The following is a 57,356-nucleotide window of genomic DNA, read 5'->3' as shown; positions in this document are numbered from 1 at the left end:
CCTGAACCGGCTCTACGAACCGGACCGGGGCGACATCCTGCTCGACGGCCGGTCGGTGCTGGCCGACAATCCGGATGCGCTGCGGCAACGAATCGGCATGGTGTTCCAGCAGTTCAACCTGTTTCCGCACCGCACGGTGCTGGACAACGTCACGCTGGCACCGCGCAAGCTCAAGGGCATGTCCGCCGACGCCGCCCGCGAGCTGGGACTGGCTCAGCTGGATCGGGTTGGCCTGCGGCACAAGGCCGATGTGCGTCCGTCGACACTGTCCGGCGGCCAACAGCAGCGGGTGGCCATCGCCCGGGCGCTGGCGATGTCGCCGCAGGTGATGTTCTTCGACGAGGCCACCTCCGCACTGGACCCCGAATTGGTCAAGGGCATCCTGGAACTCATCGCCGAACTCGGCTCCGGCGGGATGACCATGGTGGTGGTCACCCATGAGATGGGCTTCGCCCGGTCCACCGCCGACGCGGTGGTGTTCATGGACCACGGCAAGGTGGTCGAATCCGGCCCGCCGGAGCAGATCTTCGAGGCCGCCGAAACCGACCGGTTACGCCGCTTCCTCTCGCAGGTGCTGTGAGGGCGTCGTGGTGAGGAAAATCGGCGCGGAACCGACCTGGCAGGCCCCGACAGGTTAGACTAGCGAATTATGGTCGAGACCGAACCGCAGGTCGCTGAGCTGGCCGGAGAGCTCCAGCGGGTGCTCTCCAAGCTGTTCTCCGTGCTGCGTCGCGGCGACACCAACAAGGGTCAGGCCGGCGACCTCACGCTGGCTCAATTGTCGATCCTGCTGACCCTGCTCGACTGCGGTCCCATCCGGATGACCGAGCTGGCCGCGCACGAGCGGGTCCGCACCCCGACCACCACCGTGGCGATCCGCCGGCTGGAGAAACTGGGCTTGGTCAAGCGGTCGCGTGATCCGTCGGACCTGCGCGCCGTGCTGGTCGAGGTGACCCCGCGCGGGCTGGTTCAGCACCGCGAGGCGCTGGAGGCCCGGCGGTCGTTCCTGGCCGAGCTGGTCGGCAAGCTCAGCGAGGACGATCAGCACACCCTGGCCGCCGCGTTGGGCTCCCTGGACCGGCTCGCCGACCAGGCCCCGGTCGAGAAGACCACCTAGCCCAGCCAGTCCAGCACGGCGGCCGCCGTCCAGGACTGCTGCATGCTGCCGAGCGGCTCGCCGGTGAACGGCTCGTAGTACTCGGCGAAGGTGCCGTCGCTGGCTTGGCGCAGACCTTCCCGGCGCAGCACCGACGACCGCTCGGCCCAGCCGCGCCGGGCGAAGCACCACGAGAACAGCCACGTCATCACCGGCCACACCGGACCCCGCCAGTACTCGCGCGGCCGGAAGTCCCGGGACACCGGCGAGGTGGACGGGATCAGCGCGTACTTCAGGTCCGGGTGACCGCAGAAGCGCGGCCCCTCAAGCAGTTTCAGCAGGGCGCGTTCCTTGTCGTGCGGCAGCCCGCCGCACAACAACGGGGCGAACTGCGCGACGGTCTCGGTGGCCACCCATTTCTCGGCCCGGACATCGAAATCCCTTGCCGCGCCGGTTCGTTCATCGGCGGTCTCGACCACGCCGGTGCGGAACCGGTCGGCCCACGAGTACAGCTCGCGGACGTCGGCGAGCGGGCGCTTGTAGTCCTCGCCGATCTCGGCCAGCACGGTGCAGGCCACCGAGAACACCGCCGAGACGAACACGTCCTCCACGGCGAAGCTCATCACCTTGGGTAGCAACTCGTCGTCGTAGCGGGCCGACTTCATCTCCTCCAGCAGCCACAGATAACGGTCGTACTCCAGGTCCGACGGGCGCTGGGTGGCGTCGGTGTTGATCTTGTTGTCCTCGCGCTGGTATTCCGGCACGTTGCCGGGAATCACGTTGGCATAGGCGCTGTCCCAGCGCGGCGAGTTGTCCATCCCGGATTCCCAGCCGTGGTACAGCGTGACCCGTCCGCGGCTCTGCTGGTCGCGGCACTCGGCCAGCCAGCGATGCCAGCGGACCAGATCGGCCCAACGCCGGTCCAGGAACGCCTCGGCCACCGCCCGGGTGCTGCGGCCCCTGGTCTTGGCATGGTCCAGGATCCGCTGCACGGCGATGGCGTGCACCGGCGGCTGGGTGATGCCCGAGGTGTGCCGTACCCGTGAGGCGTTGGCGGCCAGCGCCGAAGTGGCCCAGCGGGCGGGCCCGGGGAAGTACCCGTCGACCCCGTTGGCGAAGACGATGTGCGGAATCATGCCGTTGCGCCACTGCGCCGACAGGAGCGTGTCCAGTTCGACGACGGCCCGCTCGACGCTCAGCGGCGCCAGACCGATGGCGACGAACGCGGCATCCCAGCTCCACATGTGCGGGTACAGCAACGGGGCCGCGGTGGTCATCACGCCCAGGTCGTTACCGCGCAGCAGATAGGCGGCGCGGGCGGCCAGCTGCGTGGGCGCAAAGCTCGGATCGGGTGGCATCGCATCCATCATGCGACGCCGGGCGGCATCGTGCAGATTGGACCGGGCAGATCGCTACCCTCGACACTGTGCCGACCGCATTGATCACCGGTGCCGCCGGCGGTATCGGTTCCGCCATCGCCGCCGCGCTCGCCCCCACCCACACCCTGCTGCTGGCCGGCCGCCCGTCGGCACGCCTGGACGCGCTCGCCGAGCGCCTCGGCGCCCCCACCTGGCCGCTGGAGCTCACCGACCCGGAGTCGATCGAGTCCGCCACCGAGGTGCTGGCCGAACTCGACGTGCTGGTGCACAACGCCGGCGTGCTCTATCCGGGGCGGGTGGCCGAGTCCACCGCCGAGCAGTGGCGAGCGAGCTTCGAGGTGAACGTCACCGGCGCGGTGGCCCTGACACTGGCGTTGTTGCCGGCGCTGCGGGCCGCACGCGGGCACGTGGTGTTCATCAACTCCGGCGCCGGCCGCACCGTGTCGGCCGGGATGGCGTCCTACTCGGCGAGCAAATTCGCGTTGCGGGCGTTCGCCGATTCGCTGCGCGCCGACGAACCGTCGCTACGGGTGACGTCGGTGTTCCCGGGCCGTACCGACTCCGAGATGCAGCGCGACCTGGTCGCCTACGAGGAGAAGGACTATCAGCCGCACCGGTTCCTGCGACCGGAGACCGTCGCCGAACTCGTCGCACACGCGGTGGCCACCCCGCCGGACGGCCACGTGCACGAGATCGTGGTACGGCCCCGGTGACGGGTCAGGCCGGCACCATGCCGTGCGGGTCGAGCACGAACTTCTGGGCCACCCCCGAGTCGAACGCGGCGTACCCCTCCGGTGCCTTGTCCAGGCCGATGACGGTCGCGTTCACCGCATCCGCAATGTGGGCCTTGTCGTGCAGGATGCTCATCATCAGACCGCGGTTGTACTTCAGCACCGGGCACTGACCGGTGTAGAAGCTGTGGCTCTTGGCCCAGCCCAGGCCCAGGCGCACCTTGAGCGTGCCGTGCTTGGCGTCGTCGTCGGTGCCGCCCGGATCGCCCGTCACGTACAGGCCGGGGATGCCCAACGATCCGCCGGCGCGCGTGACGTTCATGATCGAATTCAACACGGCGGCGGGCTGCTCCCCGGCGCCGTGGCCGTGACCGCTGGCCTCGAATCCCACCGCGTCGACGGCGCAGTCCACCTCATCGGTGTTCAGGATGTCGGCGATCTGTTCTTCCAGCGTGGCATCGGCGCTGATGTCGACGGTCTCGCAGCCGAAGGATTCGGCCTGCTTGAGCCGGTCGGCATTGAGGTCGCCGACGATCACCACGGCGGCGCCGAGCAGGTGCGCCGAGTACGCCGCGGCCAGACCGACCGGGCCGGCGCCGGCGACGTACACCGTCGACCCCGTGGTGACGCCCGCGGTCTTGGCTCCGTGGTAGCCGGTGGGGAAAATGTCCGACAACATGGTGAGATCGCGGATCTTGGCCAGCGCGGCATCACGATCGGGGAACTTGAGCAGGTTGAAGTCGGCGAACGGCACCATGACGTAGTCGGCCTGCCCACCGAGCCAGCCACCCATGTCGACGTACCCGTAGGCCGACCCGGCCCGGGCAGGATTGACGTTCAGGCAGATGCCCGTCTGGCCCTCGCGGCAGTTGCGGCAGCGTCCGCAGGCGATGTTGAACGGCACCGAGCAGATGTCGCCGACGTCGAGAAATTGGACGTCGGAACCCTTTTCGACGATCTCACCGGTGATCTCGTGACCGAGCGTCTGGCCGACCGGCGCGGTGGTGCGCCCGCGCACCATGTGCTGGTCGGACCCGCAGATGTTGGTCGACACGCACTTGAGGATGACGCCGTGGTCCGCCTTGCGACTCATTCCCATCGCATCGGCGACCTCGGCGGGGACTTCGAGTTTGGGATAGGGCAACGTCTCGACGGCGACCTTGCCCGGGCCCTTGTAGACGACGATTCGGTTGTCAGACACCGCGCACTCCAGACTGGGACCGCGAATACCGTAAGTCGTTCTCTCAGACGGGATTTCCGCCGCAACAGCGCGGCCCTGGCATCCAGTATCCGCGCGTCGATATGCGCGAGGGCGAATGTCTGCACATCCGTGGCAGAAACTAACCGAACGGTGGGGATTGCTCCCCGCCGCCCGGCGGTCGCGCTCAGACGACCAGGTTGACCAGCCGTCCCGGCACCACGATGACCTTCTTCGGGATGGCGCCGTCCAGGAACGCCAACACCTTCTCGTCGGCCAGCGCCGCCTCCTCCAGCGCCGTCCTGTCGGCGTCGGCGGCGACGGTGATCTTGCCCCGCACCTTCCCGTTCACCTGGACCGGCAACTCGACGGTGTCGTCGACCAGATAGCGCTCGTCGGCGACCGGGAACGGCCCGTGCGCCAGCGAGGTGTCGTGGCCGAGCCGGCGCCACAGCTCCTCGGCCAGGTGCGGCGCCAGCGGGGCGACCATCAGCACCAGCGGCTCGATGGCCGCGCGGGCGGCCACCCCCTCCTTGGTGAGATGGTTGGTGTACTCGATGAGTTTGGCCGCGGCGGTGTTGTTGCGCAGTGCCGCATAGTCTTCCGCCACGCCGGCGATCGTCTTGTTCAGGATGCGCAGGGTGTCCTGCGACAATGCCTCGTGCTCGACGACCCGCTGCCCGCCGGTGGTCTCGTCGACGACGGTGCGCCACACCCGCTGCAGGAACCGGTGCGCGCCGACCACGTCCTTGGTGGCCCACGGCCGCGACGCCTCCAGCGGGCCCATCGACATCTCGTAGACACGCAGGGTGTCCGCCCCGTAGGCGTCGCAGATCTCGTCCGGCGACACCGAGTTCTTCAGGCTCTTGCCGATCTTGCCGAATTCCTGGTTGACCTCTTGATCGTGATAGTAGAACTTGCCTTCACGCTCAACCACTTCGGCGGCGGGCACATAGCTGCCGCGGGCATCGGTGTAGGCGAACGCCTGGATGTAGCCCTGGTTGACCAACCGCCGGTAGGGCTCCGCCGAGCTGACGTGGCCCAGGTCGTAGAGCACCTTGTGCCAGAACCGCGAGTACAGCAGGTGCAGCACCGCGTGCTCGACACCGCCGACGTACAGGTCGACGCCGCCCGGGTCGTCAGGCCCGTGGATCTCCGGCCGCGGACCCATCCAGTACGCCTCGTTCTCCTTGGCGCACAGTTCATCCGGATTCTGCGGGTCGGTGTAACGCAGCTCGTACCAGGAGCTGCCGGCCCACTGCGGCATCACGTTGGTGTCGCGGGTGTAGGTCTGCAGACCGTTCCCGAGGTCGAGTTCGACGTGCACCCAGTCGGTGGCCTTGCCCAACGGCGGCGACGGTTCGCTGTCGGCGTCGTCCGGGTCGAAGGACACCGGCGCATAGTCCGGGATATCCGGAAGGTCCACCGGCAGAGCCGATTCCGGTAGCGCGTGGGCGCGGCCGTCGGCGTCGTAGACGATCGGGAACGGCTCACCCCAGTAGCGCTGGCGGGCGAACAGCCAGTCGCGCAGCTTGTATTCCACCCGGGACCGGCCGCGGCCGTCGGCCTCCAGCCGGGCCACCACCGCCTCCTTGGCGGCGGGCACGGCCAGCCCGTCGAGGTAGCCGGAGTTGATGAGCTCACCGTCGCCGGAATACGCCTGCTCCGAAACATCGCCGCCGGCAATGACTTCCACGATCGGCAGACCGAACTCGGTGGCGAACTCCCAGTCCCGCTGGTCGTGACCGGGCACCGCCATGATCGCGCCGGTACCGTAGCCGGCCAGCACGTAGTCGGCGATGAAGACCGGAACCTGGGCGCCGTTGACCGGATTGGTGGCATACGCGCCGAGGAACACGCCGGTCTTGGTCTTGTTCTCCTGGCGTTCCAGATCCGACTTGGCCGCGATCGCCGCGCGGTAGGCCGCCACCGCCGCGGCCGGGGTGGCCGAGCCGTAGGTCCAGCGGTCGTCCACACCGTCCGGCCATTCGGGCGCGACCAGCGCGTCCACCAGGTCGTGCTCGGGCGCCAGCACCAGGTAGGTGGCGCCGAACAGGGTGTCCGGCCGGGTGGTGAACACCTCGACGTCACCTGCCGGCGTGCGGAATTCCACCGCCGCACCGGTGGACCGGCCGATCCAGTTGCGCTGCATGGTCTTGACCTTGTCCGGCCAGTCCAGCACGTCCAGGTCGTCGAGCAGCCGGTCGGAGTAGGCGGTGATGCGCATCATCCACTGCCGCAAGCGTTTCCGGAACACCGGGAAGTTTCCGCGGTCACTGCGGCCGTCGGCGGTGACCTCTTCGTTGGCCAGCACGGTGCCCAACCCGGGGCACCAGTTGACCATCGAGTCGGCCCGGTAGACCAGCCGGTAGCCGTCCACCACGTCGGCCCGCTCGGCGTCCGACAGGGCGGCCCAGTCCCGGCCGTCGGGTAGCGCCCGGGTGCCCGAGGCGAACTCGTCGACCAATTCGGCGATGGGGCGGGCCCGCTTGAGGTCCTGATCGAACCAGGCGTTGTAGATCTGCAGGAAGATCCACTGTGTCCACTTGTAGAAGTCGACATCGGTGGTGGCGAAGCTGCGCCGGGTGTCGTGGCCCAGGCCCAGGCGCCCCAGCTGACGCCGGAAGTTGACGATATTGGCCTCGGTGCGGGTACGCGGGTGGGTCCCGGTCTGCACCGCGTACTGCTCGGCGGGCAGGCCGAACGCGTCGAAGCCCAGCGCGTGCAGCACGTTGCGGCCCGTCATCCGGAAGTAGCGCGCGTACACGTCGGTGGCGATATAGCCCAGCGGATGCCCGACGTGCAGGCCCTCACCGGACGGATACGGGAACATGTCCTGGACGAACATCTTGTCCGCGGGCACCGAGCCGCCGTCGGGGGGCGCCAGCGAGCCGACGGGATTCGGCACGTTGAACGTGCCCAGGGCGTGCCACCGCTGTTGCCAGTCGGCCTCTATCGCACCGGCCAGTTCCGCGTTGTAGCGATGGCTCGGGGCGTCAACATCAGGGGCGGTCTCGTGGCCGGCCGGGGCGTCTGTCACGCCAAACAGGGTATAAGCGCCGCTGAGGGAGCCTTCGGCCACGGGTTGATAAAGGTTGCGTTGCAGAGCGGTCAGCACACGGTTGCAGCTCGATTCCGGCCCTGGTGACCACGCCGCGGGCATGGATACAGTCGGCGCCTGACTTGGGAACGAGCAGGGGAAGGACCGACGTCAGATGAGGGAGATGGCCGTCAAGCCGACCGCGCGGCACCGTTGGCGGATTGTGATCGCCGGCACTGCAGCCGGGCTGGCCGGTGTGGTCGGGCTGGCAGGCAACACCGCCGGCGCCGAACCGCTGGCACCGCAACCCGTGCTGCCCGCGCCGGCCACCGTCACCCAGACGGTCACCGTCGCCCCGAACGCCGGCCCACTGGCGCCTGCGCAGGCGGCGAGTGTCCCCGCCGCCGGGCTGGCCGGCAGCCCGGCCGCCCCGATCGCGCCCGCTGCCGCCGGCGCCATGATGGCCCCGGCCGGCACCGCCCCGGTCACCCAGGCGATCACCCAGCCGGTCGCCATCCCGCTCAACCCGGACAACTCGGGCACCATCAAGGACTACCTCACGTCCAAGGGCGTGACCCTGGAGCCGCAGTCGGCCCGCGATTTCAAGGCGCTGCACATCGTGCTGCCGATGCCGCCCGGCTGGTCGCAGGTGCCCGACCCGAACGTTCCGGACGCTTTCGCGGTGATCGCCGACCGGGTCGGCGGGGATGGTCTGTACACCTCGAACGCCCAGGTGGTGATCTACAAGCTGGTCGGCGATTTCGATCCGCGCGAAGCCATCCGGCACGGATTCGTCGACAGCCAGCAGCTGGCCGCCTGGCGTCCCACCGACGGCCGGATCTCCATCATCAACGACGTGCCCACCTCGTGGATCGAAGGCACGTACCGCGAGAACAACATGACGCTCAACACGTCGCGGCACAACCTGATCGCCACCGCCGGACCGGACCGCTACCTGGTGTCGCTCGCGGTGACGACCGGGGCGAGTGTCTCGGTCGCCTCCGGGGAGGCCACCGACGCGATCATCAACGGGTTCAAGGTGCTGCCGCCCGGTGCCGTACCCGCCGCGGCACCGGCCACACCCGCCGTTCCGGGGGCCGCCCCGGCCCCCGCCGCACCCGCGGTACCGGCCGCACCGGCGGCTCCCGCGACACCGGCGGCGGCGCTGGCCACCGGGCCGATGGGCCCGGGTGCCGGCACGGTGGCACCGGCGGCACTGGGCCTCCCCCGCTGACGCCTTCGCGGCGCCTCGTATCCTGGGGCGCATGCTCGTCGCCGCCGTGTTGTGTCTGTGCGCCGCGGCTGCCACGGCCGGTGTCGCCGGCTGGACGCTGACCCGCCCACACTCCGCCGACCCCGTCCGCCAGGTGCTGCGCGCCGTCGCGCCCACTCAGTTCGCGGCGGCAGCGATGCTCGCCGCCGGTGGTGTGGTGGCCCTGGCCAAGCCCGGCTCGATGGCGCTGCTGGTGCTCGTGGTGTGTGTGTTGGGTGCGATCGGCACCGTCGCCGCCGGCTGCTGGCAGAACGCCAAGCTGGTCGCCAGGGCCGAGGCCGCCCAGGAACTCACCAAGACGCAGGCCGGTTCGGGCTGCGCCGGCTCCTGCGCCTCCTGCACGCTGTCCTGCAGCTGACCGCCCTGCTCAGTTCCTGCTGAGGTCTATCGGGTGCGTGGCCAGCATCGACAGCGGTAGCGGCTGGCGCCGCAGCACCCGGGCCCACAGGTCGATCCGCGGTTCGACCAGGATGTCCGACGGCAGCGCCGACAGCACGATCCAGTCGTCGCGCGCGATCTCGCCCTCGAGCTGACCGAGGGTCCAGCCGGAGTACCCGGCGAAGATCCGCACCCCCTCCACCAGGGGGGCGATCGCCTCCGGATCGGCGTCCAGGTCGACCATCGCGACCCGGCCCTGCACGTGGCGCAGCCCGGGCACGTCGGTCGCACTCATCCCGACCCGCAGGGTCGCCAGGCACAGCGCGGAATCACGCTTGACCGGTCCGCCGATGAACATCGACTTGGGCTTCACCGCGAGCTTGGCCCACTGCGGGAGCACGTTGTACACCGCCGTTTCGCTGGGGCGGTTCAGCACCACTCCGAGCGTGCCGCCCTCGTTGTGCTCGACGATGTAGATGACGCTGCGCCGGAACGTCGGCTCGAGCAGATCCGTCTCGGCCAGCAGCAGGGTTCCGGCCCGCACTCGAGGTGCCGTCGGAGTCGTGTAATCCTCCGGATCCTCTGGGTGCGCCACGCACCCATCATCGCACCAGCGGCCGCGCGCCGTGACGAACAAGCACGGCCCGCCGGGATATTTGTAGGGTGGATTCCGGGTGCGGACGGCTCAGTTGGCACCGCCCGGCCCGGACAGGATCTGAAACCACATGACCGACACCCGCCCACCTGACACCGGCTGGCAGGCGGTGCGCGGCATGCCCGAATTCCGGCGGCTGCTGGAACTGCGGGCGGTCAGCCAGTTCGGTGACGGACTGTTCCAGGCGGGGCTGGCCGGCGCCATCCTGTTCAACCCCGAGCGCGCCGCGCGGCCATGGGAGATCGCACTGTCGTTCGCCGTGTTGTTCCTGCCCTATTCGATCCTCGGCCCGTTCGCCGGCCCGCTGCTGGACCGCTGGGACCGGCGCTGGGTGCTGGTGGGCGCCAACGCCGGCCGGCTGACGCTGGTGCTCGCCGTGGCAACCGCGCTGGCCGTCGATTCACCGAATCTGGTGCTGCTGCTGGGGGCGCTGATCGTCAACGGGTTCACCCGGTTCGTCTCGTCCGGGCTGTCGGCCGCGCTGCCGCACGTGGTGCCGCGCGACAAGGTGATCGCGATGAACTCGGTGGCCACCGCGACCGCCTCGGTGGCCACCTTCCTCGGCGCGAATTTCATGCTGCTGCCGCGCTGGCTGCTCGGCGCGAACGACGCCGGGGCCTCGGTGGTGATCTTCCTGGCCGCGGTGCCCATCGCCGGTGCCCTGTGGCTGTCGGTGCGCTTCTCCCCGCACGTGCTCGGCCCCGACGACAGCGCCCGCGCCGTGCACGGTTCGGTGGCCTACGCCGTGTTCACCGGCTGGCTGCACGGGGCGCGCACGGTGCTGTCGGTGCCGACCGTCGCCGCGACGCTGAGCGGGCTGGCCGCACACCGCATGGCCTTCGGCATCAACACCCTGCTGGTGTTGGTGATCGTGCGGCACATCGGCGATCAGGAGGTCGCGGGTGTCGGGCTGGGCACCACGGTGCTGTTCGTCGGCGCCGCCGGCGCCGGGGCGCTGCTGGCCACGCTGCTGACCCCGGCCCTGGTCGGCCGCTGGGGCCGGTACCGCGCGGCCAACGGGGCGCTCGCGCTGGCCGCCGTCGTGCAGCTGTGCGCGGTGACGCTCGCCGTGCCGGTGATGATCGTCTGCGGCTTCATCCTGGGCGCGGCCGGACAGGTGGTGAAGCTGTGCGCGGACAGTGCCATGCAGATCGACGTCGACGACGCCCTGCGCGGGCACGTGTTCACGGTCCAGGACGCGCTGTTCTGGATGTCGTTCGTGCTCGCCGTCACGGTGGCCGCCGCGGTGATCCCGGCCGACGGCCGGTCGGTGGCGCTGGTCTGTGCCGGTGCGGTGCTCTACCTGACCGGGCTGGCCGTGCACGCCTGGCTGGGTAGGCGCAACAGACCGGTACCGGACCGGGGTTAGGGTTCCACTCATGGCTGGAGCCGGACCGATCGTCGCCGACCTGCAGGCCGAGAGCGACGTGCTCGACGCGTTGGTCGCCGACCTGCCCGCGCCGGCCTGGCGGACCGAAACCCCCTCCCCCGGCTGGACCATCGCGCATCAGATCGCCCACCTGTGGTGGACGGACCGGACCTCCCTGCAGGCGGTCACCGACGAAGCCGCCTTCGGGGCGGTGCTGGCCGAGGCCACCGTAGACCCGTTCGGTTTCGTCGACGCGGCCGCCGAGCGGCTGGCCACCACGCCCCCGGCCGCACTGCTGGCCGGCTGGCGGGCCGACCGGTCCCGGCTGCACGATGCACTGCTGCGCGTCGAGGACGGGCGCAAGTTGCCATGGTTCGGACCGCCGATGAGCGCCGCGTCGATGGCGACCGCCCGACTGATGGAGACCTGGGCGCACGGCCTCGACATCGCTGACGCGCTCGGGGTGCGCCGCGAGCCGACGGCGCGGCTGCGGTCGATCGCCCATATCGGTGTGCGGACCCGCGATTTCGCCTTCACCGTGCACGGCCTGACCCCGCCCACCGCCCCGTTTCACGTGAAACTGCAAGCGCCGGACGGGGTTTCGTGGACCTGGGGGCCCGAGGACGCGGCCCAGTCGGTGACCGGGTCGGCCGAGGACTTCTGCATGCTGGTCACCCAGCGCCGGCCCCCGGCCGAACTCGACGTAAGCGCCGTCGGCGAAGACGCCGCGACCTGGCTGACCATCGCGCAGGCGTTCGCGGGACCGCCGGGCGCCGGCCGGGGCTAGACCTCGCTCGCCGAATCCGCGGCCCCGTCCCCGTCGGCATCGGTGAGCTTGACGTCCCAGTGCCCGTCGGCGTCGCGGTCGGCGTAGGCGGCCTGTCCCGCCAACGCCTGGTCGGCCAGTCCGTCACCATCGGTGTCCAGCAGCCGGTCGTCCACTTGGCCGTCGGCATCGAAATCCACCATCGGACCGCCGCTCTGTTCCACCCCGTCCAGCCCGAACCAGCGCAGCTGCCCGCCCCGAGCCCCGGCGTCGGCCGCCAAAGCCCATGTGCCGGAACCGTCGTCGGTGAAGTACGCCGCACCCGCGGCCCCCACGTCGTGCACTCCGTGATCGGCCAGCCCATCCCGGTCCAGATCGGCCAGCGCATCGTCGACGACACCGTCCCCGTCGAGGTCGAGTCCGACACCGTCGAGCAGTCCGTCGCCGTCCGCGTCGACGACCGGTTCCGCGGAGAACATGGTGGCGCCGCCGTCACCGTCGGCCAGGCAATAGTCCATGCCCTTTGAAGACGCATCAGCCGTGCTGCGCGTTCCACCATTTCTTCAGTTCGGCGACGGCCTCGTCGTGCTCGAGCGGTCCGCGGTCCAGCCGGAGTTCCTTGAGGTACTTCCACGCCTGGCCCACCTGCGGTCCCGCCGGGATGCCGAGAATCTCCATGATCTCGTTGCCGTCCAGATCGGGGCGTACCCGCTGCAGGTCCTCTTTCTCGGCCAATTCGACGATCCGCGCCTCCAGGTCGTCGTAGTTGGCCTGCAGCCGGGCCGCCCGCCGCTTGTTGCGCGTCGTGCAATCGGCACGCACGAGTTTGTGCAGCCGGGTCAGCAACGGGCCGGCGTCGGTGACGTACCGGCGCACCGCCGAATCGGTCCACCGGCCGGTGCCGGCCGCATCGGCGTAGCCGTGGAAGCGCAGGTGCAGGTACACCAGCTGGGACACGTCGTCGACCATCTGCTTGGAGTACTTCAGCGCGCGCAGCCGCTTGCGCGTCATCTTGGCGCCGACCACCTCGTGGTGATGGAAGCTCACCCCGCCGTCGGGTTCGTGCCGGCGGGTGGCGGGCTTGCCGATGTCGTGCAGCAGCGCCGCCCAGCGCAGCACCAGATCCGGCCCGTCCTCCTCGAGGTCGACGGCTTGGCGCAGCACCGTCAGCGAATGCCAGTACACATCCTTGTGCTGATGGTGTTCGTCGATGGCCATCCGCATGTCGCCGACCTCGGGCAGCACCACATCACCGAGCCCGGTCTGCACCATCAGATCCACCCCGGCGACCGGGTCGACGCCCAGCAGCAGCTTGTCCAGTTCGGCGGCCACCCGCTCGGCGGTGATCCGCTCCAGCTGCGGCGCCATGTCCAGCAGCGCCTCCAGCACCCGGGGCGCGACGGTGAATCCCAGCTGGGACACGAACCTGGCCGCGCGCAGCATCCGCAACGGGTCGTCACCGAAGGACACCTGCGGTGCCGACGGGGTGTCGAGCACCTTGGCGCGCAGCGCGGCCAGACCGCCCAATGGGTCACAGAACTCGGTCGGCCCGTCCTCGGTGATCCGCACGGCCATCGCGTTGACGGTGAAATCGCGACGCACCAGGTCCTCGTCGAGGCTGTCACCGAAGCGGACCTGCGGATTACGCGTCACCTGGTCATAACTGTCGGAGCGGAAGGTGGTGATCTCCAGCCGGTGCCCACCCTTGCCGACCCCGATCGTGCCGAACTCGATGCCGGTGTCCCACAGCGCGTCGCCCCAGCCGCGCAGCAGCTTTTGCATCTGCTCCGGGCGGGCGTCAGTGGTGAAGTCCAGGTCGGTGTAGACCCGGCCGAGCAGGGCGTCCCGCACGCTGCCGCCCACCAGGTACAGCTCATGCCCGGCGGCGGCGAACACCGCGCCGAGGTCGGCGAGCAGCGGCCGGTACCCGCTCAGCGCCACCCAGGCGCCGGCCAGCAGTTCGGCGTCGGCGTCTTCGGAGGTCGGGTGGTTCGGCACGTTCGGTGAGTCTAGTGACGACCATCCCGGCGATAACGACCCGGCGACAGCCCGGCCACGACCGGGCCAGTGTGGCAAGGACGGCATGCCGCGGCAGCTACTATCGCTTGGGTGTCGGACGGCGAACAAGCCAAACCGCGACGGCGCCGAGGGCGTCGCCGCGGACGCCGCGCTGCCGGTCCACCGACACCTGTATCCGAGCAGTCCGCCTCGAACGCCGGCGAGCCGGCCGCCGAGAAGACCCCCAGTCCGGCCAAACCCGGCCAGAACCGCCAGCAACATCCGCCGCGCCGCGCCCAGGAGCGGTTACGCACCGTGCACGAGACCTCGGCCGGCGGTTTGGTCATCGACGGTATCGACGGTCCGAAGGAGAGCCAGGTCGCCGCGCTGATCGGGCGGATCGACCGGCGCGGGCGGATGCTCTGGTCGCTGCCCAAGGGCCATATCGAGATGGGTGAGACGGCCGAACAGACCGCCATCCGCGAGGTCGCCGAGGAGACCGGCATCCAGGGCAGCGTGCTGGCCGCCCTGGGCAGCATCGACTACTGGTTCGTCACCGAGGGGCGCCGAGTACACAAGACGGTGCACCATTACCTGATGCGTTTCCTGGGCGGTGAACTCTCCGATGACGACGTGGAGGTCACCGAGGTTGCGTGGGTTCCGCTGGAGGACCTGCCGGCCCGGCTGGCCTACGCCGACGAGCGGCGGCTGGCCGAAGTCGCCGGCGAACTCATCGACAAGCTGCAGACCGACGGGCCCGCGGCGCTGCCACCGCTGCCGCACAGCTCCCCGCGGCGGCGACCCCAGACCCATTCGCACACCAGGAACCGGCGCCAGGAGGACTCGACGAGGCGGCGGGCGAACGGATGCGGAAACGGCCCGTGAGTTCGAGGGCGGTGATTGTTCTCCGCTTCCTCGCCGCCGCCGCGATGCTCATCCTGTTCGCCAGTCCCGCGATCTCGCCGCGCGCGGCCGCGGGTGAACCCGGTTCGGCGCAGTTCCTCCAGTTGCAGATCGACCACGTCACTCCCGACATCGTCACGACCACCAGCGATGCCGTGGTCACCGTCACCGGCACCGTGAGCAATATCGGCGATCGGCCGGTGCGCGATATCGTCGTCCGGCTCGAGCACGCCGCGGCCGTGACGGCCGCACCGGGGTTGCGCACCAATCTCTCCGGAAACCTCGACCAGTACGAACCGGTGGCCGACTTCATCACGGTGGCACCGGAATTGGAGCGCGGGCAGCGGGTCCCGTTCACCCTGAGCTACCCCGTGCGGGCCGGTCGGCTGCCGTCCCTGCGCATCGACAAGCCGGGCGTCTACCCGGTGCTGGTGAACGTCAACGGCACCCCCGACTACGGCGAGCCGGCCCGCCTCGACGACGCCCGCTTCCTGCTCCCGGTACTCGGCGTGCCGGCCGACCCGACCGAGAGCAGCGGCGCGGCCAACGAGGCCGCGCTCGGCGCCGTCGTCGCACCCGACACCACCAATCCGGTGGCCACCACCGTGCTGTGGCCGCTGGCCGACCGGCCCCGGCTGGCCGCCGGCATCCCCGGCGGCACCACACCGGTGCGACTGGTCGACGACGACCTGGCCACCTCGCTGGCCTCCGGCGGCCGCCTGGACACCCTGCTGTCGGCGGCCGATTTCGCGACCAGTCCCGAGGTCGACCCGGACGGCACCGTGCGCACCGCGCTGTGCCTGGCGGTGGACCCGGACCTGCTGGTCACCGTGAACGCGATGACCGCCGGCTATGTGATCAGCACCGCGCCCGACGGCGGTATGGGCGCACCCACCCGGCCCGGCACCGGCAAGGACGCGGCGGTGGACTGGCTCAACCGGCTCAAGGCGCTGGCCCAGCGGACATGTGTGACCTCGACGGTGTACGCCCAGGCCGATCTGGATGCCCTGGACCGGGTCGGCGACGCCGCGTTGAACGGCGCGGCCATCGCCTCGGCCGCCGATATCGTCGACCAGATCCTCGGGGTGAAATCGGTACGGGGCACGACCCTGCTCGGTGACGGCCCGCTGACCCAGCGGGCGGCACAGGTCCTCGGCACCCAGGGGCCGACCGTCGCGATCGCTGCCGCCCCGCTGACCGGTGACGGTGCCGACACGGTGGCGTTGCAGCCGCGCCGCGACGCACCGCAGGTGGTCACCGCACCGTTCGATCCCATGCTGGGCGCCGCGCTGGCCGGCGCCGGTACCGATCCGCAGACGCCCACCTACGTCGATTCGTCGCTGACGATCCCGCTCAAACACGACTCCGCGGTGGCCCGCCTGCAGGATGCGCTGGGTGCGCTGTTGTGGCGCGGCCTGCGCCCGGATATCGAGCCGCGCACCCAGATCGTCATGCCGCCGCTGGGCTGGAATCTGCGGCCGGACGAAGCCCAGGCGGTGTTCAGCGCGATCTCCAGCACCATCCGCGCCGGGTTGGCGGTGCCGCGACCGCTGCCCGCCCTGATCGCCGAGACCTCGGCCGGGGCGCCGCCCGTGGACAGCCCGCCACCGGCCATCGACGCCAACCCGCGCGCCCGGTTCGACGACGACGTCATCGCCGGCGTCGGCTCGACCACCGCGCGGCTGTGGCAGCTCACCTCGGCACTGACCACCGATCAGCAGACCGGGCTCACCGGAGCGGCGTACACCGCACCGCTTCGTGAGGACATGCTGCGCGCACTGAGCCAGACGGTACCGCCCGACGCACGTAACGGGCTTGCACAGCAACGGCTTTCGACGGTCACCCGAACGGTGTCCGACATCGTCCACGCGGTGACCATCGTCAACCCCGGCGGTTCCTACACCCTGGCGACCGAACGCAGCCCGCTGCCGCTGGCCCTGCGCAACGACCTGCCGGTGCCCATCAGGGTGCGGCTGCACATCGACGCACCGCCCGGCATGACGGTGACCGATCCCGGTGAGATCGAACTGCCGCCCGGCTATCTGCCGCTGCGCGTCCCGATCGAGGTGCACTTCACCCAGCGCGTCGCCGTGGACGTCGGGTTGAGCACCGTCGACGGGATGCCACTCGGTGAGCAGGTCCGGTTGTCGGTGCACTCCAACGCCTACGGCAAGGTGCTGTTCTTCATCACCCTGACCGGCGGGGTGATCCTGGCGCTGCTGGTCGGCCGGCGCCTCTGGCACCGGTTCCGCGGCCAGCCCGACCGCGCCGATCTGGTGCCACCGACCCGACCGGCCCGGGCCCACCGGCCCGATCCGCTGGACACCGCCCTGGCCCACGCCCCCGACGACGATCGCCGATGAACACACCGCAACGCGCCTCCCGCGGGTTCGCTGCAGCCCCGCGCAAGGAACTGTCGGATTCGGCCGTGGTGTCGCGGTCCTGGGGCATGGCGTTCGCCACCCTGATCAGCCGGATCACCGGCTTCTTCCGCATCGTGCTGCTGGCCGCCATCCTCGGCGCGGCGCTGTCGAGCTCCTTCACCGTGGCCAATCAGCTGCCCAACCTGGTGGCTGCCCTGGTCCTGGAGGCGACGTTCACCGCCATCTTCGTGCCGGTGCTGGCCCGTGCCGAACGCGACGACGCCGACGGCGGAACGGCTTTCGTGCGCAGGCTGGTCACCCTGGCCACCACCCTGCTGCTGATCGCCACGATCGTCTCGGTGGCCGCCGCGCCGCTGCTGGTCGACCTGATGCTGGGCGGGGATCCGCAGGTGAACCGGCCGCTGACCACCGCGTTCGCGTATCTGCTGCTGCCGCAGGTCATCTTCTATGGCCTGACCTCGGTGTACATGGCAATCCTGAACACCCGCAACGTGTTCGGTCCGCCGGCCTGGGCGCCCGTCGTCAACAATGTCGTCGCCATCGCGACCCTCGGGCTGTACCTGCTGGTGCCCGGTGAACTGTCGCTGGACCCGGTCCAGATGGGCAACGCCAAGCTGCTCGTCCTCGGCATCGGCACCACGCTGGGTGTCGTCGCACAGGCGGCGGTGTTGCTCATCGCGATCCGGCGCCAGCGGATCAGTCTGCGGCCGTTGTGGGGTGTGGACGACCGGCTCAAGAAGTTCGGCACGATGGCCGCCGCGATGGTGCTCTACGTGCTGATCAGTCAGATCGGCTTGATCGTCGGCAACCAGATCGCCAGCGCGGCCGCCGCATCCGGCCCGGCGATCTACAACTACACCTGGCTGGTGCTGCAGCTGCCGTTCGGGATGATCGGCGTCACCGTCCTGACCGTGGTGATGCCGAGGCTGTCGCGCAACGCGGCCGCCGAGAACGGCCCGGCAATCCTGGCCGATCTGTCGCTGGCCACCCGGCTGACCATGATCACGCTCATCCCGATCGTGGCATTCATGACCGTCGCCGGACCGGCGATCGGCTCGGCGCTGTTCGCGTACGGCAATTTCGGCGCGACCGACGCCGGGTACCTCGGCATGGCGATCACCCTGTCCGCATTCACCCTCATCCCCTACGCGCTGGTGCTGCTGCAGCTGCGGGTGTTCTACGCCAGGGAGCAGCCGTGGATCCCGATCGTGCTGATCTTGGTCATCACCGCGGTCAAGATCGTGGCCTCGGTGCTGGTCGGGCACCTGGTGACCGACCCCGAGCTGGTCGCCGGTTACCTCGGACTGGCCAACGGGTTGGGTTTTCTGGCCGGGGCCACCATCGGCCACGTGGTGCTGCGGGCCAACCTTGCGCCGCTGCTGCCGCCCCGGGCCGGCGGGCTGATCAGCGTCGACGTCGTCCGCACCATCCTGGTGACCATCGCCGGGTCGATGGTCGCCGGCCTGGTCGCGCACGTGGTGGACCAGTTGCTCGGCGTCGAGAAACTCACCGAGCACGCCGGCGCGGCCGGCTCGCTGCTGCGGCTGCTCATCCTCGGGGTGATCATGCTGCCGATCATCGCCGGAGTACTGCTGGCCGCCCGGGTACCCGACGCCCAGGCCGCGCTGCGCGTGGTGCGGAGCCGACTGGGCCGCACGCCGGCCGCACCCGTCGCGCCACCTCCGCGGGTTATCTCCCAGCGGCCGGTCGCGCGGGTCAATTACCCTGACCACAGGAATTCGTACACATCTCAGCGCCCCGCCGGGACGGGCACGCGGAAAGGACACATGGTGGCCGACCAACCCGGAAGCGGGTTCCCGCCAAGCGCTGACGGACCTGCCGAGGCAGGTAGCGGCGCCGGTCCCACCACGCGGATTCCTCGAGCCGATGCCGGCGACTTCCAGCCCGACATCCCCGCGCGGCCACCCGCGGACTATGGCGGCGACCCCACCCGCGAGCAGTTGCCATTCGATCCGCCCCGCGAGCCTGCCGTCGAAACCGCCGCGCCCGGGTCCCGCCTGCCGGGCGAGGAAGATGTCCACCTGGTCCCCGGTGCCACCATCGCCAGCGGCCGGTACCGACTGCTGGTCTTCCACGGCGGGCCGCCGCACCTGCAGTTCTGGCACGCCCTGGACACAGCGCTGGACCGGCAGGTCGCGCTGACCTTCATCGATCCCGACGGCCAACTGCCCGACAGCGAAGTCCAGGACATCCTCGGCCGGACCTCCAAGCTCAGCAAGATCAACTCGCCCGGCATCGCCCAGATCCTCGACGTCGCCCGCGCCGCGACGGGCGGGCTGGTGGTCGCGGAGTGGATCCGCGGCGGCTCGCTGGCCGAGGTGGCCGAGACCGCACCGTCGCCGATCGGCGGGGCCAGGGCCATCCAGTCGCTGGCGGCCGCGGCCGAGGCGGCGCACCGGTCCGGGGTGGCGCTGTCAATCGACGATCCCAGCCGGGTCCGGGTCAGCATCGAGGGCGACGTGGCGCTGGCGTTCCCCGCCACCCTGCCGTCCGCCACCCCCGAGGACGACATCCGCGGGATCGGCGCGGCGCTGTACGCGCTGCTGATCAACCGCTGGCCGCTGCCGGAAGCCGGGGTGCACAGTGGCCTGGCCCCTGCCGACGTGGACGGCGCCGGCCAGCCCGTCGAACCACGCTCGGTGGATCGCGACATCCCGTTCCAGATCTCGGCCGCGGCGGCGCGTGCCGTGCAGGCAGGCGGCGGCATCCGTAGCGCCCCCACCCTGCTGAACCTGCTGCAGCAGGCGACCGCCGTCGCCGACCGCACCGATTACATCGCGCCGGTCGACGGTGGCGACGCGGCCGCCCCCGCGCGGCCGTTCAGCGCCGTGGCCGCCGGCGACCCGGACACCCTGGCCCGCCGCCGGAAGGGTCTGATCATCGGCCTGTCCGCGGCCGGGGTGATCGTGGTGATCGCCCTCGTCGTGCTCGCCTCGGTGCTCAATCGGATCTTCGGCGACGTCGGCGGGTCCCTGGACAAGCAGGAACTGGGACTCAACGCCCCCACCAGCTCGTCGAGTTCGGCCGCGGGCGACGTGGTGAAGCCGGTACGGGCAACGGTCTACTCGCCCGAGGGCGAGGCCGACGAACCGACCCTGGCCGGGCTGGCCATCGACGGCAACCCGGCCACGGCGTGGCCCACCGACACCTACTCGGATCCGAACCCGTTCCCGAACTTCAAGAACGGGGTGGGTCTGATGCTGCAGCTGCCTCAACCCACCACCCTCGCATCGGTGACCGTCGACGTCTCCAGCACCGGCACCGCCGTGCAGATCCGGTCCGCGCAGTCGGCGAATCCGGCCAAGCTGGAAGACACCACCGTGTTGGCCCCGGCCACCCCGCTGAAGAAGGGGTCCAACACCATCACGATCCCGAACGCGTCCCCGACGTCGTACGTGTTGGTATGGATCTCGACGTTGGGCACGGTCGACGGCAAGAACCGCAGCGACATCTCCGAGATCACCCTCAAGGCTCAGTCCTGACGGTTATCCCCAGCCTGTGCATGGCTCATGCGCAGGTCAGCGCCCTTTTGACACCTGTGCCAGAAGATCTGTGCGAGGCGGGCCCGCCGCCTCCATAGGGTTCGGTTGTGGAGAATTTCGGGGGGAATTCCGGCCAGGAGCGCACCGATGCGCAGCTGCTCGCCGCGCACGTCGCCGGTGACCGCTTCGCGTTCGAGGAGCTGTTCATCCGCTATCGGCGGCCGCTGTACCGACTGGCCCGCTTCACCACCCGCAGTCCCGAGGATGCCGGTGACGCGCTGCAGGAGGCGATGCTGTCCGCGCATTGCGCCGCCGCCACCTTCCGGCACGGCTCGTCGGTCAGCAGCTGGCTGCACCGCATCGTGCTCAACGCCTGCCTGGACCGGTTACGCCGGCGCAAGGCTCGCCCCACGTCGCCGCTGGGGGACGACGTCTGGCCGGTGGACGACGAGACGGCGCAGGTCGACACCGCGATCGTGGTGGAGCGTGCGCTGATGCGCCTGCCCGTCGAGCAGCGCGCCGCCGTCGTCGCGGTGGACATGCAGGGCTTCTCGGTGGCCGAGACGGCCAGCATGCTGGGCATCGCCGAGGGCACCGTCAAGAGCCGCCGCGCCAGGGCGCGCGCGACACTGGCGCACGTGCTGGCCGAGCGCACCGCGCCGGCCACGCCATGATGGACGGGTGCACGGTGCTCTGTCAGGCGACGCTGAACCGGCCGACATTCCGGCCCATGCCGCCCGCCCACTGCGCTGGCGGCGCACCGCCCTGGTCTGCGGCGTGATTGCCGCGCTTGCCGCCCTGGGCCTGGGTGCCGTGGCACTGAGCGACACCTCGGCACCGGGCCGCAGCACCGGGCCGACGGCCCGGCAGATCACCGTCACGCACCGGCCGATGCCGCTGCCCCGGGCCGACATCCTGGCGCTGCTGTCCCGACCCGCCGATCTCGGGGCGCTCGCCGAGCCGCAACGCTGGGCCGCCTGCATGCTCGGGCTGCGACGGGATCCGGCGGTGCCGGTGCTCGGGGCCACCCCCGTCACGGTGGCCGGGCGCCCGGCGGTGGTGGTGGTGTTCCCCGGGAACCATCCCGCCGACGTGCAGGCCGTCACGTTGGGCACCGACTGCGACGCCGCACACGGTGCCGCCCTCGCCGAGACCACCCTGCGCCGGCCCTGACAGGTACCACCGGAGCGCGCCTCCGGGAACAGCTGGGCCTACCCTGATGTTTGAACTCACGCCGGTTTGACACGGCAGAAAGGCCTCGCACCCACGATGTCAAGCTCATCCGAGATCCACGACGTGATCATCATCGGCTCGGGACCGGCCGGTTACACGGCCGCGGTGTACACCGCCCGGGCACAACTGAAGCCAGTGGTGTTCGAAGGCATCCAGTTCGGTGGCGCGCTGATGACCACCACCGAGGTGGAGAACTATCCCGGTTTCCGGGAGGGCATCACCGGCCCGAACCTGATGGACGAGATGCGCGAGCAGGCGCTGCGGTTCGGCGCCGACCTGCGCATGGAGGACGTCGACGCGGTCGACCTGTCCGGCCCGATCAAGAAGGTGACCGTCGGTGACGAGACGCACCAGGCCCGCGCGGTGATCCTCGCGATGGGCGCGGCGGCCCGTCATCTGGGCGTGCCCGGTGAGCAGGAGCGCATCGGTCTGGGCGTGAGCACCTGCGCCACCTGCGACGGGTTCTTCTTCCGCGACCAGGACATCGCCGTGATCGGCGGCGGTGACTCGGCGATGGAGGAAGCGACCTTCCTGACCAGGTTCGCGCGCAGCGTCATCCTGATCCACCGCCGCGACGAGTTTCGCGCCTCCAAGATCATGCTGGAGCGCGCTCAGGCCAACGAGAAGATCACGTTCCTCACCAACACCGCGGTCACCGAGATCGAGGGTGACCCGAAGGTCACCGGAATCCGGTTGCGGGACACGGTGACCGGCGAAGAGTCCAAGCTCCCGGTGACCGGTGTGTTCGTCGCGATCGGGCACGACCCGCGCTCGGAGCTGGTGCGCGGTCAGGTCGACCTGGACGACGAGGGCTACGTCAAGGTGATCGGTCGCACCACCGCGACATCGGTCGAAGGTGTCTTCGCCGCAGGCGATTTGGTGGATCACACCTACCGACAGGCCATCACCGCCGCCGGTTCGGGCTGTTCGGCCGCGATCGACGCCGAGCGCTGGTTGGCCGAGAATTACGCTGCCGCAACCGTTTAGACGTTCCCAACTCGATCAGGAGGATCACATGAGCGAAGATTCCGCGACCAGCACCGTCACCGACGCCTCGTTCGGCCAGGATGTGCTGTCCAGCTCCACCCCGGTGCTGGTGGACTTCTGGGCCACTTGGTGCGGTCCGTGCAAGATGGTCGCCCCTGTGCTCGAGGAGATCGCCAAGGAGAAGACCGGCGATCTGCGGGTGGCCAAACTCGACGTGGACGCGAACCCGGAAACCGCCCGCGATTTCCAGGTGGTGTCGATTCCCACGATGATCTTGTTCAAGGACGGCGAGCCGGTGAAGCGTATCGTCGGGGCGAAGGGCAAGGCCGCCCTGCTCCGGGAGCTTGCCGAGCACATCTAACAGGTAACGCGCAGTCACTCTGCACCCCGGGGTTTTCCGGATTTTGGCGCGTATCTGCGACAATGCTGTCAGTCCGTCCAGCAGTCGTCGGCGCGTGTCCGGCTGCAGCGCATCTGAAAGGCCAGGTATGTCGATTCTGCGTCGAGGTGACCGGGGCGCAGCGGTCACCGAGATCAGGGCGGCGCTGGCTGCGCTGGGACTGATGGACAATCCCGACGCGGATCCGTCCACCGGCAAGCACATCGCCCTGGACGTGTTCGACGACGACCTGGACCACGCCGTGCGGGCCTTCCAGCAGCACCGCGGTCTGCTGGTCGACGGCATGGTCGGCGAGGCCACCTTCCGTGCCCTCAAGGAGGCCTCCTACCAGCTGGGCGCCCGCACCCTGGCCCACCAGTTCGGTGCACCGATGTACGGCGACGACGTGGCAACCCTGCAGGCCCGGCTCCAGGACCTCGGCTTCTACACCAGTTTGGTGGACGGCCATTTCGGCCTGCAGACCCACAATGCCCTGATGTCCTACCAGCGTGAGTACGGCCTGTTCCCGGACGGGATCTGCGGTCCGGAAACGTTGCGTTCCTTGTACTTTCTCGGCTCCCGGGTCACCGGTGGCTCGATCCACGCGATCCGCGAGGAGGAACTGGTGCGCCGGTCCGGGCCCCAGCTGTCCGGCAAGCGCATCATCATCGATCCGGGGCGCGGTGGTGCGGACCACGGGCTGATCCTGCAGGGCCCGGACGGTCCGATCAGCGAAGCGGACATCTTGTGGGACTTGGCAAGTCGCCTCGAAGGCCGGATGACGGCCATCGGGATGGACACCTTCCTGTCCCGCCCCGTCGGACGCAGTCCGTCGGACGCCGAACGGGCGGCCACCGCCAACACCGTCGGCGCCGATCTGATGATCAGCCTGCGCTGCAGCAGCCACGTGAGCCCGGCCGCCAGCGGGGTGGCCTCGTTCCACTTCGGCAACTCCCACGGCTCGGTGTCCACCATCGGCCGCAATCTTGCCGACTTCATCCAACGGGAAGTGGTGGCGCGCACCGGATTACGTGACTGCCGCACCCACGGCCGCACATGGGATCTACTGCGCCTGACCAGAATGCCTACTGTCCAGGTCGATTTGGGCTACATCACCAACTCGCACGACCGACAGTTGTTGGCCTCCAACGTAACTCGTGACGCCATCGCCGAAGGAATGTTGGCCGCGGTGAAGCGCCTCTATCTGCTCGGCAAGAACGACCGCCCCACCGGCACCTTCACATTCGCCGAACTGCTGGCGCACGAACTGTCGGTCGAGCAGGCCGGCCGGGTCTCCCCCAGCTAGTAACGGCCCGTCGTCAGCCGCACGGCACCGCCCCGACCGGTACCTCGATGCGGGCCGATTCCAACAGTCGCTCCAGCGCGGCCTCCACGTCGGCCTTCCAACCGAGACCCTGCTCCAGCTCGAGCCGCAGGCGCGGCACATAGGGGTGCGGGGCCACCACTTCGAATCCGGCCTCGGACAACAGCTCTACGTCGATGATGCACTGTTCGGGGCTGCAGTCACCGAGCACCTCGATGACCGGCTGCAGATCCGGGGGTACGGCCGCCGGATCGACGGACAGCAGCGCCGACGTGCGGCCGAAGGCCTCCAGTGCGCGCACACCTCGGCGTACCAGATCGGCGACCACGGCAGCGATCAAGCCGCGCGGCAGTAGCCCGGCCTCGTCGCAGGCGTCGACGCCCAGCGAGGTGAGCAGGACGGCGTCGGCGCTGACCGGTCCGGTGGGGAAGCGCCGCGCCCGCGGCACCGCCCGCGGCGGGGCGTAGAAGGCATAGCCCAGACAGGCGGACTCCCCCAGCAACTCGCTGGGGGTGACCTCCCGCCGGCCGGGCTCGGGTGCGCACTCGACGGCGATCTGCCCGCACGAGCCCCACTCGAGCATGACCATGGACAGCCAGGCTTCCTTCTCGAACTCCGGGTCGGCCAGGTGATCGTCACCGCCCACGGTCGACGGATCCACCTCCCAGAACACGCAGCGCCGGGCATGCTTGGGCAGCTGATCGAACGCCTCCAGCCGGAGCGGCGTGATTCGCGATGACACTTCGACCCCCGACTCTCACAAACTTCCGGCACATGGTGGCATGGCCGGCTCGGCTGCCCTTCCAGGATACGAGAGCGCGCCACTCCCGGCCCAGATCCGGCCGGTTTGCCGTCCGAAACCGGCCGGATTCCGAAAGCTGCTGCCGCACAAGACATCTCCGTCCCACGACGCGCCTGCTCGGGCCATCGGGCGACCGAGTGTCACAGTGACGTAATTCGCCCGTGTCCCTGGGTCAGGCACTGCAGCGCCCATTTCGGGTCATGACGGCTTGGTGGCGTTCATCAGGTCGACAATGCGCTGCAGATCGTCCACCGACCCGAACTCGACGACGATCTTGCCTTTGCGCTTACCCAGGCTCACCGTCACCCGGGTGTCGAAGGCCGTCGACAGCTGTTCGGCGACGTCCTGCAGCCCCGGCATCTGGATCGGCTTGCGGCGCGGAGCCGGCGGATCGGCGGGACCGCTCCGGTTGGCCAGGGTGACGGCCTCCTCGGTGGCACGCACCGATAATCCCTCGGCGACGATGCGCGCCGCGAGCTCCTCCTGCCGCTCCGGCCCGCCTTCCAGGGCCAGCAACGCGCGAGCGTGACCGGCCGACAGCACCCCGGCCGCCACGCGGCGCTGCACCGCGATCGGCAGACGCAGCAGCCGGATCATGTTGGAGATGAGCGGGCGAGAGCGCCCGATTCGTACCGCCAGTTCGTCGTGCGTCACACCGAACTCCTCCAGCAGCTGCTGGTAGGCCGCCGCCTCTTCCAGCGGGTTCAGCTGCGCGCGGTGGATGTTCTCCAGTAGTGCGTCGCGCAGCATATCCCCGTCGGCGGTCTCCCGGACGATGGCCGGGATGACGGCCAGCCCGGCCTCCTGGGAGGCCCGCCACCGCCGCTCCCCCATCACCAGCTGATACCGGGCGCCGCGCTCCCCGTCCGGCGAGCCGGGCAGCTCACGGACCACGATCGGCTGCATGACGCCGAACTCCTTGATGGAGTGCACCATCTCGGCGAGCGCTTCCTCGTCGAACACCTGGCGCGGCTGGCGCGGGTTGGGCTCGATGAGTTTCGGATCGATTTCCCGGTACACCGCACCGAACTCCGAGACGGCGGCCGGCGGGGTGCTCGGAGCCGTATCGGTGTTCGGACCACCCATCAGCACATCGGCGGCCGCACTGCCCAACTTGGTGCCCAGCGGATCGCCGTCGGTGGGGCCGGTCGGGATCAGCGACGCCAGACCGCGTCCCAGACCGCTGCGTTTCTTGGCCGGTTGGTTCATCCTTGCGCCTTCCGCTGCTCGCCGTCCTGCCCGCGACGGGCGATCTCACGACTGGCGTCGAGATAACTCATCGCGCCACGCGAACCAGGATCGTAATCGAGGATGGTCATCCCATACCCGGGGGCCTCGGACACCTTCACACTGCGCGGGATGACCGTCTTGAGCACCTTGTCACCGAAGTGCGCGCGCACGTCCGCCGCTACCTGGTCGGCCAGCCGGGTGCGCCCGTCGTACATGGTCAGCACCACGGTGGTGACATCCAGTTCGGGATTCAGATGCGCCTTCACCATCTCGATATTGCGCAGCAGCTGGCCCACCCCTTCGAGCGCGTAGTACTCGCACTGGATCGGGATCAACACCTCCGGGGCGGCGACGAGCGCATTGATGGTGAGCAGGCCCAGCGACGGCGGGCAATCGATGAAGACGTAGTCGAAGCTGTGCTGTTTCAGTTCGGCGAGCGCGGCGCGCAGCCGGCCTTCCCGAGCCACCATGCTGACGAGCTCGATCTCGGCGCCGGCCAGATCGATGGTGGCCGGCACACAGAACAGCCGTTCGTTGTGCGGGCTGCGCTGCAGCGCGGCGTGCAACGGGATCTCCCCGATCAACACTTCGTACGACGAGGGGGTGCCCTGCCGGTGTTCGATCCCCAAGGCGGTGCTTGCGTTGCCCTGCGGATCGAGATCGATCACCAACGTCTGCAGGTCTTGCCGGGCCAGTGCGGCGGCGATGTTCACCGCAGTGGTCGTCTTGCCGACCCCACCCTTCTGGTTCGCGATCGTGAAGACGCGTTGGCGTTCGGGCTTCGGCAGGCCGGCCTCGCGATTGTGCAGCAGCCGGGTGGCCCGCTCGGCCTCGGCGGCAATCGGCGTATCGATGCCCGGGTCCCCCCGCCAGGTGCCGGCACCCTCGGGTGTCCACGTTTCACGTGAAACATCGGCGCCGTCGGGTGGCTGTGCCGGTCCCGCTGTCATCGCTTCCTCCTGCCGGATCGTGCCGGGCGATCCGCTCGCTGACCGCGCGTGGCCGCGACCACGGTTACGGGTGGATTCAAATACTCCACGCCACATCTCACCACCCTTACATCGGTGGCACCAAGCGAACGCAGCGTCCGCTCGTGCTCGCTGATCTCCGACTCGGCCCGCTCGCCCTTGAGTGCCAGCATGCGGCCACCGACGCGCAGCAGCGGCATGCTCCACCGAGTCAACTTGTCCAGGGAGGCGACCGCTCGTGAGGTCACCGTGTCCAACTCCCCCACCTCGTGGCGCACCGCCGGATCCTCCGCCCGACCCCGAACCACCGTGACATCCAGTCCGAGCTCGGCCACCACCTCGCGCAAGAACTCACTTCGGCGCAGCAGCGGTTCGACCAGAACGACGCGCACATCAGGGCGAGCTATCGCCAACGGTATTCCGGGCAACCCGGCGCCACTGCCGATATCGCCCACCCGCTCGCCCGGGCGCATCAGTTCGGCAATCGCACCACTGTTGAGGAGGTGGCGCTCCCACAGCCGGTCGAGCTCCGCCGGTCCGATCAAGCCCCACTCGGTACCGGCGCCGGCCAGGATCTCTCCATACCGGTGCGCCACATCGATGCGCTCGCCAAAGCACAAGGCCGCCGACTCGGGAGCCGGACTCAGTTCGCCATGTTTCACGTGAAACATCCTCCGGATGACCCAGGCCGACGGCCTTGATTGTGTAGCTCGGAACTACATCCCTGTAATTCAGGATGGCAGAACGACGACGCGGCGGGAGGGCTCGGCACCCTCGCTCTCGCTGCGCACCCCGTCCACGGCCGCCACCGCGTCGTGCACGATCTTGCGCTCGAACGGCGTCATCGGCGAGAGCTCCTCGCGCTCGCCCGAGGCCGCCACCCGCCGCGCCACCTTGTCGCCCAACGCCGCCAGCTCGTCACGACGCCGGCGCCGCCACCGCGCGATGTCCAGCATCAACCTGCTGCGCTCGCCGGTCTTCTGGTGCACCGCGAGCCGGGTCAACTCCTGCAGCGCATCGAGCACCTCGCCCTTACGACCGACCAACTTGTTCAGGTCGGTGCCGCCGTCGATGCTCACCACGGCCCGGTCGCCCTCGACGTCCAGGTCGATGTCGCCATCGAAGTCCAGGAGGTCCAACAACTCCTCCAGATAGTCACCCGCGATCTCACCCTCGGCGACAAGTCGCTCTTCGAGATCGTCCGAGCCCACGGTCTCGGTGTCCACCGCAACCGTGTCCTCCGTGCGCTCGGTGGTTTCGGCATCAGTCATATCGTCTTCTCCTTACTCTGCCGGCCCGGCTCCCGGAACCATTCGTCCCGCCGGCTGGCCGCCCGGCTTGGCTTGCTCGCGTCGATCCGTACGGCTGGATCAGCGCTTGGGTTTTCGGTTCGGCCGGGCGCCCGGTCGCGGCGTCTTGTTCGACGCGCTGCCCCCGGCACCGCCACCTTCTGTCTTCGACGGTGAGTCCTCGATCGAATCGTCCACCGCACCATCGGCCACGACGGTGTCCTCGACGCCCTCGGACTCGGCGATCTCCTTCGCCGGCTTCTTCGCCCGATTGGGCTTCTTACCGGGAGCCGGGGCGTTCGCCGCGCGCCGCGCGATCGCCTCCTGCTTCTTGGCTTCTTCTTCCTTCTCGATCATGCCGAACACGTAGTGCTGCTGACCGAAGGTCCAGATGTTGTTGGCGAACCAGTACAAGATGATGGCCAGTGGCAGGAACGGACCACCCACCACGACGCCCAGCGGAAAGACGTACAGCGCCAGCTTGTTCATCATCGCCGTCTGCGGATTCGCGGCCGCTTCCGGGCTCTGCCGGGCGACCGAGGCACGGCTGTTGAAGTAGGTTGCGATGCCGGCCAGGATCATCACCGGCAGGCCGACACCGATCACCGCGGCACGGTTGAATTCGGTGAACGCGTCCAGACCGGTGGTCTGGATCATGGTGGCGCCCAGCGGCGCACCGAACAGGTTGGCGTCCAGGAAGTGCGCCACATCGGTCGGACTGAAGACGTAGTTCCCGGTGGCGCGGTTCTGCTCGACGGTCAGGTGGATCTGGCCGAAGCCGCCCTGGGTCCGGTTGAACGATCGCAACACGTGGAACAAGCCGAGGAACACCGGGATCTGGGCCAACATCGGCAGGCAGCCGAGAATCGGATTGAACCCGTGTTCCTTCTGGAGCTTCTGCATCTCCAGCGCCATCTTCTGGCGGTCCTTGCCGTACTTCTTCTGCAGCGCCTTGATCTGCGGCTGCAGCTCCTGCATCTGCCGCGTCGTGCGGATCTGCCGGACGAACGGCTTGTAGAGGATCGCGCGCAGCGAGAACACCAGGAACATCACCGACAACGCCCAGGCGAAGAAGTTCGACGGGCCGAGCACCAGCGCGAACAGCTTGTACCAGACCCACATGATGCCCGACACCGGGTAATAGATGATGTCCAGGCTGAACCAGTTAAACAAGAGAATCGCTCCTGACGACTGCCGCTGAGGTTGCTCCGGCGGAGTGTTCGCACCGCTCGGGTATCGGATCCCATCCGCCGCGATGCCAAGGCCCACATTTGGCCAGCCGCACCACGGCCAACCATCCGCCGCGGATCAGGCCCCATTCGGTCAAGGCATCGACGGCGTACGCACTACAAGTCGGGGTGAAACGGCACGTGGGCAGCCGCAGTGGCGACACCATCGTGCGGTAGAGCTGGATGACGAAGATCACGCCGCGGGCAGCGCGGCCCGTCACGATCGGGCTCCGGCCGTGATCCCGGCGCGCTTGAGGGCCGCGTGCAACTCCGACTCCAGGCGCGCTGACACCGCATCGCGGCTACCCGGCAGCGCCCGGATCACCACACGGTCCGCGGTGTCCAGATCATCGAGCATCGTGCGCATCACATGACGAAGCCGCCGGGACACCTGGTGCCGCTGCACCGCGTTCCCGACGGACTTGGACACGACCAAACCGATCTTGGGGCCGTCAATCTGGGCACCCGCCTCGCCGCGCAACGCGTGCACGACAAGGTCGGGCTGAATTGCCCTCACACCTCGACGAACCGTGACACCGAAATCAGTCGACCGGGTCATCCGGTTTCGGGCCGGAAGCACCGCCCTGAGCCCTGATCGAATCAGGCAGTCAGAGAACGGCGACCCTTGCCGCGCCGAGCCGACACGATGGCGCGCCCGGCACGGGTACGCATCCGCAGACGGAAACCGTGCACGCGGGCCCGGCGGCGGTTGTTCGGCTGGAAAGTCCGCTTGCCCTTGGCCACGGCTGTTTCTCCTTGTTACATATGGGGTGACCACAACCACACCGCCACGAGAATCCCGTGCCGATGCGACCACGGCCACCATGGGTAAGCTCGTCGATCTCATGTACTAACCGGCGCGGTCCCCGGTTACCCGGGTCGCAGCCGTATCACCACGTGCGGGCGACTGCTCGAGGGTACTGACGAGATTTGCCTGGGTCAAACCTCGTCCCCGCGCCCGATCTCCGGCTTTGCACCGCAACGTTCCTCCCCGTCGAACTGCTCATCCGGAATCGCCTGTGCAATCACAAAAGTCACATGTGTCACCGACATTACGGTGCCGGCCAGGTACCTCCCGGCAATGTTGCAGAACGGTTGGCACTGCGAGAGAAAACTGTTAGCTTCTGGCAATGCCGTTTCGACACCGAGGCGGCGCCGGACACCAGAGCGAGGACAAACACCGGCCGAGAGCCCACACGCCACCGCGCACGTGACGAGCTCCGACACACGTTTTCCACGCCGAACACACAACGCGATAACCACGGCTGACCACTCTCCACAGACTGTGGATAACCATGTGGACAGTTTGTCGTCGTCGCTCCTGGGCGACGCCCAGGCCAGCCACAAGGGGGTAAGCGTCGTTGGCCGCCGACCCCGATGCCTCCTTCGGGACGATCTGGAACAACGTCGTCGCCGAACTCACCTCCGCCCTGACGCCGCAGCAGCGCGCCTGGCTCCGGATGGTGCAGCCACTTGTCATCACCGAAGGGTTCGCCCTGCTGTCGGTGCCCACACCGTTCGTCCAGAACGAGATCGAACGCCATCTGCGTGAGCCGATCGTCGCCTCGCTCAGTCGTCAGCTCGGCCAGCGCGTCGAACTGGCCGTCCGGATCTCCACGCCGGAACCCGAACCCGAATCGGCGCCCGCCGACCCGCCTCCGGCCCCCGACGTCGAGGAGGTCGACGACGATCTCGAGGCGCGCACCAGCGCCGAGCAGAGTTGGCCGACATTCTTCAACCGACCGCAGCCGGCCAGCCCGGAGCCCGACGATGTCAGCCTCAACCGGCGCTACACCTTCGAGACGTTCGTCATCGGCGCGTCCAACCGCTTTGCGCACGCCGCCACCCTGGCCATCGCCGAGGCCCCGGCCCGGGCCTACAACCCGTTGTTCATCTGGGGTGAGTCCGGTCTGGGCAAGACCCATCTCCTGCACGCGGCCGGCAACTACGCCCAGAAGCTGTTCCCCGGGATGCGGGTGAAATACGTCTCCACCGAGGAATTCACCAACGACTTCATCAACTCGTTGCGCGACGACCGCAAGGCGTCGTTCAAGCGCAGCTACCGCGATATCGACGTGCTGCTCGTCGACGACATCCAGTTCATCGAGGGCAAGGAAGGTATCCAGGAAGAGTTCTTCCACACCTTCAACACCCTGCACAACGCGAACAAACAGATCGTCATCTCCTCGGACCGGCCGCCCAAGAAGCTGGCCACCCTCGAGGACCGACTGCGCACCCGTTTCGAGTGGGGCTTGATCACCGATGTGCAGCCGCCCGAGTTGGAGACCCGCATCGCCATCCTGCGCAAGAAAGCGCAGATGGACCGGCTCGACGTGCCCGATGACGTTCTGGAACTGATCGCCAGTCGAATCGAACGCAACATCCGCGAGCTCGAGGGTGCCCTCATCCGGGTCACCGCGTTCGCTTCGCTGAGCAATACCGCCATCGACAAGGCCCTGGCCGAGATCGTGCTCCGCGATCTCATCGCCGATGCCAGCACGGTACAGATCAGCACCGCGACCATCATGGCGGTCACCGCCGAGTATTTCGAAACCTCCCTCGAGGAGCTCCGCGGGCCCGGCAAGACCAGGGCGCTGGCCCAGGCGCGCCAGATCGCCATGTATCTGTGCCGCGAACTCACCGACCTGTCCCTGCCCAAGATCGGCGAGGCGTTCGGCCGCGACCACACCACCGTCATGTATGCCGAACGCAAGATCCGCGACGGGATGGCCGAGCGGCGCGAGATCTTCGATCACGTCAAGGAACTCACCACCCGGATCCGTCAGCGCTCCAAGGGCTGACACCTTCTCCCCCACGCTCGAGTGCGCGCCCGACGGCGCTCATCTCGGTGCTTCGTCGTGCCCCCGGAATCGGCTTCGGCCCGGCGGGTGCCGAGCACAGTGCCGAGAAATCCGAAAAAACTTTGACCACTGCCGCATCTTTTGTCACACGAAACGGTGTGGATGATGCTGTGGAAAAGCTGCGCGCAACCGGCCGGACAACCACCGTTCACTCCACACCGCCGAAGTTATCCACATTCACACCCAACAACCGCCCCGGGATTCCACAGCCTGCTCACACCCCCGAAGCGGTTCTCACCAGCGGGCCCGAGTGGCTATCCCCAACCTGCACAGCCCCTATTACTGTTGCTTGTATCTCTACCTAGTTCCTTCTTCAGAAGAAGGCTGTTGGGGACACAGCACGACAGGCCCGGCTCGAGGCCTGTGGTCTTAGCGAGCGGATGGCTTTCAACTTCGCGTCGAACGCTCTACGGTGGTGATTCGATAACCGGCACGGTCGCCGACCACTTCGCGACTAGGCTCGGAACGACACTGGGCCTGTGCGCTCTTGTGCTTGTTGATGCGGTAGATCGAAGGGACGTTATGGACGTGGTGACGACGACTGTTGGTCTCACCGATTTGAAATTCCGCCTGGTACGCGAAGACTTTGCCGACGCCGTTGCCTGGGTCGCCCGTAACCTGCCGAGCCGCCCCACCGTCCCGGTACTGGCCGGCGTGCTGCTGACCGGCTCCGATGACGGCCTGACGATCTCCGGATACGACTACGAGACTTCCGCCGAGATTCGGGTTCCCGCTGAGATCGCTTCTCCTGGAAGCGTTTTGGTGTCCGGGCGGTTGCTCTCGGAGATCACTCGGTCGTTGCCGGCCAAGCCGGTGGATGTCAGCGTCGAGGGCACCCGGGTGTCACTGAGCTGCGGAAGTGCCCGCTTCTCGCTGCCGACCATGGCCGTGGAAGACTACCCGTCGCTGCCGGCGCTGCCGGACGAGACCGGTGTGGTGTCGGCCGATCTGTTCGGTCAGGCCATCGGCCAGGTCGCGGTGGCCGCCGGGCGGGACGACACGCTGCCCATGCTGACCGGTATTCGCGTCGAGATTTCGGGCGAGAAGGTGGTTTTGGCCGCGACGGACCGGTTCCGGCTCGCGGTTCGCGAACTGACCTGGTCGACGTCGGTGGCCGGAGTCGAGGCCGCGGTGCTGGTGCCGGCCAAGACGCTGGCCGACGCGGCGAAGGCGGGTACCGCGGGCACCGAAGTGCACCTGGCGCTGGGCGCCGGCGCAGCGGTCGGCAAGGAGGGCCTGCTGGGAATTCGTTCCAACGGCAAGCGCACCACCACCCGGCTGCTGGATGCCGAATTCCCGAAGTTCCGCCAGCTGCTGCCGAGCGAGCACACCGCGATCGCCACCGTCGGGGTCGCCGAACTGACCGAGGCCATCAAGCGTGTGGCGCTGGTCGCCGACCGTGGTGCACAGGTGCGCATGGAGTTCGACACCGATGTGGTGCGGCTGTCGGCCGGGGCCGACGATGTCGGTCGTGCCGAGGAAGATCTCCCGGTGCAGTTCGCCGGTGAGCCGTTGACCATTGCCTTCAACCCCGGGTATCTCACCGATGGGCTGAGTTCGTTGCACTCCGAGCGTGTGACGTTCGGCTTCACGACACCGAGCCGTCCCGCGGTGTTGCGGCCGGCGGGCGACAATGATGAGACTGTCGGATCGTCCGGACCGTTCCCGGCCGCCGATACCGACTATGTCTATCTGTTGATGCCGGTTCGTCTTCCTGGCTGACCGGTCCTACCTCGCGTAAAGGGGACGCATATGCAGCTCGGGTTGGTCGGCCTGGGAAAAATGGGTTTCAACATGCGGGAGCGGCTGCGAAGCGGCGGCCACGAGGTGATCGGGTACGACCCCCGCCCGGAGGTCACCGACGTGCCCAGCCTGGCTGGGCTGGCCGATGCCCTCACCGCGCCCCGGATCGTCTGGGTCATGGTGCCCTCCGGTGACATCACCCACCAGACCATCGTGGAACTCGCCGAACACCTCGAGCCCGGCGACCTGGTGATCGACGGCGGAAACTCGCGCTACACCGAGGATGCCCCACACGCAAAGCTGTTGGGCGACAAGGGAATAGCCTTCATCGATGCGGGTGTGTCCGGTGGTATCTGGGGGTTGACCGAAGGGTACGGCCTGATGGTCGGCGGCAGTGACGAGGATGTCGCGCGGGCGATGCCCATCTTCGACACGCTGCGGCCGCCGGGCGAGGTCGCCGACGGATTCGTGCACGCCGGCCCCGTGGGCGCCGGTCATTTCACCAAGATGGTGCACAACGGCGTGGAATACGCGTTGATGACCGCCTATGCCGAAGGGTACGAACTGCTGGCGGCCGAGCCGTTGGTGAAGGACCCGGCGGCGGTGTACCAAGCGTGGTCCAACGGCACCGTGGTGCGATCGTGGCTGCAGGAGCTGCTTGCCAAGGCGCTCAAGGAAGATCCCGGCCTGGCCAATATCACCGGTTACACCGACGATTCGGGAGAAGGGCGCTGGACCGTCGAGGAAGCCATCCGGCTGCGGGTACCGGTGCCCGGTATCGCCGCCTCGTTGTTCGCCAGATTCCTTTCCCGCCAAGAAGATTCACCGACCATGAAGGCCGTTTCGGCGCTACGCAACCAGTTCGGCGGGCATGCGGTGCAACGGGTTCACGAGTCGGGCTGACGCCGGGAAGACGATTTGTACGTACGTCATTTGGTGCTGACGGATTTCCGTTCGTGGCCGCGGGCCGATCTCGAGCTGGGTCCCGGCCAGACGGTGTTCGTCGCACCGAATGGCTACGGTAAGACGAATCTCGTTGAGGCGCTGTGGTATCTGGCCACCCTCGGGTCACACCGGGTGGCTACCGACGCCCCGCTGATCAGGGCCGGCGCGGACCGGGCGGTGCTCTCGGCGATCGTCGCCAACGATGGGCGTGAACTCGCGGTCGACCTGGAGATCACGACCGGCCGGGCCAACAAGGCCCGGCTGAACCGCTCGCCGGTGCGCAGCCCGCGGGAGGTGCTCGGCGTGCTGCGCGCGGTGTTGTTCGCCCCCGAGGACCTGGCGCTGGTACGCGGCGACCCGGGCGAGCGGCGCCGCTACCTGGACGAGGTGGCCACCACTCGACGTCCCCGGATCGGCGGCGTGCGCGCCGACTACGACAAGGTGGTCCGGCAGCGGACCGCCCTGTTGAAGACGGCCGGACCGGCCCGCTACCGCGGGGAGTCCGGCGTGTTGGACACCCTCGAGGTTTGGGATGGGCATTTGGCTTCCCATGGGGCACAACTCCTTTCGGCCCGTGTGGAGCTGGTCAACGAGTTGGGCCCGGAGGTGGAGAAGGCCTACCAGTTGTTGGCACCCGCGTCGCGACCGGCATCCGTCCGGTACCGCAGCGGCACCGAGGCGGTGGAGGCCGCGGCGGCGGCGGGCACCGTCGATACGGCCGTATACGAAGCCGCGCTGCTCGAGGAGCTGGGCCGGCGCCGGTCCGCCGAATTGGAGCGCGGCGTCTGCCTGGTGGGGCCGCACCGTGACGACCTCGAGCTGCGCCTCGGTGATCAACCGGCCAAAGGTTTCGCCAGCCACGGCGAATCGTGGTCGATGGCATTGGGCCTGCGGTTGGCCGCCTACGAATTGCTGCGGATCGACGGTACCGATCCGGTGCTGCTGCTCGACGACGTGTTCGCCGAGCTGGACAGTGCGCGGCGCCACGCGTTGGCCAAGGTCGCGGCGTCGGCCGAACAGGTGTTGGTGACCGCGGCGGTACCCGACGACTTGCCCGGGAATTGGGATGCGCGGCGGATACTGGTGGGGATGCGCGACGATGACACGGGACGGATATCGGAGGTGCTGGCGTGAGCGACCCGGCAGAAGATGCGTCACCCGAGGATCCGCGCGACATGGTGCGCCGGGTGCTCGAGGAGGCTCGCGGCGCGGCGCGCAGCCAGGGTAAGGACGTGGGCCGCGGCCGGACGTCGCCGGCCCGGCGGACCGGCCAGGCCGGCAAGCGCCGCAGCTGGTCCGGACCCGGACCCGATGTGCGTGATCCGCAGGCGTTCGGGTCGGCCACCCGGGACTTGGCGCGATCACGCGGTTGGTCCAAACAGGTGGCCGAGGGCTCGGTGCTGGGTCAGTGGAAGGTGGTGGTCGGCGCCGATATCGCCGACCACGCGGTGCCGACGGGGCTGCGCGACGGTGTGCTGACCGTCGCCGCCGAATCGACCGCGTGGGCCACTCAGCTGCGGATGATGCAGGCCCAGATCCTGGCCAAGATCGCCGCCGCCGTCGGTGACGGTGTGGTGACCTCGGTGAAGATCCTCGGACCGCAGGCACCGTCGTGGAAGAAGGGGCGCTATCACGTCTCCGGCCGGGGCCCGAGGGACACCTACGGATAGCCGGCGGAGTGAGTCGCTGTAAGCCGCCAGAACCCCGCGAAGGACTTTCTCAGGCGTCAGGACGCACCCCGGATCGAGAAATTCCACAGGCGCCGCGTTTAGGTACGTGGAAACGCCGCCACAGAGTCAGTCCCGCCGACATGTGACGGTAGACTGAGGCGAGATCTGTGGGCGGTAGTCGCTACCGCCCCCCGCGAACCCCAAGGAGACGCGTCCAACGTGGCTGCCCAGAATGAGTACGGTGCCGATTCGATCAAAGTGCTGGAAGGCCTCGAAGCGGTCCGCAAACGTCCTGGCATGTACATCGGCTCCACCGGCGAACGTGGTCTGCACCACCTGGTCTGGGAGGTTGTGGACAACGCCGTAGACGAGGCGATGGCGGGGTTCGCCACCAAGGTGGACGTCCGCCTGCTCGAGGACGGCGGCGTGCAGGTCACCGACGACGGCCGCGGTATCCCGGTGGCCATGCACGCCACCGGAATTCCCACCATCGACGTGGTCATGACCGTTCTGCACGCCGGCGGCAAGTTCGAAGAGGGCGCTTACCAGGTGTCCGGTGGTCTGCACGGCGTCGGTGTCTCGGTGGTCAATGCGCTGTCCACCCGTCTGGAAGCCGATGTCCGCACCGACGGCTCCGAGTGGTTCCAGACCTACGATCGGTCGGTGCCCGGCACCCTGCGCCAGGGCGAGAAAACCACGAAGACCGGGACCACCATCCGGTTCTGGGCCGACCCGGACATCTTCGAAACCACCACCTACGACTTCGAGACCATCGCCCGGCGACTGCAGGAGATGGCGTTCCTGAACAAGGGCCTGACCATCGAACTCACCGATGAGCGGGTCACCCCCGAAGAAGTGGTCGACGAGGTCGTCGGCGATACCGCCGAGGCGCCGAAGTCCGCGGTGGAGAAGGCCGCCGAAGCAGCGGCACCGCACAAGGTCAAGCACCGGACCTTCCACTACCCCGGCGGTCTGGTCGATTTCGTCAAGCACATCAACCGGACCAAGACGGCGATCCAGCCCAGCGTCATCGACTTCGACGGTAAGGGCACCGGCCACGAGGTCGAGGTCGCCATGCAGTGGAACGCCGGCTACTCGGAATCCGTGCATACCTTCGCCAACACCATCAACACGCATGAGGGCGGTACCCACGAAGAGGGTTTCCGCGCCGCGCTGACCACCGTGGTGAACAAGTACGCCAAGGACAAGAAGCTCCTCAAGGACAAGGACCCGAACCTCACCGGGGACGACATCCGGGAGGGCCTCGCCGCGGTCATCTCGGTCAAGGTCCAGCAGCCGCAATTCGAGGGCCAGACCAAGACCAAGCTGGGCAACACCGAGGTCAAGTCCTTCGTGCAGAAGATCTGCAACGAGGAACTCCAGCACTGGTTCGACGCCAACCCCGCCGAAGCCAAAACCGTTGTTAATAAGGCGATCTCGTCTGCCCAGGCGCGGATGGCGGCCCGCAAGGCGCGGGAATTGGTGCGCCGCAAGAGCGCCACCGACATCGGTGGGCTGCCCGGCAAGCTGGCCGACTGCCGGTCCACCGACCCGAGCAAGTCCGAACTGTATGTGGTGGAGGGTGACTCGGCCGGTGGTTCGGCCAAGAGCGGGCGGGACTCGATGTTCCAGGCCATCCTGCCGCTGCGCGGCAAGATCATCAACGTCGAGAAGGCGCGTATCGACCGCGTGCTGAAGAACACCGAAGTCCAGGCGATCATCACCGCGCTGGGTACCGGCATCCACGACGAGTTCGACATCACCAAGCTGCGCTACCACAAGATCGTGCTGATGGCCGACGCCGACGTCGACGGCCAGCACATCTCCACCCTGCTGCTCACGCTGCTGTTCCGCTTCATGAAGCCGCTGGTGGAGAACGGGCACATCTTCCTGGCGCAGCCGCCGCTGTACAAACTGAAATGGCAACGCAGCGAACCGGAATTCGCTTACTCGGACCGCGAGCGCGACGGTCTGCTCGAAGCCGGCAAGAAGGCCGGCAAGCGGATCAACACCGACGACGGTATCCAGCGCTATAAGGGTCTGGGTGAAATGGACGCCAAGGAGCTGTGGGAGACCACCATGGATCCATCGGTGCGGGTGCTGCGTCAGGTCACCCTCGATGACGCCGCCGCGGCCGACGAACTGTTCTCCATCCTGATGGGCGAGGACGTCGAGGCGCGCCGCAGCTTCATCACCCGGAATGCCAAAGACGTTCGCTTCCTTGACGTTTAGTCGTCTGACCCACTGAGGAAATTTCATGACTGACACCACGTTGCCCCCCGGCGACGGCACGTCCGATCGTATCGAACCGGTCGACATCCAGCACGAGATGCAGCGCAGCTACATCGATTACGCGATGAGCGTGATCGTCGGCCGCGCGCTGCCCGAGGTGCGCGACGGCCTCAAGCCGGTGCACCGGCGGGTGCTGTACGCCATGTACGACTCCGGTTTCCGCCCGGACCGCAGCCACGCCAAGTCGGCGCGCTCGGTGGCCGAGACGATGGGTAACTACCACCCGCACGGTGACGCGTCGATCTACGACACCCTGGTCCGGATGGCCCAGCCGTGGTCGTTGCGTTACCCGCTGGTCGACGGTCAAGGCAACTTCGGCTCACCGGGCAACGACCCGGCCGCCGCCATGCGATACACCGAAGCCAGGCTGACCCCCTTGGCCATGGAGATGCTGCGTGAAATCGACGAGGAGACAGTCGATTTCATCCCCAACTACGACGGCCGCGTGCAGGAACCGACGGTTCTGCCCAGCCGGTTCCCCAACCTGCTGGCCAACGGTTCCGGCGGTATCGCCGTCGGCATGGCCACCAACATCCCGCCGCACAACCTCAACGAGCTCGCCGAGGCCGTGTACTGGTGCCTGGAGAACCACGAGGCCGACGAGGAAGCCACCCTGGCCGCGGTCTGTGAGCGGGTCAAGGGGCCCGACTTCCCCACCAGTGGCCTGATCGTCGGTACCCAGGGCATCAACGACACCTACACCACGGGACGTGGATCCATCCGGATGCGCGGTGTCGTCGAGATCGAGGAGGACTCCCGCGGGCGCACCTCGATCGTCATCACCGAGCTGCCGTATCAGGTCAACCACGACAACTTCATCACCTCGATCGCCGAGCAGGTCCGCGATGCCAAACTGACCGGGATCTCCAACATCGAGGACCAGTCCAGCGATCGCGTGGGTCTGCGCATCGTGGTGGAGCTCAAGCGTGACGCCGTCGCCAAGGTCGTGCTGAACAACCTCTACAAGCACACCCAGCTGCAGACCAGCTTCGGTGCCAACATGCTGTCCATCGTCGACGGCGTGCCGCGCACCCTGCGGCTGGACCAGATGATCCGGTATTACGTTGCGCACCAACTCGATGTGATCATCCGGCGCACCCGGTACCGGCTGCGCAAGGCCAACGAACGGGCCCACATCCTGCGCGGTCTGGTCAAGGCGCTGGATGCCCTCGACGAGGTCATCGCGTTGATCCGGGCGTCGGCCAATGCCGACGTCGCCCGCAGCGGGTTGATGGAACTGCTCGACGTCGACGAGATCCAGGCCCAGGCCATCCTCGACATGCAGCTGCGTCGCCTGGCCGCCCTGGAACGGCAGCGCATCGTCGACGACCTGGCCAAGATCGAGGCCGAGATCGCCGACCTCGAGGACATCCTGGCCAAGCCGGAGCGCCAGCGCGCCATCGTGCGCGACGAGCTCAAGGAGATCGTCGAGAAGCACGGTGACGAACGTCGTACCCGGATCATCGCCGCGGACGGTGACGTCACCGACGAGGACCTCATCCAGCGTGAGGACGTCGTCGTCACCATCACCGAGACCGGCTACGCCAAGCGCACCAAGACCGACCTGTACCGCAGCCAGAAGCGCGGTGGGAAGGGTGTGCAGGGCGCGGGTCTCAAGCAGGACGACATCGTCAACCACTTCTTCGTGTGTTCGACGCACGACTGGATCCTGTTCTTCACCACCCAGGGCCGGGTGTATCGGGCCAAGGCCTACGACCTGCCGGAGGCGTCGCGCACGGCGCGCGGCCAGCACGTGGCCAACCTGCTGGCCTTCCAGCCGGAGGAACGCATCGCCCAGGTCATCCAGATCAAGAGCTACGAGGATGCGCCCTACCTGGTGCTGGCCACCCGCAACGGTCTGGTGAAGAAGTCCAAGCTGATCGATTTCGACTCGAACCGCTCCGGCGGCATCGTCGCGATCAACCTGCGCGAAGGCGACGAGTTGGTCGGTGCCGTGCTGTGTTCGGCCGAGGACGACCTGCTGCTGGTCTCGGCCAACGGGCAGTCCATCCGCTTCTCGGCCACCGACGAGGCGCTGCGGCCGATGGGCCGGGCCACCTCCGGTGTGCAGGGTATGCGGTTCAACGAGGACGACCGGCTGCTGTCGCTCAACGTGGTCCGGGAGGGCACCTACCTGCTGGTCGCGACCGCCGGCGGGTACGCCAAGCGCACCGATATCGAGGAGTACACGGTGCAGGGCCGCGGCGGTAAGGGCATCTTGACCATCCAGTACGACCGGCGCCGCGGCAGCCTGGTGGGCGCGCTGATCGTCGACGACGACACCGAGTTGTACGCCATCACCTCCGGCGGCGGTGTGATCCGCACGGCGGCGCGCCAGGTACGCAAGGCCGGCCGGCAGACCAAGGGCGTGCGCTTGATGAACCTCGGTGAGGGCGACACACTGATTGCCATCGCTCGCAACGCGGAGGAGACCGACGACGCCGAAGCCGACGAGGCCGAAGGCGATCAGGCCGCAGGCGATGAGTCGACGGACGCGTAGCGTGACTGCCGGATGCCACTGCGGCAGTACCGCCAGCACCCAGCCCTCCGGGGCCTGAGCTAAGGAGCACCTCAGGTGACGTCACCGAAGGAACCCGGCCACTCGCGGGCAAGCGAGGGCCCCGGTAGCGCCAACGGCGCGGCCGGGACGCCGGGTGCGGTACCCGAGGGTGAAGTGCCGCCGTGGCAGCGCGGGCCGGCGGCTCGGGCTTCCGCCGGCAGGCCGGCGGATGGGACCGCGGCCGGCAGGCCGGCGGAGGGCGCCAACGCTCCTCGCCCCGCCGAGGGCGGGAACCGGCCGGCGCACCCCCAGGGGGTGGACGCTCGGCTCAACCGGTTCATCTCCGGGGGTAACGCACCGGCCCGGGAGACGCCTGCCAATCCCCCGCAGAACCAGCCGCGCGAAACCGAGGTGTTGCCCACCCGCACCGAGCGGCCGGAGGCCGCACGGCCGGAGAACTACGCCAGTGAGCTGCCGGATCTGTCCGGGCCGCCGCCGCGACCGGCGCGGCCCGCGGCGGCCGAATCCCGGCCCGCTCCCCCGCCCGGCCGGGTGCAGGTGGCCAACCGTAAGCAGGGGCCGGTGCGGGCCAGTATGCAGATCCGGCGCATCGATCCGTGGAGCACGCTGAAGGTGTCGCTGGTGCTCTCGGCCGCGCTGTTCTTCGTGTGGATGATCGCGGTGGCGTTCCTCTACCTGGTGCTCGGCGGGATGGGCGTGTGGAGCAAGCTGAACAGCAACGTGGGCGATCTGCTGACCAGCAACAGCGGTACCGGCGGCGAATTGGTCTCCAGCGGAACGATTTTCGGTGGCGCCGCGTTGATCGGCCTGGTGAACATCGTGCTGCTGACCGCGATGGCGACCGCCGGTGCGTTCATCTACAACCTCACCACCGATCTGGTGGGTGGGGTCGAGGTGACACTGGCCGACAGAGATTGATTGCCGGCCCGCCGGCGTGACTGACTGCCGGCCCGCCGGCGCGACTAGAACCCCGCGGTTTGGGAAGACGGGACCCATTACGGTAATCTCGTCGCTCGGCCGGTCAGAGAAATCGAGTGGTCACACGGGCCTATAGCTCAGGCGGTTAGAGCGCTTCGCTGATAACGAAGAGGTCGGAGGTTCGAGTCCTCCTAGGCCCACGGAAGGGTTACACCATGAGGCTGGTGGTAGTGCTCGCGGCAGTTGTGGCCGCAGCCGTCGTGTGGCGATCGCGACACGGTGCCGAAGTGTGGCACACCGCCGAGAACCCCGCGAACCCCTAAGGGGCCTTAGCTCAGTTGGTAGAGCGCTGCCTTTGCAAGGCAGATGTCAGGAGTTCGAATCTCCTAGGCTCCACAAGTAGAACACGCAGTTCAGAAGCGGTTCCGGTGTTATTCGCCGGGGCCGCTTTTCTCGTCTGTGCCCACATCTTGCCCACATTTGCGAGTAATCCCCCGCGTGAGCATGTCATTTATGGCGACTCCGACGGCCTCCACATCGGATGGATACAGGTGCCCGTACCGGTCCAGGGTGAGGGCCGCAGACTCGTGTCCGAGCATGTTCTGCAGCGCCTTAATGCTCGCCCCGGCCTGGATCGCCAGCGACGCCGCAGTGTGTCGCAGCTCGTGCAGCTTGAACTCGTACACCGTGACTGGCTCCCCGGCCGCGTTCCGCTCGACGCGGGGGAACAACTTGGCCGACGCGACGGCTTCCGACCACCACCGGCGCCTGACGTTCGTCCCCCGCATATACCCGCCACGGCTGTCAGGGAACACCAGAGCGTCCGGATCGTCGGCGACGAGCAGATCAGCCACAAACTCCGGCAGCGCAACGGTGCGGCCCCTCCCGCCCTTCGGTGTGCCTACCACGAACTGGCCGTCGACCAGCGTCACCGAGCGCGATATCGAGATGGACTTCTTGTCGAGAAGAACGTCTCGCCATCTCAGCTCGGCGGCCTCACCGAAGCGCACTGGTCAGATCGTGGCCGGCGCTATCCAGGAAGGCGGCAAGGTCCTCGACCAAACGGCGAACGTCGTGTCGAGCTTCCTGGTCGGCAACGTTCAACGGCATGAACCCAGACCGCATGCTGCAGGAGTTCGACATCCGCAAAGCCCAGCAGTCACAGGGCCAACTCGCGAAGTACGGCGGATGAAATGCGACACCCAAAGAATCCACCACGACACCCAAAAGCGGCTCGCAGATGGCCACCTGAGACCCCTGGGGGAGGCACCCCTGAGCGGCGGAGGCGGACCCCGAAGCGCATAGCGTCCGCCTGTCTGTGCAGAACCGAATCGATTTCGGAGTCCCTGTTTTGCACGCTGAACTACGACCTCGCCAGAGCCGACGGCCTCCGAGCCGATTGCATGTCGGTGTCGCGGGTTGTCGGTGTAGCGCGCTACTCTCCTGAAGTAGCGACCCCGACCGACGAAAGAGCCCCTGGGCTTGGCTGAGCCTAGTTGGTCGGGGGTTCGTTACCCTCTCTGAGGTGCAGGTTCAGTAGTAGTACTGCCTGCCGATCTTGAAGAGGTCATATTCAGAGTGAATGCGGTCCTTGATCAGGTCATACGACCGACGGTCGTTTCGCTCGTAAAACCTGGTGACCGCCCAGATCAGGTAGTCGACCGCCTGCAGCCCCAATTCCGACTCGTCTCGCCAGAACGCAAGGGTGCGTTTCACCCGGTAATCGAGGCACTGCTTCATGACGTCCTCGATGGCACCCCTGAAAGCAGCCCGCATCTTCTTCGTGCCGAGCTCGGCAGCGACGATCAACACCTCATCGCCGGCCGAGAACCGCCGCGGCGCCGCGTATTTGAGGTGGTAGAACCACGCGTACTGGAAGAACGTCGGCTCGTCGGGCCGGATCTTCGGCTGCGCCTTGCGCTTCTCGAGCAGCGTCACGTCGAAACGGAAGTCAAGATCAGCAATGACGTTGAACACCTCGTCGCGGATTAGTTGTGAGTCGCAGGTGGCGTGAAATGTGGTGTCCAGACCCTGAGACCGCCATGCGAGTTCGTCGCGGAGGATGATCAGACGAGCGCGCATGTCCGCGACCTGACTCTCGGTCATGGTCAACGTGCCGACGGCGAAGTACTTCGATACGTTGGGATCTGCCCTGCATTGCAGGTCACCGCTCTCGTCCGAGAACATGTATTTGCGCATTGATAAAGCTCCGGTCGCGGAAGCCAGGAGTACCGGGACCTCACCTGGCGGCGCGGAGCTTCACAGGCGCAGCGTTGGCCGAAGCGCTGACGCACCAAAGTGCGTCACATAGGATCGAGTCGTCCTGCCAGACATGATCGAGCCCTGCTGGAGTCCGCTCCGGCCGGGCCTCGGCGTTCCTGGGGGTGCGGCTTGCTCCCCGGTCAATAGGGTATTCCGTTCACCCGACGCTCACCGGCGTGTCCTCGCCGGTAGCTCAATCCGCTCCTGTTCACAGATTGCGGTGTACTGACGCCCAACGCTGTGGATTGTTCTACTCGCTACGCGCTTAGCCCTATAGTCACCGCTTCCCCGGAAGCCGCGCGACGGTGGGGGTAACGCTCTGTTATCCGGTGTCGTAGCCTTCGAGCCCCCACCAAGGACCGCAGCGGTCCTCAGCCAGATCGCGCCCCAATGCTCCGTCGGGTGAGCAGAAATTGATGTTGAGGACGATGCCGGTGTTTGACTCAGACGCCTGTTGACGCCGTTCGTCGATCTCACAGGAGAGTGCGATTGACAGTCGTCGTGCGATCCCGCGTGCAACTGTCGGGATTACTGGTGGTAATTCCGCTGCCAGCACAGCGAGGTCGTTCAGGAACCTGGGCAGAAACACCATCGCAAAGACCTTCCCTGGAATGGGCATACGGTCGCGAGAGCAGTCTGTATCTCCCGCTTGCGATTACAGTCGCACGGCCGCGATGGTTTTACCATGAGCGACACGCGGTTTTACCACGGTTTGATCGGCACCGAAGACTGGTTAGGGCGTTGCGCCGCCCGACGTGCAGCGCGGCGCTGCTCAGAAGATCTTCTTATGGGGTGATTTCGGCGAGAACGGTGGAGCGCACCAATTCGGAGATGCTGACGCCACGGCGCTTCGCCGCTGCATGCAAGGCGTCCCGCTCGGCCGGCAACATGCGGAGCGCCACCAGGGCGGTCCGTTGACGCTTTTCGGAGCGCCACGTCCGACTCTGCTCCGACTGTTTGGAAGTCATCTGCGTCGCCTTCCGAGGAGAATCGCATGGTTGTCATTTGAGGTCCAGTTGGAAGACTAGTCGACAGAGCGCGGTTTAACCGCCATTTGATCGTCAATTGAATGGATGTGTCCGATGCAGGCCCAGAGCGACTACACGGTGAGTGACGTCGTCGCCTTGTCTCGGAAGAGCTTGTCCACGGTGAATCGTCGAGTTGACGACGGCGATCTGCAGAAGGTCCCGGGCACATCGAATCCGATCCGACTCACCGCTGAATCGGTGCACGCTTATCTGAGGCGCCTACTCGACGAGGGGCCGGTGCTGCCCGATGGGGTTCCGAGAACGCCCAACGCGATGACCGTGGAAGAAGATGGTCATTCGAAGAGCATCGCGGACCTCGATCGGTCTTTGGGGGATGCGCTGGCGAAGGTGAACGACCTGGAGATCGAAAACGAGACTTTGCGCAACGATGTCCAAGCACTGAAGCTTGCGCATGAGTTGGTGCTTGACCGACTCGGTTCCCACACAGAACCAAAGGCGCGGAACGACTAGGCCAGGCGGCGGACCACAATCTGACCACAGTTACAGATAACTACTGTTAACCACAGTTGTGTGTTTTCGCACTTCGAACGTCATGAAAGCACATGAACTGCAGGGTGATTCGCCTTTGCAAGGCAGATGTCAGGAGTTCGAATCTCCTAGGCTCCACAAGCATTTTCTTCTCTCGGCGCGCGCCGGAATCACCTCTTCGCGGATTCGGTTGCGCGCGCCCAATTTTCGTTAAGGTAACCGCCCAATCTCTTAGTGGGCGTTTAGTAAACCGGCCATGCTCTCACCAAACCGCCACAGCGCGGTGCAGCGAAACGCATAGGGTTCGAACGGTGACCATCCCGTGTTAAAAACGTGACCTTTGTAGCCCACCGTTACCAAAGTGACATTGCCGCGCGACGCGGACGATGCCGTCGGGGAACAAGGGGAACGACATGACGATTGCGCTGTACCACCAGACCATGCCGGACTGGGCGTCCCGGCGGAAGCTCGGCCGCGCGGTGGTACGCATCGGCGATGTGCTCGCCACGGTGCTGCGGCCGGTGCTCGTGGCGGTGGCCATCATGATCGCCGCGATGTGGTGGTCCATGCCCAAGGCCGCGGCCGACCCGGTCAACACCGTTCTCAACGACGTCGGGGTGGGCAACAACGGGACCATCAGCTCGATGATCGCGGAGCTGGGCGAAATGTTCTGCCCACTGATCGCCCAGGCCGGCAGCAACTTCGCCAAGAACTCCTACAGCGCCAACGGCAACGGTCTGGGCGGCGCGGTGGCCGGAGGGGTCACCAACCTCGTCATCCAGAACCAGTGCCCGTCGTGGATCAACTCACTTGCCAACGGGCACTTGCCAGGAGCGCTCACGGGAGCGGCATCGGCCATCAACCCGATGCAAAGTGTCACCGGCGCGGCGACCGATCCGTTGCAGGCGCTGACCGGCGCGACCAACACGGCCGGACTGAACATCCCCGCGCTGCCCGGCACCGGGTTGCCCACTGCCGGGTTGCCGTCGGGGTTGCCCGTCACCGGACTGCCGAGCAGCCCGCTGGGCTGACGCGCTACGGCTTGGGCGCGACCTCGACGCTGGGCGGCAGCGCGGACGGCTCGGGGCGGGTCGAGCGGCGCACGATGGCGAACGCCGCGCCCCCACCGACGAGCACCACGGCACCGATCACGATCCACAGCAGCGGCTTGCGCCGGCGCGGCTCGGGCACGACGTCTTCCTTGCGCAGCCGGCTCCCCAGCCAGGACGCCGACGACAGCGCGGAGCTCAAACCCACGCCCAGGGCGCCGCGGGTGAGGTCTGCCGGGCCCACCACGGAGTACTTCAGACCACGCGCGAGCCGTTGTCCCGACGTCAGCCGGACATCCGTGTTGGAACTCATGGGCACCTCTTTCGCAGGCGGGCGGGAAAACGCCTTCCCAGCCTGCCATCAAACCCTGCCGACGCGGTACGGGTGCGCTGCGGGAGGGGCCTCGGAAGGGGCCCGGATGCCCGGGTGGCAGACTGCAATCCGTGACGAGCCCCATTCAGACAGCCACCGCGACGCTGCACACGAACCGCGGCGACATCAAGATCGCCCTGTTCGGTAACCACGCCCCCAAGACGGTCGCCAACTTTGTCGGCCTCGCGCAGGGCACCAAGGACTACAGCACCGAGAACGCCTCGGGCAGCACCTCCGGCCCGTTCTACGACGGCGCCGTGTTCCACCGTGTCATCGACGGATTCATGATCCAGGGCGGCGACCCGACCGGCACCGGGCGCGGCGGCCCCGGCTACCAGTTCGCCGACGAGTTCCACCCGGAACTGCAGTTCGACAAGCCCTACCTGCTGGCCATGGCCAACGCCGGGCCGGGCACCAACGGCTCGCAGTTCTTCATCACCGTGGGCAAGACCCCGCACCTGAACCGCCGGCACACCATCTTCGGCGAGGTCGTCGACGAGGCCTCGCAGAAGGTCGTCGACGCCATCGCCACCACGGCGACCGATCGCAGCGACCGGCCCACCGAGCCGGTGGTGATCGAGTCCGTCACCATTTCCTGAATCCCCCATTTGTGCGGTTCCGTACGCCTCGCCCCGCGCGTCGCGTATGGAACCGCACATTTGCGTTGAGGGCAGGGGTCAGCGGCCCGCATACCCCGCTTGGGTGAGTGCGTCGAGCACGTCCAGCGGGCTGGTGCCCAGATCCCAGCGGGTGAACACGTAGAGCCGATCGTCGGCGGTGTCGACCTCGAGCAGCCGCACCTTGCGGGCCAGCCTGCGGAATTCGGTGATCCGGATGGTGGCGATATCGTCGCGGCGCAACACCCGGGTGCGCCACCAGCCGCGTATCAGCAGACCTTCACCGGAGATTGCCAGCTTCGGCCGCGCGACCCACGACAAAGTTGCAAACACCAGCAAACCCATCGCGGCAACGCCACCCAGAACACGTCCGGGACCGTCTGTGACCACAGTCACAACGGCGATGGCCATCACGACGCCGGCGAACCCTATGCCGAGAATGCCCGCGGGCTTAGGCCCCCACATTGTTTGCTGCATGGCGTCAATACCCGGTCTTACCGTGCGGTTTGAAGTTATCCACAGGCGCTATCCCCAATGGGGATGAATCACAACGTTGTGATTGGGTGACGCCGCGGTAGCGAGCCGGGTAACAGTTCGAAGCCAAAATGAATTCATTCCGGCGGGGTGCCGCCTCAGCGCCACCGCATGGTCAGCAACAACCCTGTGATCATGAAAGCAAAGGCGATCGCGTAGTTCCACGGGCCGAGGTCGGCCATCCAATTCAGCCACGTGGGAGCGTTCAGGCCGGTGGCTCCCAGCTGGAACACGAGCAGCCACAGCAGCCCGATGAGCATCAGACCCACGAACAGCACCACGAACCACACGCTCGACGGCCCGGCCTTCACCTTGACCGGGGTCCGGCTCACCGGGTTGATGGTGAAGTCGTTCTTCTTGCGAACTTTGGACTTGGGCATGGTTACCTTTGGAGACGATGGAACACGTGGCCGGATGGGACGCCGTTATTGAACACAGAGCCTAACGCAGCGTCCGCCCCCGCCGAGAATTCTGGGAGACCGCGCTCGGCCTGGCGATTCGGCGTGCCGGTGGTGTGTCTGCTGGCCGGTCTGCTGCTGGCGGCGACGCACGGCGTCTCGGGCGGCGGCGAGATCCGGCGCAGTGACGCGCCGCGGCTGGTGGATCTGGTGCGCGAGGCGCAGATCGGGGTGGACCGGCTCACCGCGCAGCGGGACCAGCTGGTCTCGGCCATCGACAACCATCACGGCGGCTCCCCCGGCGCCGACGCCGCCCTGCGGGCCATCACCGCGCGCTCCGATCGGCTGGCCGAACAGGCCGGGCTGAACCCCGAACGCGGGCCCGGGCTGGTGATCACCCTCAACGACGCCCAACGCGACGCGGAGGGCCGCTTCCCCCGCGACGCGGCACCCGACGACCTGGTGGTGCACCAGCAGGACATCGTCGCCGTGCTCAACGCGCTGTGGAGCGCCGGCGCCGACGGCATCCAGGTCCAGGATCAGCGGATCGTCGGCACCTCGGTGCCGCGCTGTGTCGGTAACACCCTGCTGCTCGGTGGGCGCACCTACAGCCCGCCGTACGTCGTCACCGCGATCGGTGACGTGCCCGCCATGCAGGCCGCGCTGGCCGCCGCGCCGCTGGTGACCCTGTACAAGCAGTACGTCGTGCGGTTCGGGCTGGGCTACAGCGAGGTGCCGCAGCCGTCGGTGGAGCTGGCCGGGTACACCGCGCCGATCCGGATGAAGTACGCCAAGCCCGCCGGGCCGCTCGGGTATTAACCACTTTGTCGGTCGCAGTAGCCTGGTGACATGCAGGTTCTGGTCGTCGACAACTACGACAGCTTCGTGTTCAACCTGGTCCAGTACCTGGGTCAGCTCGGCGTGCACGCGCACGTCTGGCGCAACGACGACGAGCGCCTCGGCGATCCGCGGACCATTGCCGAGCAGTTCGACGGCATCCTGCTCTCCCCCGGGCCCGGCACCCCGGAACGCGCCGGCGCGTCCATCCCGCTGGTGCACGCCGCCGCCGAAACCGGCACCCCGCTGCTCGGCGTGTGTCTGGGACACCAGGCCATCGGCGTGGCCTTCGGCGGCACCGTGGACCGCGCGCCGGAACTGTTGCACGGCAAGACCAGCCTGGTGCACCACTCCGATGTCGGTGTGCTGCAAGGGCTTCCGGATCCTTTCACCGCCACCAGGTACCACTCGCTGACCATCCTGCCGGAGACCAAACCGGACGTCCTGGAGGCCATCGGGCACACCGACTCCGGGGTGATCATGGCCGTCCGGCACACCGAGCTGCCCATCCACGGCGTGCAGTTCCACCCGGAGTCCATCCTCACCGAGGGCGGGCACCGGATGCTGGCCAACTGGCTGGGCTTCTGCGGTCAGGCCCCCGACGAGGCTTTGGTCCGCCGCCTCGAGCAGGAAGTCGCCGATACCGTCCAGGCCGCTACGACCGCCTCCTAGGAGGCGAAGCTGAGCGTGATCGAGTCGCCGTAGCCCACGCCGCTGCCCGGCGACGGGCTCTGCGTCACCACCGCGTTGGACCGCAGCCCGCTGTTGTCCACGTTGGCGCCCTTGATCAGCACACCGGTCCAGCCCAGCGCCCGCAGGTTCGGCTCGGCGTCCACCCAGAACTGCCCCACCAGGTTCGGCATCACGAACTGATTGCCCAGTGACACCTTCAGCGTGATCGGCGCGTCCAGCGGCACCACGGTGCCGGCGACCGGATCGGTGGCCACCACCTCCCCCGCCGGGCGTGGGCTGGAGACCGGGGCCGTCAGCACGGCGGTGAAGCCGAGGATCTGCAGGTTGTTCCGCGCGCCCTGCTCGGGCTGGCTGGTGACATCCGGGACCGCCTTGGTCTGCGGCCCGGTGCCCACCACGACGGTGATCTCGTTGGTGATCGCCGACGTCGAATTGGCCGGCGGCACGGTGCTGACCACCCGGTCCTTGAGCTCCGGCGCCGAGGACGACGGCGCCTGCTTGAACTTGCCGAAACCGGCGGAGGTCAGCTTGCGGACCGCGTCGGCGTAGCTCAGGCCCGACACGTCGGGCACCTCGCGCTGCTCGGGGCCGGTGGAAACGTTGATGGTGATCTCGTCCCCGGCGCTCACCGAAGCATTGGCGTTCGGATCGGTACCGATGACGTGGTCCGGCGGCACCTTCGAGTCCGGGTTGCGCGCGATGTTGGTCTTGAATCCACGGTTCTGCAGCGCGGCGATGGCGTCGGCCGAGGCCTGCCCGGACACGTCGGGCACCTGCACATCGCGGGGCTTGCCGCCGATGGCGTTGATCGCGATGGTGACCACCACGGTCAGCACCGCGAGCACCGCCACCGCGATGAGCCAGCGGCCCACCGACCCGCCGCTGCCGGGCGGCGTGTAGCTGCCGGTGGTCGGGATGTGTTCGGTCGGCAGGGCCCGCGCGTGCGGCTGGCTGGCGCTCAGGATGTGGGTGCGTTCGGCGTCGGTGAGCACCTTGGGGGCCTCGGGCGACTCGCCGCTGTGTACGCGGATCAGGTCGGCGCGCATCTCGGCCGCGCTCTGATACCGGTTCTCCGGGTTCTTGGTCAGTGCCTTGAGCACCACCGCATCGAGTTCCGGGGAGATACCGGCGTGCCGCTTGGACGGTGGGTCGGCGTCCTCGCGGACATGCTGATAGGCCACGGCCACCGGGGAGTCACCGACGAAAGGTGGCTCGCCGGTGAGGATTTCGTACAGAACGCAGCCCAGCGAGTACACGTCGGAGCGGGCGTCCACCGGCTCACCGCGGGCCTGTTCGGGGGACAGGTACTGTGCCGTGCCGATCACCGCGGCCGTTTGGGTGACGCTGTTGCCGGTGTCGGCCAGGGCGCGGGCGATGCCGAAATCCATCACCTTCACCGCGCCGCTGTTGCTGATCATGATGTTCGCGGGTTTGACGTCGCGATGGATGATGCCGTGCTGGTGGCTGAAGTTCAGGGCCTGGCAGGCGTCGGCGATGATCTCGATGGCGCGCTTGGGCTCCATCGGACCTTCGGTGTGCACGATGTCGCGCAGCGTGACGCCGTCGACGTACTCCATGACGATGTAGGGCAGCGGCCCGTTGGGCGTCTCGGCCTCCCCGGTGTCGTAGACGGCCACGATCGCCGGGTGATTCAGCGCGGCGGCGTTCTGCGCCTCCCGGCGGAACCGGAGATAGAAGCTGGGATCGCGGGCCAAGTCCGCGCGCAGCACCTTGACCGCGACATCGCGGTGCAGGCGCATATCACGCGCGATGTGAACCTCCGACATCCCACCGAAGCCGAGGATCTCACCCAGCTCGTAGCGGTCCGAGAGGTGTTGGGGCGTGGTCACGGGGACCCACTGGGCGGCGAGGCCGGCGGCACGCCGATGACGGTGGTGCTGGTCGAGGTCTGCTGCTGCACCGGGCGGTCCTTCTTGTCCTGAGCGTTCAGCACGATCAGCACGGCGATGATGATGGCCAGCGCGCCGAGTACGCCGGCGGCCCACAGCAGGGCCCGCTGACCGGGCGAGAAGGTGCGCCGCGGCGGGGGCGTGCGGTGGCTGCCGGTGGCCGGGCGGGGCCGTGCGGCGGTGACCGGCGGCCGGTAGTCGGCGGCAGCGGCCCGGGCCTGCGTGGTCGACGGGATGGCCGCCGGTGTGGCACGACCGATGGTGGGCGCGTGGTTGGGCCGGGGCGGACGGCGCCCGGCACGCACGGCCGCAACGGCGTCGGCGAACGGGCCGCCCGAGCGGTACCGGTGGTTGGGTTCCTTGGCCAGGGTGATCTCGATGAGCTCGCGCACATTGGGCGGCAGGTCGGCAGGCAGCGGGGCGGGCTGCTCCTTGATGTGCTTCATGGCGACCGTCAGGGCGCCGTCGCCGGTGAACGGCCGCTTGCCCGAAAGTGATTCGTAGCCAACGACACCGAGGGAGTACACGTCGCTGGCGGCGGTGGCGTCGCGGCCGAGTGCCTGCTCCGGCGCGATGTACTGCGCGGTGCCCATCACCATGCCGGTCTGGGTGACCGGTGCGGCGTCGACGGCCTTGGCGATACCGAAGTCGGTCAGTTTCACCTGACCGGTCGGCGTGATCAGGATGTTGCCCGGTTTCACGTCGCGGTGCACCAGCCCCGCGGTGTGCGCGACCTGCAGGGCGCGGCCGGTCTGCTCGAGCATGTCCAGCGCGTGGCGCAGCGACAGCCGCCCGGTGCGCTTGATGACGGAGTTCAGCGGCTCACCGTTGACGAGCTCCATCACCAGGTACGCGGTGCGGCCCTCACCGGCCTCCAACTCGGTCTCGCCGTAGTCGTAGACGCTGGCGATGCCGGGGTGGTTGAGCATGGCGACGGTGCGGGCCTCGCCGCGGAACCGGTCGACGAACTCGGCGTCGGTGGAGAACTCGGCCTTGAGCACCTTGATGGCCACCTGGCGGCCGAGCCTGGTGTCCAGGCCTTCCCACACCTGGCCCATACCGCCGGTCGCGATCAGACGCTGCAGCCGGTAGCGTCCGGACAGCGTCACACCCACCCGGGCCGTCATGATGCCTCCCGCAGGGCAGCGGCGATGGTCGCTCGCCCGATCGGGGCGGCCACCGCGCCGCCGGTGGCGGACAATCGGTCCCCACCATTCTCCACGAGTACGGCGACGGCCACTTTGGGGGCCTGTGCCGGGGCGAAGGCGATATACCAGGCATGGGGTGGGGTGTTGCGGGGATCCGTCCCGTGTTCGGCGGTGCCCGTCTTCGATGCGATCTGCACGCCGGCGATGGCTCCCTTCTGCTGTGTCACCTGCTCGGCGCCCACCATCAGATCAGTAAGTGTAGCCGCGACCTGCGGCGACACTGCCCGCCTGAGCTCCTGCGGGGCTGTGGTGGCGATATTCGAGAGGTCAGGGCCCTTGAGGCCATCGACGAGGTAGGGCGCCATGGTGACGCCGTCGTTGGCGATGGTGGCCGCCACCATCGCGTTCTGCAAGGGTGTCATCGCGACATCCTTCTGTCCGATGCTCGACATGCCCAGTGCGGCGGCGTCGTCGATCGGGCCGACGGTGGAATCGGCCACCTGCAGCGGGATCTGGACCGGTGCGTCATCCAAGCCGAACGCGCGGGCGGCCGCCCGCAGCCGGTCGGCGCCGGTGTCGATGCCCAGCTGGACGAAGGCGGTGTTGCAGGACCGCGCGAACGCCTCACGCAGCGTCGCGGTGGGACCGCTGCCGCAGGTGGACCCGCCGTAGTTCTCCAGGGTCGCGGTGCTGTTGGGCAGCGGGATGCGGGGGGCCGCCGTCAGCGGGGTGTCCGGGGTGGTGCCGGCCTGCAGCGCGGCCGCGGTGGTGATCACCTTGAACGTCGACCCGGGCGGGTAGGTCTCCGAGATGGCCCGGTTCACCAGCGGGTTGTCGGGGTTGTCGCGCAGCTTCTGCCAGGCCGCGGATTGCTCGCTGCCGTCATGGCTGGCCAACTCGTTCGGGTCGTACGACGGGGCGGACACCATGGCCAGGATCTTGCCGCTGGACGGCTCCAACGCCACCACGGCGCCCTTGCAGGCGCCGTCGCAGCCACGCTCCATGGCGTCCCAGGCGGCTTGCTGCACCTGGGGATTGATGGTGGTCGAGACGTTGCCGCCGCGTGGGTCGCGGCCGGTGAAGAAGTCGGCCAGCCGCCGTCCGAACAGCCGCTCGTCGGAGCCGTTGAGGATGGCGTCCTCGGCGCGCTCCAGGCCGGTGCTGGAGTACTGCAGCGAGTAGAAGCCGGTGACCGGGGCGTAGGTCAGTGGGTTGGGGTAGACCCGCAGGAACCGGAAGCGACCGTTGGTGGAGACCGAGTAGGCCAGCAGTTGGCCGCCGGCGGAGATCTGCCCGCGCTGGCGCGAGTACTCGTCGAGCAGCACCCGCTGGTTGCGGGGATCGGCGCGGTACCCGTCGGCGGCGAACACCTGGGTGAAGGTGGCATTGGCGAGCAACATCACGACCAGCACCATGATGGTGACGGACAGGCGGCGCAGTGCGGTGTTCATGTCTTGGAGATCACCTCGGTGCTGGCCGATGCGATCGGGCTCGGATTGGGTCCGCGGGTGGAGGTGATGGGCCGGCGCGCCGCGTGCGAGATGCGCACCAGGATGGCCAGCAGGATGTAGTTGGCCACCAACGACGAACCGCCGTAAGACATCCACGGCGTGGTCAGTCCGGTCAGTGGGATCAGCTTGGTCACCCCGCCGACCACGATGAACAGCTGGATGCCCAGCGTGGAGGCCAGCCCGGCGGCCAGTAGCTTGCCGAAGCTGTCGCGCACGGCGATCGCGGTGCGCAACCCGCGGATCACGACGATCGTGTAGAGCATCAGCACGCCGGCCAGCCCGACCAAGCCGAGTTCTTCACCGACGGCAGCGATGATGAAATCCGTTGAGGCGGCGGGCACGGTGCCGGGCTGACCGTTACCCAGCCCGGTGCCGAAGATGCCGCCGGTGGCGAAACTGAACAGGGACTGCACCATCTGGAAGCCGGCGCCGTCCGGATCGGCGAACGGGTCGATCCAGTTCTGCACCCGGACCCGGACATGCCCGAAAAGGTGGTATGCCACAACGCTTCCCACCGCGAACAGGCCGAGACCGATGAACACCCAGGACAGCCGGCCGGTGGCCACGTAGACCAGCACCAGAAACGAGGTGTACAGCAGCAGCGAGGTGCCCAGGTCCTTCTCGAACACCATCACCCCGACCGAGGCGATCCAGGCCACCAGCAGCGGGGCCAGGTCGCGCGGGCGCGGCAGATCCATTCCCAGAACGTGCTTTCCGGCGCTGATGAACAGCTCGCGCTTGTCCACCAGCACGGCGGAGAAAAAGACCAGCAGCAGGATCTTGGAGAATTCCGCGGGCTGGATGGAGAAGCCGGGGAACTGGATCCAGATCTTGGCGCCGTTCTGTTCGGAAAACCTCGCCGGCAGCAGGGCCGGAATGACAAGCAGCACAAGGCCGGTGAGGCCGCAGAGGTATCCGTAGCGGGCCAGCACCCGGTGGTCGGGCACGGCGATCACGATCGCCGAGAACGCGATCACGCCGACCAGCGTCCACAACATCTGCTGGTTGGCGGTCGGGCTGTCCGGGTTCAGCGGTGCCGCGGCCAGGTCCAGGCGGTGAATCATGACCAGCCCCAAGCCATTCAGCAGGGCGACCACCGGCAGCAGCAACGGATCGGCGTAGGGCGCGAATCGCCGGATCGCCAGGTGCGCGCCTGCGAACAGCGCCAGGTAGGCCACGGTGTACTGCAGCAGGTCCCAGCTCAGGCCCTGTTCCTGGTTGGCCTCGACGATCAGCAGGGCCACGGTGGTGATGGCGGCGGCGAAGCCCAGCAACCCCAGTTCGGCATTGCGCCGGTTGGGCAGCGGCGGTGTGACGGCGACGGGCGACTGGGGGGCGGTGGTCATGACGCCGTCCGGCAGGTGGTGCCCGGCTCCGGCGGTGAGGGAGGCAGGGCCGTGACGGTCGGTGCCTGGGTGGTGGGCGGGGGAGACACGGTGGTGG

At 67.9% G+C, this 57,356-nt stretch carries 54 protein-coding genes and 3 tRNA genes (1 of these 57 running past the window's edge); 31 read left to right on the top strand and 26 right to left on the bottom strand.

Going from position 1 to position 57,356, the window contains the following annotated elements; genetic code table 11:
- Positions 1–580 carry the 3' portion of an amino acid ABC transporter ATP-binding protein gene (locus AWB94_RS12110; protein ID WP_062657602.1) on the top strand. The gene continues 182 nt to the left of window position 1, outside the view, so only the last 580 of its 762 coding nucleotides appear in the window; its start codon lies beyond the left edge, outside the window; the stop codon is at positions 578–580.
- 69 nt (positions 581–649) lie between these two features.
- Entirely contained in the window at positions 650–1,117 is a 468-nt protein-coding gene (locus AWB94_RS12105; protein WP_062657601.1) for a MarR family winged helix-turn-helix transcriptional regulator, read from the top strand.
- Here the strand turns inward: AWB94_RS12105 and ggh are convergent.
- Complete coding sequence (ggh, locus tag AWB94_RS12100) at positions 1,114–2,454, bottom strand: glucosylglycerate hydrolase (RefSeq protein ID WP_062657623.1); 1,341 nt, start codon at positions 2,452–2,454, stop codon at positions 1,114–1,116. The two genes, AWB94_RS12105 and ggh, sit on opposite strands and share 4 nt — an antisense overlap.
- 68 nt (positions 2,455–2,522) lie before the next feature.
- On the opposite strand from ggh, the gene AWB94_RS12095 reads away from it, so the two are divergent.
- Positions 2,523–3,188 (top strand): SDR family oxidoreductase, encoded by a 666-nt coding sequence (locus tag AWB94_RS12095; protein WP_062657600.1) that lies wholly within the window; start codon positions 2,523–2,525, stop codon positions 3,186–3,188.
- A gap of 4 nt (positions 3,189–3,192) precedes the next feature.
- On the opposite strand, the gene fdhA is transcribed toward AWB94_RS12095, so the two are convergent.
- Together fdhA and leuS are read right to left on the bottom strand one after the other, a co-directional pair.
- Positions 3,193–4,407: a formaldehyde dehydrogenase, glutathione-independent gene (gene fdhA, locus AWB94_RS12090; protein WP_062657599.1), complete on the bottom strand. Its 1,215-nt coding sequence runs from the start codon at positions 4,405–4,407 to the stop codon at positions 3,193–3,195.
- Between the two features lie 184 nt (positions 4,408–4,591).
- Positions 4,592–7,444: a leucine--tRNA ligase gene (leuS, locus tag AWB94_RS12085; RefSeq protein WP_062657622.1), complete on the bottom strand. Its 2,853-nt coding sequence runs from the start codon at positions 7,442–7,444 to the stop codon at positions 4,592–4,594.
- Between the two features lie 175 nt (positions 7,445–7,619).
- On the opposite strand from leuS, the gene AWB94_RS12080 reads away from it, so the two are divergent.
- Both AWB94_RS12080 and AWB94_RS12075 read left to right on the top strand, forming a co-directional pair.
- Positions 7,620–8,678 carry an LpqN/LpqT family lipoprotein gene (locus tag AWB94_RS12080; RefSeq protein WP_062657598.1) on the top strand — a complete coding sequence of 353 codons (1,059 nt, stop codon included), beginning with the start codon at positions 7,620–7,622 and terminating at the stop codon, positions 8,676–8,678.
- Positions 8,679–8,709: 31 nt separating this feature from the next.
- Positions 8,710–9,075, top strand: a complete 366-nt coding sequence (locus tag AWB94_RS12075; RefSeq protein ID WP_062657597.1) for a hypothetical protein — start codon at positions 8,710–8,712, stop codon at positions 9,073–9,075.
- Between the two features lie 9 nt (positions 9,076–9,084).
- On the opposite strand, the gene AWB94_RS12070 is transcribed toward AWB94_RS12075, so the two are convergent.
- Positions 9,085–9,690: a YqgE/AlgH family protein gene (locus tag AWB94_RS12070; RefSeq protein ID WP_062657596.1), complete on the bottom strand. Its 606-nt coding sequence runs from the start codon at positions 9,688–9,690 to the stop codon at positions 9,085–9,087.
- A 130-nt stretch (positions 9,691–9,820) separates the two neighbouring features.
- Here AWB94_RS12070 and AWB94_RS12065 point away from each other — a divergent pair, with 130 nt between their 5' ends.
- Together AWB94_RS12065 and AWB94_RS12060 are read left to right on the top strand one after the other, a co-directional pair.
- Positions 9,821–11,119, top strand: a complete 1,299-nt coding sequence (locus tag AWB94_RS12065) for an MFS transporter (RefSeq protein WP_062657595.1) — start codon at positions 9,821–9,823, stop codon at positions 11,117–11,119.
- Positions 11,120–11,129: 10 nt separating this feature from the next.
- The gene (locus tag AWB94_RS12060; protein ID WP_062657594.1) at positions 11,130–11,906 is read left to right on the top strand and encodes a TIGR03084 family metal-binding protein; all 777 of its coding nucleotides are present in this window, start codon (positions 11,130–11,132) and stop codon (positions 11,904–11,906) included.
- On the opposite strand, the gene AWB94_RS12055 is transcribed toward AWB94_RS12060, so the two are convergent.
- Both AWB94_RS12055 and AWB94_RS12050 read right to left on the bottom strand, forming a co-directional pair.
- Entirely contained in the window at positions 11,903–12,403 is a 501-nt protein-coding gene (locus AWB94_RS12055; RefSeq protein WP_062657593.1) for a hypothetical protein, read from the bottom strand. The genes AWB94_RS12060 and AWB94_RS12055 overlap by 4 nt on opposite strands.
- Positions 12,404–12,419: 16 nt before the next feature.
- The gene (locus AWB94_RS12050) at positions 12,420–13,970 is read right to left on the bottom strand and encodes a CCA tRNA nucleotidyltransferase (protein WP_084395242.1); all 1,551 of its coding nucleotides are present in this window, start codon (positions 13,968–13,970) and stop codon (positions 12,420–12,422) included.
- A gap of 24 nt (positions 13,971–13,994) precedes the next feature.
- Between AWB94_RS12050 and AWB94_RS12045 the strand changes: the two genes are divergently transcribed.
- From AWB94_RS12045 to AWB94_RS12010, 8 genes are all read left to right on the top strand, one after another.
- Positions 13,995–14,768, top strand: a complete 774-nt coding sequence (locus AWB94_RS12045; RefSeq protein ID WP_062657591.1) for an NUDIX hydrolase — start codon at positions 13,995–13,997, stop codon at positions 14,766–14,768.
- A gap of 44 nt (positions 14,769–14,812) precedes the next feature.
- Positions 14,813–17,149 (top strand): DUF6049 family protein, encoded by a 2,337-nt coding sequence (locus AWB94_RS12040; RefSeq protein WP_234811718.1) that lies wholly within the window; start codon positions 14,813–14,815, stop codon positions 17,147–17,149.
- A complete protein-coding gene (locus tag AWB94_RS12035; RefSeq protein WP_062657589.1) occupies positions 17,146–20,673 on the top strand; it encodes a lipid II flippase MurJ in 3,528 nt (1,175 codons plus the stop codon). Before AWB94_RS12040 ends, AWB94_RS12035 begins: the two co-directional genes overlap by 4 nt.
- Before the next feature lie 107 nt (positions 20,674–20,780).
- Positions 20,781–21,347, top strand: a complete 567-nt coding sequence (gene sigM / locus AWB94_RS12030; RefSeq protein WP_062657588.1) for an RNA polymerase sigma factor SigM — start codon at positions 20,781–20,783, stop codon at positions 21,345–21,347.
- A gap of 7 nt (positions 21,348–21,354) precedes the next feature.
- Positions 21,355–21,846: an RsmA family anti-sigma factor gene (locus AWB94_RS12025; RefSeq protein ID WP_062657587.1), complete on the top strand. Its 492-nt coding sequence runs from the start codon at positions 21,355–21,357 to the stop codon at positions 21,844–21,846.
- 96 nt (positions 21,847–21,942) lie between these two features.
- A complete protein-coding gene (trxB, locus tag AWB94_RS12020) occupies positions 21,943–22,893 on the top strand; it encodes a thioredoxin-disulfide reductase (RefSeq protein ID WP_062657586.1) in 951 nt (316 codons plus the stop codon).
- 28 nt (positions 22,894–22,921) lie between these two features.
- The gene (trxA, locus tag AWB94_RS12015) at positions 22,922–23,254 is read left to right on the top strand and encodes a thioredoxin (RefSeq protein ID WP_062657585.1); all 333 of its coding nucleotides are present in this window, start codon (positions 22,922–22,924) and stop codon (positions 23,252–23,254) included.
- Positions 23,255–23,381: 127 nt separating this feature from the next.
- On the top strand, positions 23,382–24,578 hold the full coding sequence (locus AWB94_RS12010) for an N-acetylmuramoyl-L-alanine amidase (protein ID WP_062657584.1): 1,197 nt from the start codon (positions 23,382–23,384) through the stop codon (positions 24,576–24,578).
- A gap of 13 nt (positions 24,579–24,591) precedes the next feature.
- On the opposite strand, the gene AWB94_RS12005 is transcribed toward AWB94_RS12010, so the two are convergent.
- From AWB94_RS12005 to rpmH, 9 genes are all read right to left on the bottom strand, one after another.
- The gene (locus AWB94_RS12005) at positions 24,592–25,338 is read right to left on the bottom strand and encodes a hypothetical protein (RefSeq protein WP_062657583.1); all 747 of its coding nucleotides are present in this window, start codon (positions 25,336–25,338) and stop codon (positions 24,592–24,594) included.
- 258 nt (positions 25,339–25,596) lie between these two features.
- Positions 25,597–26,607: a ParB/RepB/Spo0J family partition protein gene (locus AWB94_RS12000; RefSeq protein WP_062657582.1), complete on the bottom strand. Its 1,011-nt coding sequence runs from the start codon at positions 26,605–26,607 to the stop codon at positions 25,597–25,599.
- Positions 26,604–27,578: a ParA family protein gene (locus AWB94_RS11995; protein WP_062657581.1), complete on the bottom strand. Its 975-nt coding sequence runs from the start codon at positions 27,576–27,578 to the stop codon at positions 26,604–26,606. The genes AWB94_RS12000 and AWB94_RS11995 overlap by 4 nt, the downstream gene beginning before the upstream one ends.
- Complete coding sequence (gene rsmG / locus AWB94_RS11990) at positions 27,575–28,267, bottom strand: 16S rRNA (guanine(527)-N(7))-methyltransferase RsmG (protein WP_062657580.1); 693 nt, start codon at positions 28,265–28,267, stop codon at positions 27,575–27,577. Before rsmG ends, AWB94_RS11995 begins: the two co-directional genes overlap by 4 nt.
- Positions 28,268–28,327: 60 nt before the next feature.
- Positions 28,328–28,867: a Jag family protein gene (locus tag AWB94_RS11985; protein WP_062657579.1), complete on the bottom strand. Its 540-nt coding sequence runs from the start codon at positions 28,865–28,867 to the stop codon at positions 28,328–28,330.
- Positions 28,868–28,966: 99 nt separating this feature from the next.
- Positions 28,967–30,007: a membrane protein insertase YidC gene (gene yidC, locus AWB94_RS11980; RefSeq protein WP_062657621.1), complete on the bottom strand. Its 1,041-nt coding sequence runs from the start codon at positions 30,005–30,007 to the stop codon at positions 28,967–28,969.
- Between the two features lie 43 nt (positions 30,008–30,050).
- Positions 30,051–30,281 carry a membrane protein insertion efficiency factor YidD gene (gene yidD / locus AWB94_RS11975; protein WP_234811717.1) on the bottom strand — a complete coding sequence of 77 codons (231 nt, stop codon included), beginning with the start codon at positions 30,279–30,281 and terminating at the stop codon, positions 30,051–30,053.
- A 50-nt stretch (positions 30,282–30,331) separates the two neighbouring features.
- Complete coding sequence (gene rnpA, locus AWB94_RS11970; RefSeq protein WP_062657578.1) at positions 30,332–30,694, bottom strand: ribonuclease P protein component; 363 nt, start codon at positions 30,692–30,694, stop codon at positions 30,332–30,334.
- Between the two features lie 20 nt (positions 30,695–30,714).
- Positions 30,715–30,858 carry a 50S ribosomal protein L34 gene (rpmH, locus tag AWB94_RS11965; protein ID WP_073695092.1) on the bottom strand — a complete coding sequence of 48 codons (144 nt, stop codon included), beginning with the start codon at positions 30,856–30,858 and terminating at the stop codon, positions 30,715–30,717.
- A gap of 617 nt (positions 30,859–31,475) precedes the next feature.
- On the opposite strand from rpmH, the gene dnaA reads away from it, so the two are divergent.
- The 10 genes from dnaA to AWB94_RS11915 all read left to right on the top strand — a co-directional run bounded on the left by dnaA (position 31,476) and on the right by AWB94_RS11915 (position 43,460).
- The gene (gene dnaA, locus AWB94_RS11960; RefSeq protein WP_062657577.1) at positions 31,476–32,915 is read left to right on the top strand and encodes a chromosomal replication initiator protein DnaA; all 1,440 of its coding nucleotides are present in this window, start codon (positions 31,476–31,478) and stop codon (positions 32,913–32,915) included.
- A 588-nt stretch (positions 32,916–33,503) separates the two neighbouring features.
- Positions 33,504–34,697 carry a DNA polymerase III subunit beta gene (gene dnaN / locus AWB94_RS11955; RefSeq protein WP_201029564.1) on the top strand — a complete coding sequence of 398 codons (1,194 nt, stop codon included), beginning with the start codon at positions 33,504–33,506 and terminating at the stop codon, positions 34,695–34,697.
- Positions 34,698–34,727: 30 nt separating this feature from the next.
- On the top strand, positions 34,728–35,621 hold the full coding sequence (gene gnd / locus AWB94_RS11950) for a phosphogluconate dehydrogenase (NAD(+)-dependent, decarboxylating) (RefSeq protein WP_062657575.1): 894 nt from the start codon (positions 34,728–34,730) through the stop codon (positions 35,619–35,621).
- A gap of 15 nt (positions 35,622–35,636) precedes the next feature.
- The gene (recF, locus tag AWB94_RS11945; protein WP_062657574.1) at positions 35,637–36,797 is read left to right on the top strand and encodes a DNA replication/repair protein RecF; all 1,161 of its coding nucleotides are present in this window, start codon (positions 35,637–35,639) and stop codon (positions 36,795–36,797) included.
- The gene (locus AWB94_RS11940) at positions 36,794–37,333 is read left to right on the top strand and encodes a DUF721 family protein (RefSeq protein WP_264021224.1); all 540 of its coding nucleotides are present in this window, start codon (positions 36,794–36,796) and stop codon (positions 37,331–37,333) included. Before recF ends, AWB94_RS11940 begins: the two co-directional genes overlap by 4 nt.
- 219 nt (positions 37,334–37,552) lie before the next feature.
- Positions 37,553–39,565, top strand: a complete 2,013-nt coding sequence (gene gyrB, locus AWB94_RS11935; protein ID WP_062657572.1) for a DNA topoisomerase (ATP-hydrolyzing) subunit B — start codon at positions 37,553–37,555, stop codon at positions 39,563–39,565.
- 25 nt (positions 39,566–39,590) lie between these two features.
- Complete coding sequence (gene gyrA / locus AWB94_RS11930) at positions 39,591–42,125, top strand: DNA gyrase subunit A (protein ID WP_062657571.1); 2,535 nt, start codon at positions 39,591–39,593, stop codon at positions 42,123–42,125.
- A gap of 75 nt (positions 42,126–42,200) precedes the next feature.
- Positions 42,201–43,064 carry a DUF3566 domain-containing protein gene (locus AWB94_RS11925; RefSeq protein WP_062657570.1) on the top strand — a complete coding sequence of 288 codons (864 nt, stop codon included), beginning with the start codon at positions 42,201–42,203 and terminating at the stop codon, positions 43,062–43,064.
- 126 nt (positions 43,065–43,190) lie between these two features.
- Positions 43,191–43,264, top strand: a tRNA-Ile gene (locus tag AWB94_RS11920).
- A 123-nt stretch (positions 43,265–43,387) separates the two neighbouring features.
- Positions 43,388–43,460 (top strand) — tRNA-Ala (locus AWB94_RS11915).
- 35 nt (positions 43,461–43,495) lie between these two features.
- Here AWB94_RS11915 and AWB94_RS11910 read toward each other — a convergent pair.
- The 4 genes from AWB94_RS11910 to AWB94_RS11900 all read right to left on the bottom strand — a co-directional run bounded on the left by AWB94_RS11910 (position 43,496) and on the right by AWB94_RS11900 (position 46,294).
- Positions 43,496–44,074, bottom strand: a complete 579-nt coding sequence (locus AWB94_RS11910) for a site-specific integrase (protein ID WP_062657569.1) — start codon at positions 44,072–44,074, stop codon at positions 43,496–43,498.
- Positions 44,075–44,597: 523 nt separating this feature from the next.
- Positions 44,598–45,263 carry a DUF3800 domain-containing protein gene (locus AWB94_RS11905; protein WP_062657568.1) on the bottom strand — a complete coding sequence of 222 codons (666 nt, stop codon included), beginning with the start codon at positions 45,261–45,263 and terminating at the stop codon, positions 44,598–44,600.
- A 385-nt stretch (positions 45,264–45,648) separates the two neighbouring features.
- Positions 45,649–45,918, bottom strand: a complete 270-nt coding sequence (locus AWB94_RS34605; RefSeq protein WP_131805320.1) for a hypothetical protein — start codon at positions 45,916–45,918, stop codon at positions 45,649–45,651.
- Positions 45,919–46,111: 193 nt separating this feature from the next.
- On the bottom strand, positions 46,112–46,294 hold the full coding sequence (locus AWB94_RS11900; protein WP_062657567.1) for a plasmid mobilization protein: 183 nt from the start codon (positions 46,292–46,294) through the stop codon (positions 46,112–46,114).
- A 114-nt stretch (positions 46,295–46,408) separates the two neighbouring features.
- On the opposite strand from AWB94_RS11900, the gene AWB94_RS11895 reads away from it, so the two are divergent.
- The 3 genes from AWB94_RS11895 (at position 46,409) to AWB94_RS11890 (ending at position 47,874) form a co-directional block, all read left to right on the top strand.
- A complete protein-coding gene (locus AWB94_RS11895; protein ID WP_062657566.1) occupies positions 46,409–46,825 on the top strand; it encodes a hypothetical protein in 417 nt (138 codons plus the stop codon).
- Between the two features lie 90 nt (positions 46,826–46,915).
- Positions 46,916–46,981, top strand: a tRNA-Ala gene (locus tag AWB94_RS35100).
- Positions 46,982–47,256: 275 nt separating this feature from the next.
- A complete protein-coding gene (locus AWB94_RS11890; RefSeq protein ID WP_131805319.1) occupies positions 47,257–47,874 on the top strand; it encodes a hypothetical protein in 618 nt (205 codons plus the stop codon).
- Positions 47,875–47,878: 4 nt separating this feature from the next.
- Here AWB94_RS11890 and cwsA read toward each other — a convergent pair whose 3' ends face one another.
- The gene (cwsA, locus tag AWB94_RS11885) at positions 47,879–48,205 is read right to left on the bottom strand and encodes a cell wall synthesis protein CwsA (protein ID WP_062657564.1); all 327 of its coding nucleotides are present in this window, start codon (positions 48,203–48,205) and stop codon (positions 47,879–47,881) included.
- 131 nt (positions 48,206–48,336) lie between these two features.
- On the opposite strand from cwsA, the gene AWB94_RS11880 reads away from it, so the two are divergent.
- Complete coding sequence (locus AWB94_RS11880; RefSeq protein WP_024452499.1) at positions 48,337–48,864, top strand: peptidylprolyl isomerase; 528 nt, start codon at positions 48,337–48,339, stop codon at positions 48,862–48,864.
- A gap of 78 nt (positions 48,865–48,942) precedes the next feature.
- Here AWB94_RS11880 and AWB94_RS11875 read toward each other — a convergent pair whose 3' ends face one another.
- The gene (locus AWB94_RS11875; protein WP_062657563.1) at positions 48,943–49,359 is read right to left on the bottom strand and encodes a PH domain-containing protein; all 417 of its coding nucleotides are present in this window, start codon (positions 49,357–49,359) and stop codon (positions 48,943–48,945) included.
- Between the two features lie 155 nt (positions 49,360–49,514).
- The gene (crgA, locus tag AWB94_RS11870) at positions 49,515–49,796 is read right to left on the bottom strand and encodes a cell division protein CrgA (protein WP_024452501.1); all 282 of its coding nucleotides are present in this window, start codon (positions 49,794–49,796) and stop codon (positions 49,515–49,517) included.
- 48 nt (positions 49,797–49,844) lie between these two features.
- On the opposite strand from crgA, the gene AWB94_RS11865 reads away from it, so the two are divergent.
- Together AWB94_RS11865 and AWB94_RS11860 are read left to right on the top strand one after the other, a co-directional pair.
- A complete protein-coding gene (locus AWB94_RS11865; RefSeq protein ID WP_084395239.1) occupies positions 49,845–50,633 on the top strand; it encodes a DUF881 domain-containing protein in 789 nt (262 codons plus the stop codon).
- 30 nt (positions 50,634–50,663) lie between these two features.
- Entirely contained in the window at positions 50,664–51,323 is a 660-nt protein-coding gene (locus tag AWB94_RS11860) for an aminodeoxychorismate/anthranilate synthase component II (RefSeq protein WP_062657561.1), read from the top strand.
- Here AWB94_RS11860 and pknB read toward each other — a convergent pair.
- Genes pknB through AWB94_RS11840 form a run of 4 tightly spaced genes read right to left on the bottom strand, consistent with a single transcriptional unit; the run spans position 51,320 to position 57,259 of the window.
- Positions 51,320–53,194: a Stk1 family PASTA domain-containing Ser/Thr kinase gene (pknB, locus tag AWB94_RS11855; protein ID WP_062657560.1), complete on the bottom strand. Its 1,875-nt coding sequence runs from the start codon at positions 53,192–53,194 to the stop codon at positions 51,320–51,322. The genes AWB94_RS11860 and pknB overlap by 4 nt on opposite strands.
- Positions 53,191–54,381, bottom strand: coding sequence for a protein kinase domain-containing protein (locus tag AWB94_RS11850; protein ID WP_084395238.1), 1,191 nt, complete (start codon positions 54,379–54,381; stop codon positions 53,191–53,193). Before AWB94_RS11850 ends, pknB begins: the two co-directional genes overlap by 4 nt.
- Positions 54,378–55,853 (bottom strand): D,D-transpeptidase PbpA, encoded by a 1,476-nt coding sequence (gene pbpA / locus AWB94_RS11845; protein WP_062657559.1) that lies wholly within the window; start codon positions 55,851–55,853, stop codon positions 54,378–54,380. The genes AWB94_RS11850 and pbpA overlap by 4 nt, the downstream gene beginning before the upstream one ends.
- Positions 55,850–57,259 carry a peptidoglycan glycosyltransferase RodA gene (locus tag AWB94_RS11840; protein ID WP_062657620.1) on the bottom strand — a complete coding sequence of 470 codons (1,410 nt, stop codon included), beginning with the start codon at positions 57,257–57,259 and terminating at the stop codon, positions 55,850–55,852. Before AWB94_RS11840 ends, pbpA begins: the two co-directional genes overlap by 4 nt.
- Positions 57,260–57,356: the final 97 nt, after the last annotated feature.

The sequence above is a fragment of the Mycolicibacterium canariasense genome, assembly GCF_002101555.1.
Taxonomy (GTDB): Bacteria; Actinomycetota; Actinomycetes; order Mycobacteriales; family Mycobacteriaceae; genus Mycobacterium; species Mycobacterium canariasense.
The sequence above is the reverse complement of the archived record's forward strand: the minus strand, read 5'-3'. Positions and strand labels throughout refer to the sequence as shown.

Bases quoted from the DNA above. Each gene is read 5' to 3' on its own strand.
- AWB94_RS11995 (WP_062657581.1), bottom strand. From the start codon at position 27,578: ATGACAGCGGGACCGGCACAGCCACCCGACGGCGCCGATGTTTCACGT.
- AWB94_RS11895 (WP_062657566.1), top strand. From the start codon at position 46,409: ATGCAGGCCCAGAGCGACTACACGGTGAGTGACGTCGTCGCCTTGTCT.
- AWB94_RS12040 (WP_234811718.1), top strand. From the start codon at position 14,813: ATGCTCATCCTGTTCGCCAGTCCCGCGATCTCGCCGCGCGCGGCCGCG.
- AWB94_RS12055 (WP_062657593.1), bottom strand. From the start codon at position 12,403: ATGGACTATTGCCTGGCCGACGGTGACGGCGGCGCCACCATGTTCTCC.
- trxA (WP_062657585.1), top strand. From the start codon at position 22,922: ATGAGCGAAGATTCCGCGACCAGCACCGTCACCGACGCCTCGTTCGGC.
- AWB94_RS12075 (WP_062657597.1), top strand. From the start codon at position 8,710: ATGCTCGTCGCCGCCGTGTTGTGTCTGTGCGCCGCGGCTGCCACGGCC.
- AWB94_RS11850 (WP_084395238.1), bottom strand. From the start codon at position 54,381: ATGACGGCCCGGGTGGGTGTGACGCTGTCCGGACGCTACCGGCTGCAG.
- ggh (WP_062657623.1), bottom strand. From the start codon at position 2,454: ATGCCACCCGATCCGAGCTTTGCGCCCACGCAGCTGGCCGCCCGCGCC.
- pbpA (WP_062657559.1), bottom strand. From the start codon at position 55,853: ATGAACACCGCACTGCGCCGCCTGTCCGTCACCATCATGGTGCTGGTC.
- AWB94_RS11890 (WP_131805319.1), top strand. From the start codon at position 47,257: ATGACGATTGCGCTGTACCACCAGACCATGCCGGACTGGGCGTCCCGG.
- AWB94_RS34605 (WP_131805320.1), bottom strand. From the start codon at position 45,918: ATGGTGTTTCTGCCCAGGTTCCTGAACGACCTCGCTGTGCTGGCAGCG.
- AWB94_RS11840 (WP_062657620.1), bottom strand. From the start codon at position 57,259: ATGACCACCGCCCCCCAGTCGCCCGTCGCCGTCACACCGCCGCTGCCC.
- AWB94_RS12080 (WP_062657598.1), top strand. From the start codon at position 7,620: ATGAGGGAGATGGCCGTCAAGCCGACCGCGCGGCACCGTTGGCGGATT.
- AWB94_RS12000 (WP_062657582.1), bottom strand. From the start codon at position 26,607: ATGAACCAACCGGCCAAGAAACGCAGCGGTCTGGGACGCGGTCTGGCG.
- yidD (WP_234811717.1), bottom strand. From the start codon at position 30,281: ATGGTGTCGCCACTGCGGCTGCCCACGTGCCGTTTCACCCCGACTTGT.
- AWB94_RS12050 (WP_084395242.1), bottom strand. From the start codon at position 13,970: ATGCCGTCCTTGCCACACTGGCCCGGTCGTGGCCGGGCTGTCGCCGGG.
- AWB94_RS11900 (WP_062657567.1), bottom strand. From the start codon at position 46,294: ATGACTTCCAAACAGTCGGAGCAGAGTCGGACGTGGCGCTCCGAAAAG.
- gnd (WP_062657575.1), top strand. From the start codon at position 34,728: ATGCAGCTCGGGTTGGTCGGCCTGGGAAAAATGGGTTTCAACATGCGG.
- AWB94_RS12060 (WP_062657594.1), top strand. From the start codon at position 11,130: ATGGCTGGAGCCGGACCGATCGTCGCCGACCTGCAGGCCGAGAGCGAC.
- AWB94_RS11985 (WP_062657579.1), bottom strand. From the start codon at position 28,867: ATGACTGATGCCGAAACCACCGAGCGCACGGAGGACACGGTTGCGGTG.
- yidC (WP_062657621.1), bottom strand. From the start codon at position 30,007: ATGTGGGTCTGGTACAAGCTGTTCGCGCTGGTGCTCGGCCCGTCGAAC.
- AWB94_RS11905 (WP_062657568.1), bottom strand. From the start codon at position 45,263: ATGCGCAAATACATGTTCTCGGACGAGAGCGGTGACCTGCAATGCAGG.
- AWB94_RS12065 (WP_062657595.1), top strand. From the start codon at position 9,821: ATGACCGACACCCGCCCACCTGACACCGGCTGGCAGGCGGTGCGCGGC.
- AWB94_RS12035 (WP_062657589.1), top strand. From the start codon at position 17,146: ATGAACACACCGCAACGCGCCTCCCGCGGGTTCGCTGCAGCCCCGCGC.
- AWB94_RS11875 (WP_062657563.1), bottom strand. From the start codon at position 49,359: ATGCAGCAAACAATGTGGGGGCCTAAGCCCGCGGGCATTCTCGGCATA.
- AWB94_RS12010 (WP_062657584.1), top strand. From the start codon at position 23,382: ATGTCGATTCTGCGTCGAGGTGACCGGGGCGCAGCGGTCACCGAGATC.
- crgA (WP_024452501.1), bottom strand. From the start codon at position 49,796: ATGCCCAAGTCCAAAGTTCGCAAGAAGAACGACTTCACCATCAACCCG.
- rsmG (WP_062657580.1), bottom strand. From the start codon at position 28,267: ATGTTTCACGTGAAACATGGCGAACTGAGTCCGGCTCCCGAGTCGGCG.
- AWB94_RS12105 (WP_062657601.1), top strand. From the start codon at position 650: ATGGTCGAGACCGAACCGCAGGTCGCTGAGCTGGCCGGAGAGCTCCAG.
- cwsA (WP_062657564.1), bottom strand. From the start codon at position 48,205: ATGAGTTCCAACACGGATGTCCGGCTGACGTCGGGACAACGGCTCGCG.
- trxB (WP_062657586.1), top strand. From the start codon at position 21,943: ATGTCAAGCTCATCCGAGATCCACGACGTGATCATCATCGGCTCGGGA.
- gyrA (WP_062657571.1), top strand. From the start codon at position 39,591: ATGACTGACACCACGTTGCCCCCCGGCGACGGCACGTCCGATCGTATC.
- AWB94_RS11860 (WP_062657561.1), top strand. From the start codon at position 50,664: ATGCAGGTTCTGGTCGTCGACAACTACGACAGCTTCGTGTTCAACCTG.